Below are 57,671 nucleotides of genomic sequence, written 5' to 3'. Positions count from 1 at the left end.
CCAATCCACCCGAGTACATTATCACTCGTCATTTTATCTAATGTCACATCAGAAACTGCAATATCCCCTTCTCCAAGCGGATATTGACGAAGAAGCTGACGTACAAGCGTCGTTTTTCCGCTTCCTGTTTTTCCGACAACCCCTAGCGTTTCTCCTTGTTTTAATGTAAAAGAAACCTTTTTTAAATTTTCTTCAGATGATGAAGGATAGGAAAAAGAAACTTCATCAAACTGAATATAATCAGGCTCGTGTACAAGCTTTGGATTTTTCGGATTCTTTACATCTGGTTCATATGCTAACGTTTCATTCACACGATCTAACGAAGCATTTCCTCTTTGCATAACATTAATTAATTCGCCAATTGCAAACATCGGCCAAATCATCATCCCTAAATACACGTTAAAGGAAACGAGTTCGCCAAGTGTCACCTTTGATTGAAATACAAGGTATGCACCGTACACTAAACCAATTAAATAACTAAGACCGACAAGCATTTTCACAGTTGGTTGGAATAACGCATCGATTCTTGCTACCTTCATATTCTTTTCGTAGACGTCATCTCCTAAATGATGAGATCTTTCCTGATCTGCGTTCTCTTGTACGTATGCACGAATCACGCGCACGCCAGCAATTGATTCAAGTACTTTATCATTCATATCACCGAACGCATCTTGCGCAACTGTAAACCTTTCATGCAATTTCTTTCCATATATATTCATCGCATATGCCATAATTGGCAGCGGTATAAGGGCCGCTAATGTAAGCTCCCAACTTATTGTAAATCCCATCATAAAAACGATTGTAAGCATATATAAACTAGAATCTACAAGCGTTAATATACCAAAACCAGCTGTCATAGCGATTGCTTTTAAATCGTTTGTTGCTCTCGCCATTAAATCGCCAGTACGATTTTTTTGATAAAACGTCGGTGTCATCTTGAGTAAATGCCCCATAAATTTCGAGCGCATCGTCTTCTCAAGTACGAACGCACCTCCAAACAATTGATGCTGCCAAACAAAAGTAAGGCCATATCCAACTATCGTAACTCCTATTAAAATAAGAATAGACTCCATAATTGCTGCATTCGTTAACGTTCCTGTTTTTATGTTATCAATCGTAACCCCTAGTACTTTTGGGGGAATAACTTCAACTATATTTACAATTAAAAGCGCACCAATTGCGATACTATATCTCTTCCAATGCTCTTTAAAAAACCATCTTAACTTTAGTAATACTGAAAACAATGTAACCTCTCCCTTCTCGTTTTCGTTTCACTCTCATTTCTTTATCCGCTATCCAAACCAATCACATTTACATTTCGTAACCCATACAATCTCATCACATTTTTCCACCTTCCAAATTTCAGTTTTATAGTAACCATACAAAGTATGGAAACAAGCAAATTGGACAAAAAAAAGCATACCGTCGCTTGACGATATGCACAAAAATGCATAAAAGCGTACGTTACGATATACGCAACGTACGCTTTTTATAAGACAAAAATGCCCTATATATCCGTACGGGTTGCGTAATGATATGAATGTTTTCCGTTATTTAACAGAGCTAAGCCCATTACATTTACGATTACAATCATTACGCACACCCCTTTCATTTATTTTCCATTTATAATCTTATAACTTCTTTGAGTATTCTGTCAATTATTTTTTTGCAAATTGAAGAAAATAGATACCAATCACGATAAAATGAAGAGGATTTCTGACGAGATAAAGCAGTTTGAAATAAGGGAATCTTCTGTAAGAAAGGGCATACAAAATAAAAAAAGAATAAGAAATCGTTTTCACAAACATTTCATTTGAAAAATATTATCAAACCCCCTACAATCACCTTATACTCACTCTTACAAGTTGCTATTTTAGGAGGACTAATCATGACAACTAGCAATACGTACAAATTTTATTTAAACGGAGAATGGAGAGAAAGCTCTTCAGGACAAACAATCGACATTCCATCTCCATACTTACACGAAGTAATTGGTCAAGTACAAGCAATTACTCGCGGAGAAGTAGATGAAGCAATTGCATCTGCAAAAGAAGCTCAAAAATCATGGGCTGAAGCTTCTCTACAAGATCGCGCAAAATATTTATATAAATGGGCTGATGAGCTCGTAAATATGCAAGATGAAATTGCCGATATCATTATGAAAGAAGTCGGTAAAGGTTATAAAGATGCGAAAAAAGAAGTTGTACGTACAGCTGACTTCATTCGTTATACTATCGAAGAAGCTTTACATATGCACGGAGAAAGCATGATGGGCGATAGCTTCCCTGGCGGAACGAAATCTAAACTTGCGATTATCCAACGCGCACCACTTGGTGTTGTATTAGCAATCGCACCATTTAACTATCCAGTAAACTTATCTGCTGCAAAACTTGCACCAGCATTAATTATGGGTAACGCTGTTATTTTCAAACCAGCAACTCAAGGTGCAATTAGTGGTATTAAAATGGTTGAAGCACTTCATAAAGCTGGCCTTCCAAAAGGTCTTGTAAACGTAGCGACAGGACGCGGTTCTGTAATTGGTGACTACTTAGTAGAACACGAAGGCATCAATATGGTATCGTTCACAGGTGGTACAAACACAGGTAAACATTTAGCGAAAAAAGCTGCAATGATTCCACTTGTATTAGAACTTGGTGGTAAAGACCCTGGTATCGTTCGTGAAGATGCTGACTTACAAGATGCTGCAAACCATATCGTAAGCGGTGCATTCTCTTACTCTGGTCAACGTTGTACAGCTATTAAACGTGTACTTGTACACGAAAACGTAGCGGACGAGCTTGTTGGCTTATTAAAAGCGCAAGTAGCTGAGCTATCAGTTGGATCTCCAGAACAAGACAGCACAATCGTTCCATTAATCGACGACAAGTCTGCTGACTTCGTTCAAGGTTTAGTTGACGACGCTGTTGAAAAAGGTGCAACAATCGTTATCGGTAACAAACGTGAGCGTAACTTAATTTACCCAACATTAATCGACCACGTAACTGAAGAAATGAAAGTTGCTTGGGAAGAGCCATTTGGCCCAATCCTTCCAATCATCCGCGTTTCTTCAGATGAGCAAGCAATTGAAATTGCTAACAAATCAGAGTTCGGCTTACAAGCAAGTGTCTTCACAAAAGACATTAACAAAGCATTTGCAATTGCTAACAAAATCGAAACTGGTTCTGTTCAAATTAACGGACGCACAGAGCGCGGCCCTGACCACTTCCCATTCATCGGTGTAAAAGGTTCAGGTATGGGCGCACAAGGTATTCGTAAGAGCCTTGAGTCTATGACACGTGAAAAAGTAACTGTATTGAACTTAGTTTAATCTTATATAGAAGCTGATCTAGTTTTAGATCAGCTTCTTTTTATATGGATACTTCCAAAAAACGGGCATTTAGTTTTGCTTTCGATTTGGTTTTCCAAATCGAACTAAAACATGCCATAATAATTTTAATTCCTGAAGCACTTCTTCATAAGTTCCACGATCACTCCAAGATAATGAATTGCGTTTCAAATCCACTACAGCAGAACCAATTATATTTGCATCGATACAATGATTCTGTGCAATGCGCCTTGCTAAAGATGGCATTTTTGAACCTCTAAAATCCATTGGAACTTCGTCTATCGCAAGTACAAAACCCATGTGCCAATACAAATCAATAGCATACTTCAGGCAAATTTCTTCTAAAGTTCTTCCTACATCCGTACCCTTAAATGAAGGATCTACAACAAGCGCCTCCACGTCTTCTTTAAGAGAAATATCTCCATGAACTTGTGCTTCAATATAATGGTTAAGATTACGGGCTGACTCTTTGTTTATTAAATCTATCAACGGCCTTTCCAGATTAGCCAGTAAATGATTAACTAATCTTGTTGGAGTCAAATTCTCCTTACCAATTGCACACTCTCTTACGAATGCCTCTTCCAAAAGAGCAGCTAAAATCATATCAAACTCTTCATAAGTCCCCTTTTCTTTTGGATCTTGATGCGAATCTAAATACGTATATGTAGAGCGATAAGAAACTTTTGGAGATAAGAGAAAATAACAGGACCCAAAACGCGGAGCAGGCCCATCTGGATGTAACATTAAATTTAGCGCTCCATACTTTGGCCGTTGATCATTCGTTACACCCTCAAGCTGATATGCCCCTCCAAATATTCTCTTTTCCCAAAGGTCACGTTCACCACCAGGATAAGCAGATACGCTTCCGTTAGATAGCAATGTTTCAAACTGACTTTTATATATTCCTTGCTCAAACAGTGCTTCAGCAATACTTTTCATATTCGAATCTAGTCTGTCTGGATGAAAGTGTAAAGCAATCCTCGCGTTTGATTTTAAATTAACGACAGCTTCTTCAAACATTTCATCTGTAATATTAGACATATTAAGTATATGATTAATTGTTGCTTTAGCCCCACGTTTTTCGTTCTCTGCATATTTTGAAATATACTCTAAAGCAAATAATTGAGACCTTGATAATTCCATAATCAAACCTCTCCTTTAATTGAAATGACCTTAATCCTTTCAATTAAAAGCTTGTTCTTTCCTTCTTATGCAACTAACCTAATTTATTAAACCAAACGTAATTTCATAATTCCTAATTATACACACGCGCATTTTTTATAGGTAAATGTACACATTCTACAGAAATTTCATATCCTAGCCAACGCTCAGCAATATGTTCAAATGATAAAATAGAGCCTGTTGTAAAAAATCGATGCTTCGGATTCAAATTGTCAGACAGGATTCCTTTATGCTGTAAAATTGTGCTTAATTCTATCGCTGTTTCTTCTGCAGAACTAATAATCGTTACATCTTCTCCTAGTTCCTTTTTTATATAGGACTCTAGAAGTGGATAATGCGTACACCCAAGAATTAACGTATCTATATCTTCTTTCGTTAATGGCAGTAAAGCTTGTTTCACTTGCTGCGTTACATATGCTGTATCTTCTAATTGATTTTCTACAACTGTAGCTAAAGTCGGGCACGCGTGACTATGCACTTCCAAATATGTATCAAGCTCGTGTAATGCTTTTTCGTACATATTAGACTGTATCGTACCTACAGTTCCAATTACTCCGATTTCCCCTTTCTTTGTCACTTTAATTGCCGCTCTTGCTCCCGGATGTATAACGCCAATAACCGGAATAGACAGTGCTTCTTGCAGCGCAGTCAATGCAGCAGCTGCAGCAGTATTACATGCTACCACTAGCGCTTTTAACGGAAACTGTTTGAGGAACTCAACCATTTCAAATACGAAAGATTGTACCTCTTCTACACTTCTTGGCCCATACGGACAACGCTCATTATCACCAATATAATAAATGCTCTCTTTAGGCAATTGTCTTATAATTTCACTCGCAACTGTTAATCCCCCAACTCCCGAATCTAGCACACCTATTACTGAATGTTTATGACATACAGACATATACTTCATCCCCTTCTCAATCTTCTAGCGTCAATAACATTTATTATATTATGAAAATTCAATATTACATAATAATCCCTTTCTCTTTTAATCACAAACTCTTCTCTATAATCTGATTATTACTATATCCATTGACGTATAAAAATACATTTGTTACTCTTAAATACGTTAATTTAATATTTAAATCCTCATTCGTATCTCGGTGAGGTAGAGGTTGCAGTCATTAAGAGTATCATTTCAGGAGATGTAGTGGCATTGATGAAGAAATGAGAAAGGAATGATTGCCGAAGTAAGTCGTGTCCACCATGCACACTTGCTGGGTCTGCATTTAATAAGTGCAGAACTGTCACAAACGTTTCGTTTGTGGAGAGCTATCGAGAGGTATGTCGTGGGTTTCTTATAAGATAGAAAGCATGTAGCGGCAAATTACGTGCTTTTTTTGTTTTGTTTGGGACTTCTCTTCTCTAATCGGAAGACATACATATCTCCTCGCTTGACTTGGTTATACTAACTTTGGAGGTATTTTCTATGCAACAAAAAAAATGGGGCTTTTGGGTACTAACAGCTTTCGTTGTCGGTAACATGGTTGGCGCTGGTATTTTCATGGTGCCAAGTACGTTGGCACAAACAGCAAGCCCACTCGGTGTCACTTTAGCTTGGTTAACAACAGGGTTTGGTGTTTTAATGCTAGCTCTTGTTTTTGGTAATTTAGCAATTCGTCGTCCTGATTTAACGACAGGACCACAAAGTCATGCATATGCTTTATTCTCAACACCAAAAAAGAAAAAAATGGCTGGTTTCAGTATGGTATGGGGATATTGGGTTGCAAACTGGGCAAGTAACGTTGCCATCATTACATCTTTCGCGGGATATTTATCACTCTTCTTCCCAATTATGAAAGATACACGACTACTATTTTCAATCGGTTCGTTTAACATAGAAGTCGGAAAACTAATTACATTTACGATTTGTTCCATCTTACTTTGGGGAACTCATATTATATTAACTAATGGTGTAAGCGGAGCTGGAAAGCTAAACTTCTTAGCAACAACAACGAAAGTAACTGGATTCCTTTTATTTATCGTCGTTACGTTATTTGCATTCGAAGCTTCTAAGTTTGGACAATGGTACACACCGATGATTGATAAATCAGGTGTATCACACGGCCTTCTTTCACAAGTAAATTTAGCTGCTCTTACAACGCTTTGGGCGTTTATCGGAATTGAATCAGCCGTTCTTTTATCAAACCGGGCTGTTTCTCCAAAAACGGTAAAACGGGCAACAGTTGCGGGATTACTTATTACAGTTGCAATTTACTTAGGAATTACAATTTTAACAATGGGTGTCCTTCACGTTGATACATTACAAGCTTCTGAACGTCCGTTAGCAGATGCACTAAATGCTGCAATGGGTCATGGTGGCGGGAAACTGATGGCATTGCTTGCTCTTACTTCCCTGTTCGGTTCTATCTTAGGCTGGATTTTATTAAGCTCAGAAGTACCGTATCAAGCAGCAAAAGAAGGTTTCTTCCCTTCCTTCTTCACAAAAACAAATAAAAAAGGAAGTCCAATTTACTCATTACGATTAACAAACATTATGTCGCAAGTGTTCTTATTCTCAACATTATCAGGAACCATTGCGGAAGCTTATACATTCGTTATTACCGTATCAACACTGGCCTATCTCATTCCATATCTCGTTTCACCGATCTTCCAGTTAAAACTAGTCGCAACTGGTGAAACGTATAAAAATGAAATGCGGGCAAGAATTACAGATGGTATAGTCGCAGTTATTGCACTTTGCTACGCACTATGGGTTATTAAAACGGGCGCATCCGATATAAAAACGTTCCTTCTCGGAATTGGTTTATTCGTAATCGGCTTTGCCTTCTATCCATTAATGAATCGTGATCAGAAGAAAAATAACGAAAAGAAAAACGGGCAAGTTGCATAACGCAATTTGCTCGTTTTTTCTTTTGTAAAACATATATAATAGAACAAAGAGGTGAAAAACATGTCAATTGAATCACTATGGAGCAGTCGCTTCCAACAACATATGCAAAATATCATTACATACTTTGCACGTATGATTAACGGTTTACTATATAGCTTTATCTTTATTTCATGCGTTGGCGCATATTATTATGCTCAGTTTCTAAAAGCATCTCCTTCTAAAGGAATATCTCTCATACTCATAACGACCGTTCTTACATTTATTATAATGAGATGTCCCATTCGCACCTTTATTCAAAGACCAGATGCCGTCTATTTACTTGCGTTAGAAGAGAAATTAACATCTTATTTTAAAAAATCTCTTCTATATAATTACATCATTCAACTTTTCCCATTATTATTTACGTTCCTTATTCTCGTACCGCTTGCTATGCAATCATTACAATTAACTGTACCGTTCTTATGTACAATCTTTATCGTTTTAATGATTACGAAAGCTTGGAACCTGTACATACATTGGATGTGGCGTGATAGCCATGAAAAAAACATATGGTTCATTATTCGTATTGCTTGTAACGCCCTAATCATTTACATGCTATTTTACTCGGCACATGTTCTCATATTAGGCGGATTGCTCTTACTACTTGCTTTCCTACTTCTATATACGAAAAAACAGCCTACAAAACGAATACCGTGGGATTACATAATTGAGCAAGAAGAAAAAATGGATGTTCGCTTTTATCAATTTGCTAGCATCTTTACTGATGTTCCGCAACTTAATAAGCAAGTAAACAAAAGAAAATGGCTTACAAATTGGATTGAACCTTTATTACATAAAAAACGAGCAACTTTCTTCTATTTACATACACTAGCATTTTTACGCGGGAATGATTATTTCGGTATATATATTCGCTTAGGGCTGATTGGTGCCTTCGCCTTATATTTTATACCAAACACATACGTAAAAGGCGCTATCGCATATATCGTCCTATATATGATTTCTATGCAGCTTCGTTCCCTGTGGAAATATTTTTCGGGAAATATTATTGTAGCATTGTATCCGATTGATACTGAAAAACGAATGAATCAATTTCTTCGCTTAATCTTTATATTACTAAGCATTCAACTCATTGTATTTTCGAGTGTTATACTCATTGCTACAGGTCAATTACTACATACCTTGATTATTATGATAATCGGGGTAATCTGGATTAAATTTATTATTGTACCAAAAACGAAGCAACGTGTTTCTTCGTTTTAACGAAAAGAATTATCTTAAAAGCCAAGGAGAAAATAAATTATCTCCTTGGCTTTTTTATTTTTCTTCCTCAAACAACCGATATTTTATGATTTTTACATACAAAAACGATAATACATGTTTACGTCCTAATAAAAAGGGTATTTATTAAATTAACAGGGCAAAGGAACTGGAGGGAATGAAAAAACATGAATTAAAGTTTCACTTTATAAAAGGCATTGCTCAAGGATGATTCTGGAACCGATACTATAATATAAGGAGCTGACTGCAATGAGTAAAAAAATTGCTATTTTAATAACGGATTATTTCGAGGATACAGAATATACAGAGCCAGTAGAAGCTTTTAAGCAAAAGGGATATGAATTAACAACTATTGAAATGGAAAAAGGTAAAACGGTACACGGTAAGCAAAGAAAAAGTGAAGTCGTAATTGATAAAAGTATTGATGATGTTTCTCCAGAGAACTTTGATGCCCTCTTCATACCGGGTGGATTTTCCCCAGATATACTTCGTGCCGATGAACGTTTTGTTCACTTTAGCAAAACATTTATGGATGCGGAAAAACCCGTTTTCGCTATTTGTCACGGACCTCAGCTACTCATCACTGCACAAACACTTGAAGGACGCGATGTGACTGGATATAAATCCATTGAGGTCGATTTGAAAAATGCTGGCGGAAACTTTCATGATAAAGAAGTAGTCGTATGCCAAAATCAGCTAGTCACAAGTAGACAACCGGAAGATATCCCCGCTTTTATTGAAGAATCGTTGCGTATATTAGGATAGCTACTTTGGTTAACCTCTTTTATTTGTATGAAAAACAAAATGTAATCAGTGGGGGATTTATTTCATCCCCCACTGATTATTAGTTCACACTAATCGCGTGTTTATGGGCAACCCGACTCCCACAAATACACCTCTTATCTCACTCTAAAATTCCCAATCACTATTCATAGGCAGTTCTCATATAGTGAAAATGACTATATAATTCCTATCCATAAGTTAAATCATGATTTTACACATATATAAATACAAAAGATGGGAGCCTAACTATGAACAATACTCCACCTTCAACGCCCCCAAATCCAACGGAAACGAATAATAATGAAGTGAGCTTACAAACGTTACGCGTCATTGGGCTTATTGTACTGATTAGTGGCTACATATTAGTAGCACTTTCTGAAGTAGGAACGTTAAAAAATCTTTTACTACAGCCGAATACCACTCCAAATTTAGCTGAAGTTGATCCGTTTTAAAAACGGTATAAAAAGCGCTCCTCATTATAACTGGTTCGCTTTTTATATCGTTTCACTTTATCCGATCTGAGAAACCTTCCCTTCATCTTGATATTTCTCTTTCCCTATCGCCTTCATAAATAATAAAATACTGCTCATACCAACAATAAAGTACAGAGCACTCATGCCCCAAGATGCAATAAATGAACCTAACATAACACCTAATGCTCCGTTCATTTTCGCCATTTGAAAGACCATCCCGTTAATCGCCATATAAGAACCTCTTGCCTCATCCGGCACCATATCTGCCATAATAGATTGACGCACTGGCACATACATCATCTCGCCTACCGTTTGGAAAAGCCCTGCAATTAATAAAATCAATAAACTATTGCTCGTTCCGAGTATTGTAAATCCAATTGTATAAATGAATAAACCTACATATAAGATTTTCAAATCGTTGAAGCTTTTCAGCATTTTAATAAGGAGTGCCGAACATAACACAACTAAAATTGTATTCTCTGCTGAAATCCAGCTCATCATTCGAATACCTGTTAAATCAAACGTCACACCATTCCTAAAGAAAAAGTGCACCGTTTCAAATTCCTGCTGCAAACGTACTCCTAAATAATTATTAACCTGAAACTCTAAAGATAATGTACATATACTTGCTGCACAAAAAATTAAAAACGCTCTATCTTTTATTACGACTTTATAACTATCCGCCATATCTTTTAATACATTTTTCTTCTCCACCGTTTTTCGTGCTACATACACTTCTTCCATATATAGAGCCATCACATATAAAGTAATAACTGCAATAACTGTTAATCCAATAAACAATTGTAATCTATAGTTTTCAAACAATAGTCCTCCAAATATCGCTCCAATTGCAATGGATAAATTAATCGCCCAGTAGTTAATGGTGTACATCACTTTTCGATTTTCAGGTGTACTCACATCAATTAACATCGCCTCTGTCGCAGGATTCATAAGACCAGACCCTAAACTATTCACTAACATAAAGATAAATGTTAGCCACGGTGAATCTACATAATCTGAATTTGCAATCCCCATACAAGCGATTGAAATGACTTGTATACTTTGACCGATAATCATTACTTTTTTACGACCAAGTCGATCCCCAACATATCCACCGTATAAACCAATTACTAATGAAGCAATTACATTAATAAGTAGTAACGCACCAGCAATTGCACTACCTAATTTTATTGAAAAATAAATCGCCATAAATGGAAAAATCATCGTGGATACAGTACGTGTTAAAAACGAAGTTATAATTCTAATTTTTATATTTCGATGCATACTCCAAAATCCCATCGTTTCCCCCTCCTTATGCTTACTTATTTTACTTTGAAAAAAAGGAAGAAAAAGGTTAGAATATTCTAAAGAGTTTCCCCTTTTATGATAGAAGGAAGTGTATATATGAAAATTATGGACTATTACATTAGACTAAGACTACATGCACAAGATCAACAACATATGCGAAATAGCTTACAAGAATTAGCGGATGTTTTATATTGCAGTACGAAAAACGTAAAGATTTTATTAAAGAAAATGAGCGAGGAGCAATTAATTAACTGGACTCCAGGGCGAGGCCGCGGGAATAAAACGGAAATTCTATTTATACATAATTTCGTAGAAGCGATTGAGTCCTATACAGATGAACTGTTAGCGCAAGAAAAATTAAAAGATATCTTTCTTCTTTTAAAAGAACCCCTACCCCTTGCACTTCAAAAAAAGATAGAAAATAAACTACATCATCATTTTGGATACGAACCTTCAAATGATATGTACGACATATTAAAGATTCCTATATCGAGAAAGATATTTCCATTAGATCCGGCTTTTGTGGCTGTAACTACAGAGAGCCATCTTACGAGTCAAATTTTTGATACGTTAGTCGTTTATAACGATGTTACTGAAAAAATGGAACCACACATTGCGCATACGTGGGAATTAAGTGAAGACGGGCTTACGTGGACTTTTTATTTACGAAAGGATGTATATTTTCATAACGAAACAGTTTTAACTTCTAAAGATGTACGATTTTCATTTGAAAGACTAAAAGAAATTCACTCTCCTTTCGAATGGTTAACAGAAGAAATTGTTCAAATTGAAACACCATCACCATTGCAAATTCGATTCCATTTAGCAAAACCAAATCTATTTTTCTTACACTATGTAAGTTCCATACAACTAGCAATTTTGCCACATGATGCTAGTATTGAAAATCATCATTATATAGGTACTGGACCTTTCAAACTTGCTCATTACTCTGAAGATAATATCGTGTTCGAAGCGTTCACTCATTATTTTAAAGAGCGCGCGTTATTAGACCGTATTGAATTTTGGGGTATTCCTGATCATGTACAAATCGATGCTGATTATGAACTACCAAATGAAGAAGAAAATGAAAGGCATAATATACAAATAGAAGAAATAGGTTGTATTTATGCTAGCTTCAACTTAAAAAAAACCGGTCCTCATCATGACATGTACTTTCGAAAGGCTTGGAGAGAACTATATGATGTTGAAACGATAATTCGTAGCATAGAAGGTAGACGAACAATTGCTGCATCAAGCTTTTTCCCTGAAAGAAGTCGCCAAGTTCCTAATAGGTCCTACTCTTTAGAAAAAGCGAAAGAGTATTTGAAAAAGAGTACCTATAATGGAGAAACGATACATATTTATTTCTTCGCATTTAAAGATAGTGCAAATGATGCACATTTCCTAAAAGCACGATGTAAAAGTTTAGGTATACAAGTAGAGCTTCACCCATTTCTCGTTTCAGATTATATGAATCGTTCTATTGATCAACATGCTGATATTATTTTTATGGGAGAAGTATTTGCTGCCGATCATGAACTTGCATTCTTAAATGTATTTAAAAATAAAAGTTGCTTCGTAAACCGGTTCATGGACCCGCACTATGAAAAACAAATTAACTGTTTGCTAGATACATTTTTATTAGAAGGAAATAAGGAGAAGCGCTACGAGCTCATGTATGAAATCGAAGAATTTTTACAAACAGAACACATCATTTTATTTAACTATCACGTTTTAAAAAGAAAAACATATCCTTCTCCTTTAAAAAACGTAACGATTGATTCATTCGGTTGGGCAAATTTTGCAAAGTTATGGATACAGCCATCCATGTCTTAAAATGTGAGTCATTATAAAAGGAGAGGAACTATGAAACGCAACCTAGAAAAAAGACTTTCCTATCTATACACAGGTGAGTTATTTTCAGTCATTACTTTTATCTTCACAAGTTACTTACTTAATTATGCTTATCCTACATTACATTTATATTCCCTATATTCTTTTTGGGTCTCATTTCTTCTTTTAGAGTTTATCTTATTACAAGGAGTAATTTATTGGTACGTAAAGTGGAAACGACTAAAAAAAGAGAAAACATCTGTTACGCCCATTAGGATGATTCAATATTTAAAAATACTTAAAAAGATAAATATATCATTAATTATCACGGGATTTATTACGTTTACTATTGATTTTGTAATTTGGTATCCCCACTTACCTTTAGGTGGGCTATCATTCACCCTATTTATTTATATTTTTGCATTACTTGAGTACATTAACTATTATCATACTCAGCTTTCATACGATAACATCTCTGATATGAAACATTTAATCAAATCAAAAAAACTAAAGCAGTCCTGTATAAGTAAAGATTTTCAACGTATTTCATAAAAGAGAAGGTACTACATCCTTAGTAGTACCTTCTTCACAATACAAACTATTATTAAATTACTCCATCCAAGTGATTTTTCAAGTTCAATAAATATTGCTCAATATTCGGATTCTTCACCACATCATAACAAGCAAAGCTCTTTAACGGACTCATGCCAAGAAACTTTTGTACGCGATGTAAGTGACTAAGCGCTGACTCTAAACTTTCTCCTTCAAAAAACTTCGTCTTATCTCCAAATGCTTTTTCAGGTGCATTCCAAGTTGTAGAAAACATATATTGCTTCTCTTTTAGTAAACCACCTGTTCCATATTCATCAGCACCTTTAAAGAACAAACCGTATTCATACACTTCATCCATATATGTTTTAAATAGTCCAGGTACACTAAACCAATAAATTGGTGTTTGATAAATCACAACATCCGCCCATAAAAACTTCTCTTGCTCTTCTTTAATACTATAGCCATCTTGAATCGTTGTTGTTTTCACATGATGATTCTCGCTTAATACCGTTACCATATAATCAACTAACGTTCTATTTAATCGTCCTTCTTTCGTACCGTATTTCTCATGTCCATTTATTATAAAAATATTTTTCATCGCTTTTCTCTCCCCTATATGATCTACTCTTCAGCTATTAAGCCCAGTTGCTGCTTTAGCGTAAGATTATCTTCTAAATGCCAATCTTCCGTTATCATTCCGTCTTTCACATGCAAAATATCAATTGCAAAAAAATTGATTTTTTTATCATTATGCGTTCCTGTAAAAGAAAGACGAGCTGTTACTTTATCCCCAACAACTAATAAATCTTCAATCTCGCAGTGTATATTAGGAACGACTTTACGAAAATTTTGCGCCGCAACCTTTAATCCTTCAGTACCTTGCGGACGACCTTTCGGTAATGTATTATCAAAGAAATTTTCCGTAACAGTCTGCGGAATAAGATCCTCTTTACCTGTATCCCAAAATGCATAAAAACGCTGCGCTGCATGAACCATTTCTGTCGCTTCCTTTTTACTTAATGAAGAATCAATTGTCATTGCTTTTGGCTTTGGCATTTCTTTTAATAACTGAATTTCAGTTTTTTCTTCCACGCCGCATGCTACAAGTACAATACAAACAACAAACAAACTAAGGAACATAAACAATTTTTTCATACTCATGGAAATCACCTCCTCTTCATCTAAACCCTTTTTATTTCATATTGCTATTGTATATGCACTAACTTCCTTTATGGAAGTAGTGATATTTTTTTCATATAGTTACCAAAAGTATAGTTTTGTGATACTATAAAGCAAATTCATTCAAAAAATTTTTATGGAGGCTAGTTCCATGAACAATATAGATTCAGTTGTATTAACGAAAGGTTTACCTGGCATACCTTGTCCTATCGCTAAAACGCTTGACGTAATCAGTACAAAATGGACGTTTTTAATCATTCGTGACCTTCTTATTGAAGGAACTTTACGTTTTAGTGATTTACAAAAATCAATGGACGGCATTAGCCCAAAAACATTATCGCTTCGCCTAAAAGAATTGGAAGCACAAGGGATTATAACGCGAAAAGTATATCCAGAAGTTCCGCCCCGCGTAGAGTACACTTTAACGGATAAAGGAAAGCAATTAGAGGGGATTTTTATTGAATTAAAGCGGTTTGGATTAAGTTTATAAACGAAAAGCCCCTTACCATACAAATAGTAAGAGGCTTTTCATTATTCACTACATTACTTCGCAAAACTTTCAGCTAGCTGTTTCTCTCTCCACATAAATGTAATGCCGAGACCTACGATTAAAACAACTCCTGAAAATGCATATGGATAATGAATATTCATATCAAATAATATTCCGCCCATAGCAGGTCCTGCGATATTTCCTAAACTCGTATACGTTGAGTTCATACCAGCAACAAATCCTTGCTCTTTTCCAGCTGCTTTGGATAAAAACGTCGTTAAAGCTGGACGAAGTAAATCAAATGCTAAGAAAATGAAGCAAGTAACGAGAAGTACAATCCAATAATTAAAGACTACAGTGGATACAAACGCTAACACTGCACCTACAATTAAACATATTTGAATTAACACTTTTTCACCAAACATGTCAACTAATTTTCCAAACATAAATACTTGCACGACTACCCCAAAGATTGAACTAATTGTAATAATTGCAGCAATATCTTTCGGCGTGAAACCAAATTTATGATCAGAAAACAGACTAAACACAGTTTCATATGCTGATAATCCAAATGCGAGTACAAATACGATAATAAATGCAATTGCATACATTGGGTTTAATGATTTCTTTAAATCTCCAATAAAGCTTGATTCTTTCGTATTAGAAGAAATTTCTGCAAGCTCTTCTTTCGTTAACGGTTCTTTTAAAATAAAGATCGAAATCACACATGCTATAAAGGCAATCACTGCTGCCACAAAGAACGGCACACGTATTCCGTATTCTGCAATAAACCCGCCGATTCCAGGCCCTATAATAAATCCAGTGCTAATAGCTGCTGAAAGATAACCCATCGCCTTTGGTCGTTCCTGAATCGATGTAATATCCGCAACATATGCTGTAACTCCCGGCATAATAAACGCAGCACTAATTCCACCTAACACCCTCGCTACATAAAGCATCCACACATCTTTTCCTAATCCAAAAAGCAGCTCTGAAACACCAAAAATAAATAATCCAATGATTATCATTTTCTTCCTACCGTAAAGATCGACCCAACGACCTGTAATAGGTGAAGTTATGAGCTGAGCCATTGCAAACACTGCAACGAGATAGCCCATCGTTTTACCTGTTAAATTCATATCATTCATAAAGGACGGCATAACCGGAATGATTAACCCAATCCCTAAAAAAGCGATAAATATATTGCTTAAAAGAATGACCAATACCATCTTTTGTTCTTTTATCGGTTTCTTCACTTTTTAACACCTCTTCCCGTAAGTTCCTCTCAAAAATAATGCCCAAGAAATTTTTTCTTTATCCTGCTATTTGTGGGCTAATAATGAGTGGAGATACCCCCACTCATTAAAGTTTCACTTTATCCTTCCACACATACACAAATACAGGGTGAATGACTATCATTCAGTTTTTCGTAGAAATGAACCTACCCTCTTAAGATAGGTTCACCTAACTGTTTTGTCCCCATTAATGCGGGCTAATAATCAGCAGGGAATGCCCCTACCAATTAAAGTTTCCCTTTATTTCTTTATATGTAGTGCATGTATTAAAAAAACTAGTACTTCTGCCTTTTGAAGCTCCACTTGCTCATCATCTTTATGATCGTATAAATAAACTTGTTCCGCTGCTGATTCAACAAGAGCGATAAATAACTTGGCTGTTCGCTCTGCGTGAACCGAATCACGAATTTCACCAGCTTCTTTTGCCTCGCTTAAAAATTCGCTTAGCCACATATAAAGAGGCTCATATACAGCTTCCCATTCTTTTATATGTTCAGTAGATGCAAGACCCGCATACATTAATGCTTGTATTTCACGATATTCAGCTATAAAGTTAAATACTGCATCTATTACTTGCTCAACTTTACTTGAAAAAGATGCATCGTTCTGTACTTTTTCTTTCACTGCAAGTATCATCTTCTCAACCATCACTTCTGCTATTGCAGGCATAACAGATAGCTTAGAAGGAAAATATAAATAGAAAGTTCCTTGTGCAATGCCAGCCAATTTCACGATATCAGAAATCTTCGTTTTTTCAACGCCCTTTTCCTTAAACACTTCAATAGCTGCATAGACAATTTTTTCTTTTTTATTCATCATCTAACCCTTTCAAACACATATTGAATGACTGTCACTCATTTTATAAAATAACTAGCTGTACTGTCAATCATCATGTACTTTCATAATAAAAATCTCCCAACAGATCGTTAGGAGATTTAGCTTTACTATCCTTTTCTTATGAAAGGGCCTTTAATCCTGTAACTCCACATACGATAAGAGCTACGCTAATCAAACGTGCCTTACTTTTCGATTCACCAAACAGAAACATATTTAATAAAACTGCGCCTGCTGTTCCAATACCAATCCAAACCGCATAAGCCACACTTACTTGTAAAAACAAGAAAGAAGTGTATAAGAATGCGAAGGAAGTTGCAAATCCACCTATATAAATCGCTCCATTTGCTAACGTCTTATCTTTACTATACATTTTAAGACCTATCACACCGACTATTTCACTAATTGCGGCACAAAATACGAAAATCCAACCCATTTTTAAGCAGCTCCTTTCACAATTTCTTCCGCGGTTTCTTCTTTATTATCAGCCAGTTTTAAACCGATAACACCCGCTACGACCATCACGATAAAGAATAGTTTGCCTACACTGAAACTGCCGCCGAAAAGGAATACATCCATTAGGAAAGTACCTACCGTACCAGCTCCGGCAAACACAGCATATACAGTCCCTGTTGCAAGATGCTCGCACGCTTTAGAAAGAAAATGAAAATCAACAGCAATAACTCCTACAATAACAACCCAATGCCACCAAGTATGGGCTGTATTAAAACCGAACACCCAAAATATTTCAAAGATACATGTTAATATCACATATAACCAAGCTTTATTTTTCATATCTCTCACCTTCTATTATTATATGACTGACCGTCAGTCATTTTTAATTTAAAAAATATAATCTCACGCAAACTACTATTTTAAAAAACAATATCAGCCTCATTTATCCTTATATTTGTTCAGTTATTAAAAATTACTTATCTACACCCTTTCATAACAAATGACTGAATGTCATTCATAAATTATTTTACACGAATAATTTATAAAATGTCAATACCAACATTCCATAAACAATTTAACTACTTGTAATACTTTACATTTTTAGAAACCGTAAATTGCTTAACTTGATGGCAACAATGTCTCTTCCTCCATCAATCAACTTAATAAAAATCGGTACTCATTATTGTTAAAAATGTTATTCTTTCTTTATTAATAGGGGGCTAGCGTAAAAAAAGACACCCTCACAGGTGTCCTTTTCATTATGGAAATCTCTTAAAATACATTTCTATTTAAAAACCTTTTGTTACATCATAATACCGTTATGTTTGAACGTATACCATTTTCCATTAATTAAATGTTTTCCGACTGCCATGTCACCGCTAGACTGTAAATAATACCAATTTTTATTTTCTTGTAACCAACCTGTTTTCATTGGGCCATCTTCAAAGTAATACCATTTCCCTTTATTGCTAAACCAACCTTGTTCACTTGCACCAGATTGATCATTAAAGTAATACCATCCTTCTTCTAGCTGTTTCCATCCTGTTAGCATTGAACCATCTTCATTAAAGTACCAAACCGTACCGCCTTCAGCTAGTTTCCCTTTTCGCATAGCACCAGTGTCATCAAAAACATAACGCTTTCCGTTCTCTTCTAACCAGCCCTCGTTCCAGTTATTTTCTGTGCTTTTCATTGATCCATCTGTATTTAAGTAATACCATACGTTATTATTTTTTAACCAACCTGTTTGCATGACACCAGATGCATCAAAATAATACCATTTCCCTTTCACTTGTGCCCAACCTGTTGCCATAGCGCCATCTGCATTATAGTAAAACCATTTCCCTGTATAAGGCCCACTTTTAATCTCTTGCCAACCTGTAACCATAGTTCCATCTGCATTAAAAGTGTATGTTTTTCCTCCTATAGTCCTACGGCCATCAGACATGTAACCATCTTTGTCAAAGTGATACCATGAACCATTGATTTTTTTCCAATCTTTAGCCATAGAGCCATCTTCGTTAAAATAATGCCAAACTCGAACTTTCTTCCATCCTATTTGCATTGAACCATCTTCATTAAAATAATATGTTTTTCCTTGAATATTTTTCATATATGTAGCCATCATGCCTGTTTCATCAAAGTGATACCATTTTCCATTAATATTTTTCCAACCTATAGCCAAAGAACCATCTTCATTATAGTACAACCAGTATCCCGTCCCTTGAAACCAACCACGTTTTTCTTGAACTTGCTCAATTGTATCCGCTTTCTTTTGAGAAACTACATTTTCTTCTGCATGAGACACTGCTGGTATGATAAACATTGAAGACATTAAAATCGGCAAAATAACTTTCTTCATTTTCCAAATCCCCCAATTAATGAATATTTTTAGTTTTTATTTCCACAAACAGAATTGTATTACGTTAATTAAATATAGTCAACAGTTTTTGTAATGTAATTGTAATATTTTTTATAAATTAGAAACATATGAGTTTTTAATGTAATTATAATTACATAATCGTTATAATTAATCATCCATTTTTCCAAGTAATTCATTCGTTCCAAATATCAAAAAGATAAAAAGTATGGATTTCATAGTAGTCAAAACTTTGAGCGTATACATGAACTTTTTAATACTGTTATAATTTTAGTTAACACAATAGTCTTTCAAATTTTTAATCTAGTTTAATAAAATCAATATTCCGTCAATAATATTGATAATACGATACTTTCTCCACTCCCCCTTGGAGAGATCCCTTGAATGGAGCAGTTAGCTTTTGCTAGCTGCTCTTTTTATTTGTCCGCACACTATGATGAAATACTCATAGATCAAATCCATTTTTCATCACGTAACAGGAAACAGTGTATTTTTTAATCTATGTATTTTTCAACGAGTCTTTGTATGCAATGATTTTATTTTCAAGCATCTTCTCTGTAACTTCTAAGTTTTCTCTTTGAATCTGAATAGATTTCCTGTGATCTTCTAGGAGCTGTAAACGAGCTTCAGTTGTATGCTCCCCTTCTAAATATAATCTAGCGTATTCTCTTATTTTCGCTATTGGCATTTGCGTTTGTTTTAACTTCATTACAAACTGCAACCACTTTATATGTGATTCTTCATACAGTCGATTTCCATTTGTATCGCGATTTGCAATTAGTATGTTCTCTTTTTCATAATAACGTAATGTATGTGTGCTCACTCCTAATAATGTAGCTACCTCACTAATTGTGTACATACTCATACTCCCTCCACATGCCATTTGCTCTCATATATTTTGCGTTCTTATCAAATTTATAAAAAACATTTGACTTAGAGTATACTCTAACAAATACAATCTAACCATAAATGAATTTGAACTTAGGGGGATTTTATATGAAATATACTGTTATTACTGGTGCTAGTTCTGGAATTGGCTATGAATCGGCTTTAGCCTTTGCATCTCGTGGAAAAAATATAATACTTGTAGCTCGAAGAAAAGAAGAATTAGATGGATTAAAATTGAAAATTAACGAAATGTATCCGGAGTTAGATGTTGTCATTCGAAGAACTGATTTATCCGTCACGGAAAATGTTTATAAACTTTATGAAAGTCTCCAAAGTTTCCAGATTGAAACGTGGATTAACAACGCAGGTTTTGGTAATTTTGCCTCAATCGCTGAACAAAATTTAAATAAAATAGAAACGATGTTGCATGTAAATATAGAAGCACTAACAATACTCTCTTCCCTTTTCGTTCGAGATTATTCAATGATTGATGGAACACAGCTTATTAACGTTTCATCAGGCGGTGGATATACGATTGTCGCTAATGCTGTTACGTATTGCGCTACGAAATTCTATGTAAGTGCATTTACAGAAGGATTATCTCACGAACTGAAAGAACAAGGTGCAAAATTACAAGCAAAAGTTTTAGCTCCTGGTGCAACTGAAACAGAGTTCGCGAAACGATCATTTGATGTTGATGAATTCCAATACGATAATGTTGTACCAAAATTCCACACTGCAAAACAAATGGCACAATTTATGCTCGACCTTTATGATAGCGATAAAGTTATAGGGCTTGTCGATGGTTCTACTTATAACTATGAGCTTAAAAATCCCATTTTTAATTTTGCAGTAAGAAAAACAAATTCAAATTCTTAACAACATCTCATTTCTGCCTAAAATATAGATACCCACTATTTCTTAAATAATAGTGGGCTTTTTTCTCTCTAAACATTTCACCCAACATACCTAATCATCGCCACTTCATCGCAATAATCAACTTTTGGACAATGCCTGCAATCAATCCACACTTTCTCTGGCAACACTTCCTTATTCACAAAATCAAACCCGCACTTTTGAAAAAATTCCGTTTCATATGTTAAAGAAATTACCCTGTTCACTTTTATCTTTGCCGCCTCATTCATAACATGATTCACTAACATACGCCCTATCCCTTTCCCTGCATATGTATGCGAAACTACTAAAGATCGTACTTCTGCAAGATCCTCTCCTAACACATGTAAGCCAGCAACTCCAACGACTTCCTCTCCTTCTTTCATAACATATAAACATTGCAAATATTGATAGAGAGACAAAAGAGAACGCGGTAAAACAACCCCCTCTTTTGCATAAACTTCAATGAGACTATAAATTTCTTTCACATCACTCGTAACCGCATTACAGATTTTCATATTATATCCCCTTGCCCCCAATATTAATATTTATAAACTTTAATGAATTTTAATACATAATTTTATATAATAATACATCTCTCTTTTCTCCTCGTCAATCACTTTATACAAACAAAAAACCAAGCAATCTAATCGATGCTCGGTTCCTCATTTCGTATCGGCAATACCGTCGAATATTTAATTTCACGCAGTGCTAAACTTGTCTGTATCCGTGTAATACCAAGCTTGTTCAACTTTCTAATAAACTGCTCCAGTTCTTTACGATCACGATTTGCAACTTTTAATAAATAATCATATTCCCCTGTTAAACAATGACATTCTAACACTTCAGGCATCGATTCTAATTCTCGTTCTAGCACTTCAAGCTTTTCATACTGATGAATATTTGTGCTCATAAAAATGAAGCATAGTAAATCAAAACCGAGCTTTTCTTGATTTAAAATTGCTACTTGCTTATCAATAAAACCTTCTCCATCTAACCTTTTTATTCTTGCATGCATCGCAGCTGGAGATAAATTAACACGGCGTGCAAGTTCTGCATTACTTACTTGTGATTCTTTCTGCAATATATCTAAAATTTGTACATCCAAATCATCTAACACTTTAATAACAGATGACTCCATTATAATTCCCCCTTTTTTCTTACCGATGATTATTCGAAAAAACATCCCTTAATTCAAATGAAACTGAATATTATTCTTTAAGATACAAACGAAACGAAATATTTTATTGATTTTTAACCATTACACAAAAGAATATATTACACAATAAAGAAAAATGCTAAAATTATTTACAATTCGTATTGATTATAACAAAGGGGATTTTAATATGCCTTATTTTTATGTCTTTTTACTATTATTAACGAGCTTATTATGGGGAGGGAATTTTGTCGTTGGGAAATCTCTCGTCGATCATGCCTCGCCGATGACACTGACGAGTTTAAGATGGATCATTGCGATCGTTTGTTTATTACCTATGGTATGGTTTAAAGAAAAGAAAATCCTGCCACCGCGCGCTGCGATACTACCTTTAATACTGATGGGGGGTTCAGGAGTCGCTCTCTTTAACATCTTTCAATTTTTAGCATTAGAAAAAACATCCGCAACGAATGTGGGTCTCATCTCTACATTGAATGCAATTTCAATTGCACTATTTTCGGTATTATTTCTAAAAGAAAAAGTAAATACACTTCAAATATTATCCATGACCCTTTCATTCTTCGGGGTTATCCTCGTTCTATTAAAAGGTGATTTCTCACTTTTATTTTCACTACATTTTAATAGCGGAGATTTATGGATGATTGCGGCAGTTTGTATTTGGGGGATATATTCTGTGTGCAGTAAATGGGCAACAAAAACAACTACACCGCTAATGGCGACGTTATATTCTGGTATTTTCGGCATTATTTTATTATTGCCATTTAACATCGGGAACTTCACTGTTTCAAATATAAATACATCATTCATTACATCGCTTTTATATACAGGAATTATTTCAACAGTACTTTGTATGGTATTTTGGAACATTGGTGTACAAAAATTAGGAGCTACAACATCGGGAATTTTTCTAAACTTCAATCCGATTTTCACAGCTATTTTAGCATTCCTTTTCCTAGGAGAAGAATTAACATGGATACAAATTTTAGGTACAATTGTCGTCGTGACAGGATGTTATTTATTTTCTCATTTCAAAACAGTTGCTGTTCAGCCAACTAGAGTTTTACTGCGCAAACATTCTTAATCAAAAAAACATCGCCACCAAAGTGGCGATGTTTTTATTTACCTTTCATTTCTTTCACATACTTCTTTTCTTCTTCTGGCGATAAACGTTCTGTTGCCTTTCCAGTATCACCACCTTGAATTTCCCACAAAAAGTTATGCTCCTCAACCGTTTGTGAAAAATCCCCTTTCTCCCAGCGCTCCAAAGTAGCAAGTAACTTTGATTTATTTTTAAAATTTGTACTGCTTTCTACTGCTTCCTTCGCACTACGAATTTCCTTATTTGTCATTTCAATAAATCCCCATTTTTCAGAGGATTTCACTTTTTGATGTACCATCCTATGCATGGTAGAAATAATTTCATCTTCACTAGCTTGTTGCTTCTCTTCCTTTTCTTTCTTCCCTTGTTGCCCCGTTACATTTTGTGCTTTCAGACTCTTCTCCTCTTCTTCTATATAATTTAGAAGTTTCGTAACACCGAATACAGCTCCTATCGCAATTACAATCATTGTAATTGTCCCTATAATCCATTTTTTCATATTATGTATTCCCCATTCCCCTAATAATCACATAAACAAATAGAATCGCCTGCGTACAGCCGATTCCATTTGTTTCCTTATTCCATTTTAAACCTTCATCGCTTCTCGCACAATATAACTATCCACATATTGCTTAAATTTTATGATTTTTCCATTTTCAAGCTGCCATATATGAACAAATTCTGCTTCAAACAATTTTCCCGTTTCTTTATAAACTCCTGAATACACACCTTCAGCAATAATTACATCTTTTCCGTTTACTTCATGATACATATTTACACTCGCTTTATAATCATCCCATTCTGATCCTAAACGACTAAATACATTTTCCATTATAGCCTCTGTACCTATATACGTTCCGCCGTACGGGAAACCTTTTGCCTCTGTCCATTCTATTTTTTCAGAGAGGGCTTCTGCTAAATGTTTTGCATTCGAAGAAGCTGATCCTTCATACGTGCTTTGAATAATTTCTAAATTTGATTTAAGCATAGTAATTCCTCCCACGTTTATTTATTCTTTACACAAATCGTAACTATTCCAGTTACAACTTGTGTAAAAAAATATGCTAATTAACTTCATTCTTAACTTAATTGTTGTAATCATTATAGTTACAGATACTCTTTAAGTCAACAATTTATAAATAAAATTTACCTCGTTTTCATTACTTTCTCTTTTAAGAAACGATCTACATATCCTTCTGCTTTTACAACGAATAAATACGCACCCATTGATAATAATGCAAGATCTAATTCATATCCTGGATTCTTACCATCTCCTAATAATCCTGCTGCTCCATTTACCTTTACGATAGCTCCAGCTAAAATAAGAGCGAATAACAATCCTACATATCGAACACCTAAACCGATAATTAATAATATACCACCAACTAATTCAACTGTCGCTACGCCATACGCAAGACCACCTGGTAAACCGATACTTGTAAACCATCCTGCTACGTTATCTATACCTGATTGAAACTTTGCTAAACCGTGTGCAAAGAACGTAACTCCTAACACGATACGAATAATTAAATTCCCAATATATTGATTCATTTTGAACTCTCCTTTTTTGTTTTGTTATGGTAAATATTTATTCACAAGACAAAACAATACGGTATTTCGTTTCATTCGTCAAATGCTTTTTTTAAAGAAAACAAAAAACATTATCCGTTTTACGAATAATGTTTTTTATAAAATAGCGCTAATTCCAGCTTTTACTCAATCGCACAGAAAAAGTTGAAACTTTTTTCCAGCACCAATATAAGGCAATAACGGCACGTCTTCTTCCACAACCATTCCGACAACATTCACCTTCTCATCTGTAGGCAAATCATTTATAACAACTTGCATCTCCCCGGCATATCTACCGTACAATTCATTATCAATTGTAATACTGCCTTTCTTTCTTGCGATTGCATGCATCGGCTGTAAAATCACTTTATTTCCTTCCCTTGATTCTACTGAGCGAATGACATCACGTGCTGGGTCTAATCTATTTGTATGCACTTGCTCTACTACTTTTAATACTTCATTTTCATTTATAAATGACTCATATCGCAGCGGAATAATCCCTCTACTCGCGCTCGCAATTTCTTGTACACTTTCTAAACTAGCACTTATATCTCCAATCAACACTTTATCGACATCACAATCTTGAACAAGTTCTAAAAACGCTTCAAGCGGGCGCATATTGCGGTGCTTTTCTAACGTTGGTAACCCTTCATATAACGGGCCACGTTTATCCTCATCTCCCGAAATAAATGCCATCGTTGTTATTCCACACGCATGTAAATATTGATTTTGCTTTTGTAAGAAGGACCTTGCTAGTCCTGTTTCTGGACGCGGATAAAAATTATGCCACGCTTCTACATTCTCTACCCGTATATTTTCCGCAAGTAACTCTTCCCAGAAAGATTCTGTAATCGTACTCGCATTTAAAGCTACTTTCATCTTATGAGATACACGCGCAATTTCCTTCGGCGCAATGCCATAATCCATTCGTAAACCAGTAATACCAAACCCCCATAACACTTCCACATTTTCATACGTTATTCCTAAATGATTTAACGACTTTGGAGATATATCCACCATTAATTCCATTTCATTTTCGAGAGCCTGTTTCCCTAATGTTTGGATTAACTCTTTATACGTATCTGGATCATCTTCCGGAATATGAAGTGATGTAAAAATAGATGAAAATCCGTTTTCCTTCGCTATTTTTAGCCACTCTTTTTGTTTGTCTGCTTGCCCTTTTGAAAGATAAATTGAAACTCCTATCATATGAATCTCCCTTTCTATGAATAGAAAAAGAGAAAGGAATCCCTTTCTCTATATGTTTTCTGCCATTTCTTCTTTAAATCCGAAGAAGTACGTGAAGATAAATCCGAAAGTATATGCAATGACTAAACCTAAGAAATATAGTAAATATTTATTATCAGCAATTAACGGGATTAAAGATAATCCTGATACGCCAATTCCGAGTGAAGCCGTTTTCATAACTGCTTGGAATGCGCCACCGACAGCCGCTCCTAAACAAGCAGTGATAAAAGGTTTTCCAAGTGGTAATGTAACCCCGTATAATAACGGCTCACCAATCCCTAAAAACCCAACTGGCAATCCACCTTTAATTACGTTACGAAGTCGTTTATTTTTTGTTTTTACATAAATTGCAATCGCTGCGCCCACTTGACCAGCACCAGCCATTGCGAGTACTGGTAATAAAGGTGTTACGTGCGTTTGATTAATAAATTCCATATGAATCGGTGTTAAACCGTGGTGTAATCCGACCATAACGAGTGGTAAAAACGTTCCGGCTAGCACTGCTCCAGCAAATGCCCCACCAACATTTAAAATTACGTTAATACCGCTCGTAATACCATCAGATAAAAATCCCGCTGCTGGCTGAATCGCTAACATCGTTACTATACTTACAGCTAATACAGTAATAAGCGGTGTTACAATAATATCTACTGCATTCGGCACTGCTTTTCGTACTCTTCTCTCAACTACTACCATAAGCCACGCTGCAAAAATAACTGCAAACAATCCGCCCCGCCCAGGTACCATTGCCTCACCAAATAATTTCACATTTGCCATCGCCGGATTGAAAATTAAAATACCCGCAATCGCCCCAAGAACTGGTGTCCCGCCAAATTCTTTCGCTGTATTCCAACCGACTAAAATCCCTAAAAATGTAAAGATACCGCCGCCAATGAGTAGTAACATTTGTAGCCATGTAGCATTCGGATCAGCACCAGCGTTTTTCGCAAAGTTAGCAACTCCGTTTATAATTCCTGATGCAACAAGACCAGGTATTAACGGAATAAAAATGTTACCTATTTTTCGTAAAAAGTTCTTCACTGGTGTATTATTTTTCTTCTTCATCTCTGATTTAATCTCTTGACCAATATCTTCAAGATGATGATCTGCAACCTCACCAATTCGTAATCCTGTTAAAACTTCCATTTCAGCTGCTACTTTATTTACAGTTCCTGGACCAACAACAACTTGAAGTGTTTCATCTTCAATGACGCCCATAACGCCTTCAACCTTTTTCAAAAGATCCATATTCACTTTACTTTCATCATGAAGCGTTAACCTCAGTCTCGTCATACAATGAGCAATGCCACGAATATTTTTTATTCCCCCAAGTTGCTCTGAAATTTCTTTGGCCATTCTCTCTTCTTTCTTCATAATAGAATCCCCCTCCCTATTCTTATCGTTTCACTTTATAATGCTTTCTTCACAAAGCCTTTCGCTTCTTTTAGTTTTTCTAGTGCTTCCCCATACTCACACTGTAGTAATACCATAACGATAGCAACTTTCACATTACGATTTGCTTTTTCGTAATACTCTGCCGCTACTTCATAACTAACTCCTGTTGCTTCCACAATAATTCGTTTTGATCGTTCTACTAACTTTTCATTCGTAGATTGAACATCTACCATTAAGTTTTTATATACTTTTCCTACACCAATCATTGACGCTGTTGAAATCATATTGAGCACTAATTTTTGCGCTGTACCAGCCTTCAAACGTGTTGAGCCTGTTAATATTTCTGCACCTGTCTCTACTTCTACATTGAGTTTTGCATACTTACTTATTTCAGCATTTTTATTACAAGAAATACTCGCCGTACTTGCTCCCACACTATGTGCGTATTTCAATCCGCCAATTACGTAAGGGGTTCTACCACTTGCCGCAATACCAATCACTGTATCTTTCTCGTTTAAGCCAATACTTTTCAAATCTTCTTCTGCTAATTCTTCGCGATCTTCGGCACCTTCCACCGCCTTAGTAAGCGCTTTCAATCCACCTGCTATAAATCCTTGCACCATTTTATCATCTGTTCCAAATGTTGGTGGGCATTCAACCGCATCTAAAATACCTAAACGGCCACTCGTACCAGCCCCAATATAAATTAATCGGCCCTCTTCTTCAAAAGATTTAATAACAGTCTGTACGACCTTTTCAATGTGTTCTATTTCTTTTTCAACTGCTAACGCAACAGTTCGATCTTCTTCATTCATACTTTGTAACACTTCTTTTATACTCATCTCATCTAGATTCGTCGTTTTCTCATTACGGTGTTCTGTCGATAAATTTTCTAACATATTGCCACCCTCTTTGAAATTATATTTCACACTTTTATTATAACTTTAAGAAACTAAAAATCAATAACTCTTTCTTATTTTATGAAATAAAATTTCACAACATGACATATTTTTGTCAAAGATAATAAAGTGAAACTTTAATCAGCCCGACCCCCACCTAACTTTCTTTGCTTCCACTGAATTTTGAGGGAGGGGGCTTACTGCCCGGCAAATAGCGGGATAAAAAAAGATGAGTCCCCTCATCTTTTCTTCTACTTTAACTTCCGTAACCGCAAAGCTTCTTCTCGCGTCTCCATAAATTGATCCAGCACTTTATTGCCAATTCGATTAAAAGTAATCACATATAAAGCATCAATCATATTCAGTTGCGTCATTCTCGAAGCAATACTCGCAATACGATGATCTTGCTCTACATCCGGCATACAAAGGCGAATGTCCGCTTCTTTATATAAAGGTGATGATTGGTCAAGTTTTGTAATTCCGATAACAGTTGCACCTTGTCTCTTTGCATATTGCGCCATTTCAAGCACATCTTTCGTTCGCCCAGATGTTGAAATTGCCACAAATATATCGCCTTCTTTTAAATTCGTCACAAGCGGCAACATCATATGAAAATCAGATAGCATCATCGCTGTAAATCCGAGCCGTGTAAATTTATACGCCCCATCCATCGCCGGTGTCGCTGACCCACCTACGCCGTAAAATAAGATCTTATCCGCATTTACAATACGATCTGCAGCTTTCTCAAGTTCCTTCTTATCTATCGCCGTAACACTTGCCTCAATTGCAGCTTTATTCACATACGTAACTTTATTAAACAAATCGTACGGTCCATCTTCCTTATTCATTACTGAAAAATCGTTAATATTATAATCAGCAATCGTTAATTCACGAACAAGCGCTATCTTAAATGCTTTAAAGCTTCCAATACCGATTGTTTTACAAAAACGTACAACACTCGCCTCACTCGATCCCGCATTTGTAGACACTTCTTTTGTCGTTAAATTTGGAACAATCTCTGCGTTCTCCATTATGTACATGGCAACCTTCTTTTCAGCTGGTGAAAATTGATCCATATTATTTTCAATTTTAAATAGTAATGTTGAAGCTTTCACTATTTAACCTCCACTTCTTACGGTTGCGTATATTCTCTAATATCATTTGTATCATATAGATAAAAACCATCATTACCAGGTGGATGATGAACAATTACAGTTCGATCCCCTTTTTTATATGACGTTATTTCACCTTCAGATCTCTGTTTTTCCCATCCATATATCCAAATTGCAAAGTCAGGTACAAAAGCAGTGTACTTATAGCCTTTCGGTTTTCATCTTCTACATAGGAAGAAAAAATAGAAACTGGAAAATATTTCACTTTTTGATTCTTTCCATGCGGTAAATGGTATACATAGTGCAATAAGTATGATTACGCCTATAACCTTCCCCTTCGTAATCTTCAAACATCCCTCTCCTCGTCCACATCATATACATAGATTTTACCATAATTACAAACCACTCATGCTACATGCCCATTGCTTTTTGAAATAAAAAGAGCTTACCTACGTTAGATAAGCTCTTTCCCTCTATACAAAATACTTCTTTAAAAGTGGCGGCGTAATAATCGTTGTCAATATAACAACAATAACAATCGCTGTGAAATTTTCTTTCGCTAATAAATTCGCCGTCAGTCCATTTGCTGCGATAATCAGCGCTACTTCTCCGCGTGACACCATCCCTGCACCAATACTAATAGAAGATTGGAGGTTGAATCCTGTCAGTCTTGCTCCTAAACCTGATCCGATTAACTTTGTGAAAATCGCAACGAGCGTCATAATGATAATGAACCAAAGCTGACTCCCGATTCCTTGAAATGTAATTTCCATTCCGATACTTACGAAGAACACTGGTACAAATATCGCATAAGCAATCGGTTCAATTTTATGTTCCACTTCATGCTTATACTCCGTTTGAGAAATGGCAATTCCTGCTGCAAATGCTCCAATAATACCTGCAATTCCCATCATTTCACTGTAATACGAAAAAGAGAAACAAATAATAAGAGCCGCGCTAATTAAAGCTTCTGTTACGCGAAGCGGCACAAGCATTTTCATAATCCAAGGAACGACTTTCCATGCGATAAAAACAATACTTACAAAGAAAACAATTTTCTTTACAATGACAAGTGTTATATTCACATCTTGCGTTCCTAAGAAGCTCATAACAAACGCTAATAAAATAACGACAATTACATCATCAAATACGGCAGCACCTAAAATCGTTGTACTTTCTCTCGTATTCATCTTCCCTAAATCTCTTAGCGTTTGCACTGTAATACTAACCGATGTTGCACAAAGTAATAATCCTAAAAAAATGGCGTGAGATTGCATTAATCCAAACAACAGTCCTGTCACATATCCACCGATGAAAGGAAAAATAATTCCACCAGCCGCTACTGCAAACGACGATTTCAAATTCCGATTTAACTCTTCTAAATCTGTTTCAAGTCCCGCCATAAACATAAGTAGCAAAACACCAATTTCACTAAGCTCATCAATAAGTTCTGAACTATTAATAATACCTAGCACCGCAGGACCGATAATAATACCAACAAGTAATTTACCAAGTACAGAAGGCTGACCGAGTCTAACGCTAATATCACCAGCTAATTTCGTACAAAGTAAAATGACGACAAGTTCAAAATAAAATAACATAGCATCTTCTCCTACTATATAAAGTGAAACTTTAATCAGTGGGGGTTTTGTTCATCCCCCACTGATTATGAGCCCTCACCAATCGGGCGTTTACGGGCAGCCCGACCCCCACCTAACTTCTTTGCTCCAGCCGAATTTTGAGGTGGGAGTTTTACTGCCCGTTAATGTGGGATAAAATAAATCTATTTGTTAACCCGCATCCATTTCCGCACATAGTTTCCCCTATTCATCCGGATTTTATTTGTTAAATTTTTATTTGACAAAATATTCTGAATTATAATAAAGTTAATCCAGAAACTTTAAAAAACTACATACCATAACTGTACCTCCATTTACTTACGTACTCTTTTCTAATGGGCTCATACTATATTCGCAGTTATGGAAATGAAAAACGGGGGGAGAGTCCAAAATGAAGTCATTATTACGAAAAAAAGCGCTCAGTACTGAATCACCAAAGCAACTAGATAGAACATTAACTGCACTCGATTTAACGTTCTTAGGAATCGGCGCCGTAATTGGGACAGGGATCTTTGTATTAACAGGTATTGTTGCAGCAAAACATTCTGGTCCTGGTATTATGCTATCATTTCTTATCGCTGCATTTACTTGTGCTTGTGTAGCCTTTTGTTATGCTGAATTTGCTTCTTCTATACCTGTCTCAGGAAGTGTGTATACTTACGCATATATGACAGTCGGAGAAGTCGTCGCCTTCATCGTCGGATGGTGTTTAATGCTTGAATATTTACTTGCCGTTGCAGCTGTAGCTGTTGGGTGGTCTGGTTATTTACAATCTTTACTACAAGGATTTAACATACACCTTCCCGCCATAATCGCCTCGGCCCCCGGTGTTGGAAAAGGTGGTATCATCGATTTACCAGCTGTCTGTATTTTACTTCTTATTACTGGCCTTTTAAGTTTTGGTATACGTGAAAGTGCACGCATTAATAATATTATGGTTCTTATTAAACTAGCTGTTATCATTGCCTTTATCGTTGCAGGCGCAAAATATGTAAAGCCTGAAAATTGGACACCGTTCATTCCATTCGGATACGATGGTATTATTACTGGAGCTGCCACTGTATTCTTCGCCTTTTTAGGGTTTGATGCAATCGCAACCGCTGCAGAAGAAACGAAAAAACCACAGCGTGATTTACCAATTGGCATTATCGGTTCCCTTCTTATTTGTACTGTTTTATACATGATTGTATCTTTCGTTTTAACAGGCATGGTTCCTTATACACAATTAGATGTTTCTGATCCAGTTGCATTTGCATTGCATTTCGTTGGTGAAGATACAATTGCAGGATTACTCGCTGTTGGTGCGATGACTGGAATGACAACCGTTCTCTTAGTCGTTATGTATGGACAAGTTCGTGTTTCATATGCGATGAGCCGCGACGGTTTACTTCCAAAAGCGTTAGCACGCGTAAATAAAAAAGTGAAGATCCCTTTATTAAATACGTGGATTACTGGCGTTGTTGCTGCTTTATTAGCAGGACTTTTAGACCTACATTTACTCGCGAATTTAGTAAACATCGGTACGTTAACAGCCTTCACATTCGTTTGCTGTGCTGTACTTATTTTACGAAAAACACATCCTGACTTAAAACGCGGATTCCGTACTCCATTCGTACCTGTACTACCAGTTGTCGCAATCCTTTGTTGCTTATATTTAATGATCAATTTGTCTAAAACAACATGGATTAGCTTTGCAGTTTGGCTTATAGTCGGCTTATGCTTCTATTTCTTCTACTCTAGAAAACATAGTCATTTAGCTATTGAAAAAACAAATGATGAAGAGAAAAAGGCATAATAAAGTAGCTCGCCGATAAAAACGGCGAGCTACCTTCATATCTTATTATTTTTTTTCGTCAACGATTGTAAAATGATGAATATGCCAATGCAAGCTGTAAACCATGCCTAATTTCCTCTTGGTGTCGAGTATTTAACCATTCCAATACCCACAAGCAATAGGAAAATAATCACCTGATATATGAGCTTCCACTTTTGCATATATTCCCTCCTTTACTTCGTTCCCTTCTTTTTATTCTTCCAGGCATTCAAACTATCAAAGAAAAAGTTAATAAATAACGTTCCTAGTCCTGCTAATAAGAAAGTCATTAAAAATAAAACCCAAATACTTTTCTCTTTTAAGAAATAATATCCTACAAGGAGCACAACCGCGATCCATACATATTCAAGAATTCTTTTTAGCTTTTTCTGTTCCAAATTATTCGCTCCGATACGATAAACTTAACTAAATCTATACAATTCAATCAAATTTACACAAGTTAGTGCTTCATCGTGTTCTCGCAACCCCGAAGGGACGAGGGGTATAACACTCCACACGAGGCAGTATCGTTACCTCCTATTATCAAGCATTTATTTTACCCATCTTGATAGATTTATCGAAGCATTTACATCCCTATCGTGATGGCTATTGCATGAAGCACAACACCACTCACGTATTTTTAAACTCCACTGTCCTTCTGGTTGAACTATATGGTCGTATTTTACGCCGCAACATGAGCAAATCTTGCTTGAAGCGAACCATTTATCAGCTTTTACATACTCAGTGCCGTACTTCTCGCACTTGTATGACAGACATTGAAAGAAGAAGTGTAATTTTTGAAATGAAAATGCTTTCGATAGTTTTTTGTTTTTTAACAGGTTTGAGATAGATAAGTCTTCCACAACAATCCTCATTGGTTTGGTTTTCACCAATTTAGCTGTTGCTTGATGGATATGGTTATTTCGGATATTCGTAATTTTCCTAGATAACCGCAGGTGCTCAGCTTTCGCTTTTTCATATCCGGCAGATTGAATTTTTACACCTTTTTTAAATCTCTTCGACATATCTCTTTGTGCTGACTTTTTCCTTTTCAAAAGTTTTTTAACCTTAGCATCTTTGTTTATATTTCGTTCTTTCATACCATTAGAAGCTACAAAAAGCTCTTTTAAACCAACATCCACACCAATCGACTCATCGGTTAGTTCTTGTGATTCAAAGTCTTCTTGGAACCCTACACTCATCCACCAGTGACGACCGTCAAAGGTAACTCTTGGATTGGATGGTTTTTTATTTCTTGGTAGTTGTTGGCTTGTTTTCACTTCTCCAATAGACTGAATATGAACTACTTTCTTTCCTATAACCAGTCTTTCATAATTGGCATAAAATCCTTGAATTAAATCTTTTTTGGATTTATAAGAAGTGTGATAACCATTTTTGTACTTTTTGAACGAATTTTTTCTCGCCGTATCAAAATCTTTTGAAGCCTGTTTGGGAACTTGTGCATTGATGTCTTTTAACCACTCATATCTCTTTCGCTTCTTGATCTTTGTAAATCGTTTCTGTAAAGCTAACTGTGAAACAGATTTTCCAAATAGCTTATAGTATCTATCACTCATTCTTTTACAATAGTTATAAGCGAATCTTGCAGCGCCAGCATGGTTTCTAAGCACTTTTTCTTGTTCAGGCGTTGGAATTAGTCTGACTTTCTTCGCCAATATCATCAGAATGTAACTCCTTTAACGAAAGATTTGTTCTTCTGAATAGTAGCGTGTTCCACCAGCATTCTCGTAAGACTACTCGGATGCAAACCTGTTAATTCTGATACTTGACTAACTCGTGAAAATTTCATTATTATTCTTACCTCATTGAACCTACCATAGCACATGTGTTCGGTAGATTCAATGAGACTTAATAGATTTAATTAAATGTATCTCGTTCAACTAAGGGCGCAATTCCTTAGCCAGTTCTCTTATGAACTTCTCATGTTTTCACATGAGCGCAGACTATATGTTTATCTCTTTAGAGATAGAGGATTTTTCCACCACCATAGGCTTGTGATGTACTCTCGTCAGTTATACGAGATAGTCGTTGAACGTTCATCTTATCACTTTTGACTTAGATGATTCGAGGCGGAAGACCCATTGTTCTAGTGTTTAGGGTTTAACCTTGCACCATCTGATTGATTTTTTCTGCTTTCGCGACATTCACGCTCGCCATTTCTAGCCACGTTGTAGTTCAATCAGCTTTAGGGATTGCCCGCAGTAAACCCTCACTACTAGCCAATCACTTGACTAGCAGGGCTTACTGATATATTTAATTAACTTTCGTTATAATTGGTTAAATAAATCGTAACAGTTAATTACCCTTTTTCTATACTACTTTTAGTATAGCAAAAAAGAAGCCTATCATGATAAGCTTCTTTTCCTTCCCTCTTATTTGTTCATGCTTTTTTCAACAAGTGAAATCGCGTACTCTATCGTACGATTCATCGTTTCTACCTGTTCGTCTTTCACTTTCGCATCTTTTAATACAGCTTCTGCAACTGTAATTTTTTGCTGTAATGATTTCACTGAACCGTCCGTTACATTTGCAGCTTGCGCTTTCTTTACGACAGCTTTAGCCTTTTCAATGTTGATTTGTAATTTTTCTTTCGGTGTTTTTGGTTGTTCTTCTGCCACTTTTGATTGTACAAATGTTACATTAGCTGTTTTTAATTCGTTATACATTTGAATAATTTGTTCCCCAGTACTTCCGATATTTTCAAACGCTTGCTTTGCAGTGTTATAGCTTTTCTCTAGTTCTTGAAATGCTTCCTTTGAGTATTGACCTGGCTTATCACCAAATTCATACGTACCAGCTAACACTGCTTTTGCTTTTCCTAGCTCTTCATATAACGCGTTTACTTGCTCTAACTTCGTACGATTAAAAAACTCATTGTACGCTGCTAATACTTCTGAAGAACTTAATGCTTTACTATATAATTTTGCTAGCGCAATTTGACCATTTAACGGAATGCCACCATTTCCATTGCTATCTGGATCAGCTCCAAATGCAAACGGTACGTTCGGGTGATACACTTTTCCTTGAGCTGGTTGGCTATTTACTTTTTTACCATCTACATAAATGGCTACTTCATTTCCGTTATACGTTCCTGTTAAATGATATGTTTTGTTCGCTTCTAACTGAACGCCAACACGTTTATAACTACCACCAATATGAGCCCACAATTCAACATTTCCACTTCCTGTAGATTCAAAACCAATTCCACCACTCTCTGTATTTTGCAAAATACCTTGTCCACGAATTTCATTCATTGAAAATACAGTTTCTAACGTAAATGCATTTGCTACTTTTTCTTTTTGGGCTGCTGAAAACGGAAGATACCCAAATGTATTTGCTTTTCCGTTTAACTTCATAACACTCTTTTTCAATGTTTTCTCATATTCAATAGTCACATTGCCCTTCACATCACCTTTTGTACCAAATGGTGAATTGTCTTTAAATGTACCATCTGCAAAGTTCACATCGAAAACATCAGCCTTTGGCACTTTTACATTCGGATCGATATTATCTTTTTTCGTAGTAATTTCTGCCGTTAACGGCTGCACACTTTCATTGCCAAATGAATCAATTGCGACGACTTCAAGTAGGTATGTTTTCCCACCATCTAACCCTGCAAGCGTAAATGTAAGGTCTTTCGGCACTGGGTCACGGTAAAACTCTGAGAATGCTAATAACTTATTTTTAATCTCACCTGTTTGTTTATCCTTCGCTTGTACACGATAAGAATGAACAAGAAGGTTATCCAATGCTTGCGGGAATGTTACTGTTGCTGCGTTTTCTGTTACATTTGATACAGCAAGCTTTGCATCCTTAGCGAAGTATGGCTTTTCTTTATCACGATTTTCTACATGTGTAAATGTTTCTTTCTTTGCTGGCAATTTAATTTTCCAAGGCTCACCCGTCCAAGCATTCGTATGGAAATCACGACGGTTAATCGTTACCTCTTCATCATCTACTTCTACTAATAAACCTTGGCTTAACGTACTAGCTCCTGGCGGGATATTTCCTTGTACTTTACCGCCTTCAACTTCCATATAACTTACAGAAGATGTACCAACAGACGTAAAGTCTTTTTGATGAATTGATCTTGGATCATCTAACGGATAATGAGAATGACCTGAAAACGTAATGACTTGTGGGTATTCTTTTAATACTGCATTAATTTTCGTACTATCTTTCGTTCCCCACTCTTGGCTACCGTATACTGTATCTTTAATATGTTGATGTAAAAATACGAAAATCGGCTTTTCTGGATCATCCTTTTGCGCTTTTGCCATTTCTTCTTTTAACCAGTTAATTTGCTTGTCTGAATAATATCCATGAGTTGTCCCATCTTCCGGAGACATAACAAGGAAGTGATACCCTTTCACCACTTTATGATAATAAATCGATTCCATTCCTGTTTTTTCTAAGAAACGCTTCTGCGCTCCATCTACAGATAAGCCGTTCCAATAATCATGATTACCGAGAGAATTCATTCGTACCGCATCTTTATTTGCATTTTCATTATACACTTGCATGAAGCGATCATATTGTTGTACCGATCCTGAATCAGTAAAATCTCCTACAATTACAAATGCATCTTGTTTTGGAGCAAGTGTATTAAACTGTTCAATCGCTCTTTTCCAGCGAAACGTATCATCCGTTCCACTGTTTTTAATATGTACATCACTTACAACTGGAAAAACTAACTTCTTCTCACTCTGCATCTTTTCTTGTTTCTTCTCTTCCGCTTTGACTGATGTACTCCATGGAAATGATACAAACGCCAATACAAAAATCATTAATAATCCAATAAGACCTTTTACTTTTCTTAAAGCAATTCTGTCCACGTGAATCCTCCTCATAATAATTGATTCATTACAAGGGCTATTTTATCTAAAGCATATTAATGTCGTTTAAATCACAAATGAATTTTATTAGATTTTTGTAAATATACAGTTAATTATAAATTAAGTCCCACATTCCTCGTACTATTGTATACAACCACCTTTTGTCTAAAAGATTCTGATCATTCTTTTCCCATGTCTATTCACATATACTCTTTTCTATAACATGAATGATACGTTAAGATGTAAGCCTATTAGACAATCTTAATTTTTAACATTTTCTTCTTTTCTTAACACATCGGCCATGCTTCTACATTTAATAGTAGTAAAAGACAACTTAAAAAGGAGGGGTTGTATTGAAGAATAAAAAAAATATTGGCTGTTTCGCTCCTTTATCTATCATTTGTCCAGACCCTTGTCCACCGCCCCCTCCTCCAAATCCAAGTTGCGAGCTAGTAACAAATGAATTTGCAGGGAATTTCCTCATAACTAATAACACCATTCCCTCTGCCAAAGATGCATTACGATCAATGATACTATGGAAAAGTGATGGGATACTCCTTATATCAGGTACTGTCTCGGTTTACAATAGTACTAGCAGCACTGAAGCAAGTACAATTCAAATCGTTGGAGCAGTAACTAATATTTTCACTGTGTTTCCTGGCAATACAATATCTTACACAGGTAAAGATTTAATATCCGTTAGTATTATTAATATACAAAGTAATTCTTCACTATATTTAGAAGGCAAGTACTGTTGCCAATTTACATGTTGCTTATAGAATACCAATTTCATTACTTCCTCAATAAAAAAAACATACCCTTTACGGTATGCTTTTTTTATGAAACCGGATAACGTACTGTAATACAAAACTCTCCTTGATTAACAGTTGTTCCTGTCGTAGTAATTCGAATTGTAGTAAAATATCGTACAGTGAAAGTACCGCTACTTTGCGGTTGAACAGTAATCGTATCAACTACTGTAGCACCTACTAAAAAATCAACTGTAATTGGATTTGCACCTACATCATATTTCACATAACCTGAACCATACACTTCTTGCGTAATATTATTCGTATATACAATTTGAGTACCAGCACCTGTAATAGACCAGTCTGTACATACTTGATCTTGTACAAGCGTTTTATTAGAACAACAAGACAAACTGGAACTTCTCATTCCCATTTTGATCCTCTCCTATTCTGCTATGAAAGTGGATAACGTGTTGTAATACAAAACTCTCCCTGATACGTTCCAGCAGGTGTTGCCGGTAACACAACTTGTATACTATCAAAGCGGCGATACGTAAAAGCAATACTCGTTCCTGGGTTTAATGTTTGTGTATCAATTGTAGCCCCAGCAGAATCAAGTGCTTCTACAGTGATTGGACCTGGTCCAACATCATATTTCACAAAGCCAGTACCAATTACATTTTGATTAATATTATTTGTATAGAGAACATTATCAATTGCTGTTGCAACTACAGTAGCAGACCACGGACTACACACTTTATCTTGCACATAATTTTTATCTGGACAGCAAGTTAACGCGGACCCTGAGCACTCACAAGACATAGTTGTTTCCCCTCTCTCTTTTATATTCCCTATATGTGTATGTCCTTTAGAGTCTTTTGCCTGTACTATTCATCCATTTTCAAAAATTATTCAAAACTCAGTGCTAATAACTAGATAGATTCCGTTTTGTTTCGTTTTTTCATAAATTTATAGATAAAGATACTAGCCACGATAAGAAGAACGCCTCCTAATATCGGTAGCATATATTGTCCAACAACATCCGCTGCTTTTTCCCAATGCGGACCTAATTTCATTCCTACATATATATACAAAGCCGTTAACGGGAACATCGCTACAAATGTATATATGCTAAATTTCCATATGTTCATTTTCGCCATACCACATGGAACGGAAATAAGTGTTCGAACTCCTGGAACGAAGCGTCCAACAAATGCTACAACCGGTCCGTATTTCTCAAAGAAATCATCTGCCTTTTGAATTTGTTCTTCTTTAATGAAGAAGTATTTTCCGTATTTTATTAATAGAGGACGACCACCGTAATAACCGAGTGCATATAACGTTAATGGTCCTGTCGTTCCACCAAGCGTTCCAGCTAATACAGCTAGCCAAAAATTCATATCTCCCTCGTACACCCAATATCCAACCATGGGTAAAACTACTTCTGCTGGAATAAATTCAAACGTTAATGCTAACACAACTCCAAAATAAGAAAACTGCTTTAAAAACTCGATTATATCTAAAATAATTTGCTCCATTCTTTTAACTCCTATCCAATATTTACATTATGCTTTTCTTGTAATTGCACTGGTGCCATTTTTACAATTCGATTCAAAATGAATAACACAATTCCAATATCATCTAAAATACCGATAAACGGCAGGAAGTCTGGAATTAAATCAAGCGGCATCGCCACATAACCAACTAAAAAAGCAACAGATAAAATTTTCTTCTTTATTGAAACCTCTTTTGAAGTGAAAAAGTCAAATAGGAATGGAACAAACTTGCGGACACGAAATACAACTCTTAATCTACTAATAAGTTTTTTCATTTTTTATCTCCTCTCTTTGTATACAAAAAGGCCCCTACCAAATATGGTAAGGGTCCTAAAAAAGACAATAAGGGGCCTGTACCATTGCTGGTAAAGGTCTCACTAACAACGAAACGTTGCCAATAAAGCCGAGGGTTTCTCCCTGTAATGACGACTTTACTGTGATAAGTTACTCCCCTTTATATACACAATTTTATACAATCACATTAAAATATTTTAGAGGGCTTGTCAATACATTTTATGACTCGAACTATCTAGCTTACCCTTGACTAAAAATAAAAAACGTATATGAAATTTCTTACTATCTCATAATAAACATACTTATTTTTTTAAATGAAAGGAGAAATTTCATATGCATACCGTATGGAAAGGTGCACTTTCACTTGGGCTATTAAATATAGGAATCAAACTATATAGTGCCGTAGAAGAAAACGATATAAAATTTTTAAGTCTCCATAAAGAATGCCTAACACCTATTAAATATAAAAAGTTTGCTCCTGATTGTACGGATGAAGAAATCGATGATAAAGATATTGTAAAAGCCTATGAATATGCACCTCATAAATACATCATTATTGATGAAAAAGAATTAGCTGAGCTGCAAAAAGTTCATGAGCCACGGTCCATTCGTATTATATCTTTTGTCCAAAATAGCGAAATTGATTCTGTTCTCTATGACCGTTCTTATTTTATAGGCCCTACGCCGGGACACGAAAAGTCATATTTATTATTAAAAGAAGCTCTTGAACGTACGAATAAACTTGGTCTTATTCATATTTCTATCAGAAAAAAACAACACTTAGCTATTATCCGTAGCTTTGAAGATGGGCTTATGTTACAAACCATTCATTACCCTAATGAAATTCGCAATATAACAACTACACCTAATTTACCAAGTAACGAAGATCATCCTATTCAAAAACAAGAACTCACCGCGGCAATCAATTTAATTCATCATCTTACAAATCCTTTCGAACAAGAGCTATTTACAGACGAGTATAAAGAAGCTCTTACCGAATTAATCGAAAACAAAATTGAACAACAGGAAAAAACTGAAACAATCTCCCCAGCTCCAAACATCATCAATATTATGGAGACATTACAGGCAAGTATTGAGCAAGCAAAAATAAAAAGAGACAATAAAACAGAAAAAGAGGCCAAATAAAATTGACCTCTTTTTCTTTAAAGCGGATTACATTTCGGCATTTCGAGTCCAGATGATTGGGCTAATTTTAATAAATAATAACATTCCTCTCTTGCCATATGATCTGCCATTCTCGCTGATAATGCGCTTAATATTTCATTCGATAACTCCAGCTCTTCAACCTCATGGAGAAAATGTGAAAATAATTTCAATTCAAGTGAAACATCTTTTGTAAACTTCTTTAATGCGGGAAAATGATGAAGCTCTGTTCTTAAATACCCCGTCATTTCAACTGCCTTTAAGTAAAATTGTTCAAAATGCTTCGTAAATTCTTCGCTTTTCTCTTTTAATCTTTTTTCAACAAGATCTAACCCACCAGAAATAGAGCCCGCATGACCAGCCGCATCCGTTAACCAAACAAGATGGTAATGCAGTTCATGAAAAACAGGCGGAACTTCTCCTTTCTTTAAAAACTCTAACACCGTTATATACTCTTCTACTTCATTTACCATATGATTAATAAAAGTTGGCGTAAAATGAATAGTAATTTTCCCCTCCAACTGTTTCTGTATAATATTTAATTTAAACGTCCGAATCTCCTTAGCGGCTCGTTCTGCCTCTTTTGAAAATGCAATGAGATTCACATTACGAACTTTATTTAACAGATTCGTAAATGTTTCAAGAAAATAAGTGGCCTTTTTTATATCCTCTTTTTCCTTCGGAGCTAATGCATCAAGTAAAAACTGCGAATGATCAGTAAGCACCTTTAGCCAAAATTGATGCTCAAACAATGCACTTTCTTCATAATTCCTCTCCACTAAATCCCCTCCGTTTATTCGTCCTTCTCTATCACTTGAAGTTTATATCCATCTGGGTCTTGTACTACAATACTCTTCTCACTTTTGTTTTCTGTATATGCAATTTTATAAAACACTAACCTCTTCTTTAAGTTCTCTATGTTAGAAATTGAAAACATTAGAACATCAACCGCATCCGTAACACTCTTCTCACGCCCACCCAAACTACGATTCATTACAAAACTAACTCTCATTGAATCAGCATCATACCAAACCCCTGTTACATCTAATTGGGGTCTTTCTAAACTAGGCTTGATTCCTAAAATCCCTTCATAAAAATACAAAGTTTCCTTTAAGTTTTTCACTTCCAATACAATGAATTGTTTCACAGTCTCCACATTCATTCCCCCCGTACCTATTACTTTTTTATATGTGTCATAAATGCCTATTATGTCTGAATACAATACGTAGTGATGAAGAGTTAAGGAGGTTTATTCATGAATAAATATATGAGATCATTCGTGCCATACCATAGCCCTCAAGATCCTTGTCCTCCTATCGGAAAAAAATATTATTCTACTCCTCCTAATTTATTTTTAGGTTTTCAACCGCCAAATTTACCGCAATTCACACCAAAAGAGGCATTACAAAAAGGAACTTTATGGCCTGTTTTTTATGACTATTATGAAAATCCTTATAAAAAAGGGCGGTGACTACTGACGTGACTCAATCGCTACCAGAAGAATATTATCAACTTTTACTGGAGCTTCAAGAACTAGACTTTGTACTAGTTGAACTAACTCTTTATTTAGATACACATCCAGATGACACTGCTGCGATTAATCAATTTAATGACTTCTCCTATAAACGAAGGGTATTAAAACAAAAGATGGAAGAAAAATACGGACCACTTCAGCAGTTTGGAAATAGTTATTCTAACGCTCCATGGGAATGGAGCAAAGGTCCTTGGCCATGGCAAATATAAAGTAAAACTTTAATCGGTGGGAGCTTTGTTCATCTCCCGCTCATTATTAGTTAAACCAATCGGGCGTTTACGGGCAAGCGATCTCCCACCTAACTTCTTTGTTTCAACCTAATTTTGAGATGGGAGCCTTACCACCCGTTAACGCAGGATAAAGGAGAGAAACTATGTGGATTTATGAAAAAAAATTACAATACCCTGTTAAAGTAGGAACCTGCAATCCAGCACTTGCAAAATTATTAATTGAGCAATACGGTGGTGCAGATGGAGAATTAGCTGCTGCACTACGTTACTTAAATCAACGGTATACAATTCCTGATAAAGTCATTGGCCTACTTACTGATATCGGTACAGAAGAATTTGCGCATCTTGAAATGATCGCTACGATGGTTTATAAACTGACAAAAGATGCAACTCCTGAACAGATGAAAGCTGCTGGCCTTGATCCTCACTACGTTGACCATGATAGCGCTCTTCATTATCATAACGCTGCTGGTGTTCCATTTACCGCAACTTATATACAAGCAAAAGGCGATCCCATTGCCGACCTATACGAGGATATTGCCGCTGAAGAAAAAGCGCGCGCAACATATCAATGGCTCATTAACTTATCCGATGATCCAGATATAAATGACAGCTTACGCTTTTTACGTGAACGAGAAATTGTGCATTCACAACGCTTCCGAGAAGCAGTTGAAATTTTAAAAGAAGAACGTGATAAAAAGATTTTCTTTTAACACACATATCGTAACGATATGTGTGTTTTTTTATATGTAAAGTTAAATCCTTCCTAATTAACATATAAATAGTATATTTATTCAATTTAATGCATTATTTTTTAATTTTTATAAAATTCCCTCTTGCTTTCTAGTCATCAGACCTTTAAAATAATAACAGTTACTCGACAAATTATTTGAATTTTCGACAAAAATACTCATTAGGAGGATTTTCTTTATATGCGTACAACTTTAAAACCAGCGCAAATACTTTCGATTAGTTTACTACTATTCGCAGTTTTCTTCGGTGCTGGTAATATGATTTTCCCGCCCCTTCTCGGTCTTTCTTCCGGAGAGAACATGTGGGTTTCCATTACAGGATTTATTATTACAGACGTCGGTTTATCTTTACTAGCTATCGTCGCTGTTGCCCTTGCCGGTGGTAGTTTTAACACTTTAGCAAGCCGTGTTCATCCAAAATTCGCAGCAGTATTCGCTATCATTATTTATCTTTCAATCGGCCCACTATTTGTTATTCCACGAACTGGATCTGTATCTTACGAAATTGGGATTGCACCACTTTTCCCAGATCAATGGTATTCTATGTTGGCTTTTAGCGCTATTTTCTTTACAGTCGTTTACTTCCTATCATTAAATCCATCCAAATTAGTAGATCATATCGGTAAAATATTAACGCCAATTTTACTTGTAATTATTGCAATTATGGCAACAAAAGCGATTCTTTCACCAGGATCATTCACAGAACCTATCGGTGACTATAAAGACATCCCATTTTTCAAAGGATTTCTTGAAGGGTTTTTAACGTTAGATGCAATTGGGGCGCTCGTATTATCAACAATTGTTGTAAATGCAATTCGCCAAAACGGTATACAAGATAAAAAATCCATCGCAAAATATACAATTATTTGCGGAAGCATTGCTGCCCTTTTCTTAACAATTGTTTATTTCTTACTCGGTTATATCGGGGCTTCAAACGGAAACTTAGGACAATTTGAAAACGGTGGTCAGCTATTAGCTACGATTATGTATCAATTCTTTGGGACAAGCGGTAATGTTTTATTAAGTATCGCAATTATTTTCGCTTGTTTAACGACTGCAATCGGTGTTGTAAGTGCATTCGCAAACTATTTCGCAACAGTGTTAACGAATGTTTCATACAAGAAATTGGTACTATACGTTTGTATATTTAGCTTCATCATTTCAAACTTAGGCTTAAGCTTATTAATTAAAATTACATTACCTGTATTAATTATTTTATATCCAATTACAATCATTTTAATTTTCGTATCATTTATTGATAAATATACGAACCGTAAACCTTCTGTCTATATCGGAGCAATGATCGCTGCATTCCTTATTAGCTGTATTCATGCACTTGATAATGTGGAAATGATTCCAAGTTTTATCGCTAATATCGTACACACAATTCCTTTTTATAACTTAGGAATCGGCTGGATTGTTCCGGCAATTATCGGTGGTATAATCGGATACTTTATTCCGCAAACAGAAGCTGAAGGTGAAGTTTCTACGAAATAAAAAAAGAAGCAAGCATTGATTATGCTTGCTTCTTTTTTTATTTTCACATCGTATGTTTAAAAGTAAATAACTCTTCTTTTGACTGCACAACAGATTGTTCTTCTTCTACAACTGGCTTCTTTATCTCTCCGCCTAACCTTACTTTTAACATCGCCTCTTCTATACTTTTTACAATCATATTTCCTGAAAAAATAGTAAGCCCGAAAAAGGTAATTGGGACGAGAGGAATCCACGGATGCACTGTTAATGATCTAAAATAGACTCCTATTAACCCTGACCATTCATGTGTGTAAGAGTCTATTTCTTTTATCCCTATCGGTCCACCAAACTGGACTGTCCCTCCAAAAAACACCTCAAGTAACCCTAAATGAAGTAAAATGGTCAAGGTTTGAGTAAACTGTTGAAGAAATACAAGTATAAACGTCATATAGAGATGCGGAAAAAGATGCCTTATAACAATGTGCCTTCTCGATCCACCTAATATGCGCGCGGCATCAACAAATTCTTCTGTTTGTAATTTACGAACTTCCTTCGCAACATACAGTGCAATAACTGGCATCACAAGCATTACAAGTAATACAACTTGAAACGAAGCCCTTTCAAAAAAGCTTGTTGTTTCCTCCCCGCTTCCAAATAGATTTGCAAATTGAAGAAAAAAATACGCAATCATAACTGTTGGAATAACTGTGAAACTATCAAAAAAAGCCTCAATCTTTGAAAAACCTCTTCTTACATATGTTCCAAGTACAACACCAAAGAACACACCTATTACCATTCTAAGTGCCGCAATTAAAATAGATATACCAATCGTCCACTTCGCGCCTTCAATAACTAAATGTAAAAGGTCGTATCCTTTCCGATCTGTCCCGAGTAAAAATTGGAATGAAGGTGAAAACGGTGGCACTTGTGGATTTTCATCCGCATCATATTGCAATGTAACTTGCCTAATGTGTCCATCATTCCATAACGTATTTCCGATGCTCAAAAGAACTAATATGAAAAGAAACCCAATGCTTATCCAAAATCTTTTATCACGTTTTATATACGTCCACATATTATAATCTCTCCTTCATCGCAGCCGGAATGAGATAATGAAACAATTTAAATAAAATAAAAATCGGAATATAAATAAGCAGTACACTAACGATGAAAACCTCCACCCTAATACCTTCGTACGATTTTAAAAACATGAAAATACCACCCGTATTAAAAATCCATTCTATAATATATAAATTAGATAACATAAAAAAGATATTCGTTTTCGCAAAGAAAAGTGTACTAAGCAACACATTTCGTAAAATATGACGATTTAAAATATGAAAACGCCCCAAACCTTTCGCCTTAGCAAATAGTACATAATCTTTTTCTAATTCATTTTCAAAACGAAGCACTACCATTTTTACAAACATAATCGTAGTCGGGATGCTCAAACAAAGTATCGGCAATCCTCTAATCGACTCGCCTCCAATTGAAGCAATTTTAAAAGGTAAAAAACCTGTTTGTTTAAAAAACCATACAACTAAAATTTGTGATACTAAAATAAGAAGAATATCTGGAATGGATTCTAGGAAGATAAGAAATGATTTAATTCGATGTTGTATACGCGGTGAACTACTCATAATTACATAAACGATACAAAATGCTACAAATAATGAAATGAAAAAAGCAGCCAAAAAAATAATAATCGTTTCTTTATAATGGGCGAACAACTGTGGAAATAAAAATTTACCTCTCACATATTGCAAATTGGAAATATCCATTAAGTTCACAAACACTTCTTTTAAACTCTGTATGTACTTTGATACATCCACCTTAAATCCATAAAATAATTTCGGCAAAGCCCCTAAAATAATAATCCCCAAAATCGAAATAAGAAATTGAATCGTCACTTCCATCCCATTCAAAAATACTTTTTTGACCATTTTTCCCCTTCTCTCTCTATGATTTACCCTTTAATTCTATTCTTAATTTTCTGAATTGTAAATATTCAAACATAAAAAATCACTAGGTTATGATCCTAGTGATTCTTTATGTACATGTTTTTCTCTTTTCGCAAACGGCATATACACAATAAAACATCCAATAAGCGCTGCGAGTTCTAATGAAATAATGTAGTAAGGATGCGGTCCTAACATATCGAGTAATGAGGCAGTTTCTGGCTTATGAGCTAAAAACATATAATTTCCACCCGTTTTGTAATTCACAAACGAAACAATTGGAATCAATATGTTTAAAAATATCATTGTGCGTTTAATAGATTGTACTGTCGGACGATACCCTTCTACCCAGGTCATAAAGAGCGGTGCCCAAATGAGCAATACATGCGCAATGAAATATTCAATGAAACGAAAATGCGGAAAAGCATACTGCAAGTTTGGCGTTAAAATGGCTTGTGATGCACCGATAATTCCTGTGAAAAACACAATCTCATATATGCGATAACTTTTCGTTACAATCATAATTGACGCTAATAATAAACTAATCGTACATAACTCAAATGGTAATGAAGTGCCTAGGTCAAAAATCCCGGCTTTCCATTCCCACATATGAAGCCCAATTTCACTTCCTATAAATAGAAATGCAATCGCATATCGAACCGTTATATTCCACTCAATTTGACGTAATACATCTTGGTATTGATATAAAAAAACGATCCCCACCAACATAATAAATAATATAATGGCATGTTGCCTTGAGTATGGAATAAATGGCTTTAATGGATGCGCACTAAAATAAGTTTCCATCTTCCTTCCTCCTCTCCTTCCTACAATATTATTGTAGGAAAGAAACAACGAGTCAATTCATTTGCTTAAGCTAGGACAACCTCTACCTTACATTTACATATTCATACCTTACAAAACTGTAAGGTTATTGTAAGCTAAAACGATTTGTCAGATTCTTCACCTCTTCTATACTTAATGTAGATACTAAAACGAACGAAAAGGTGATAAATAGATGAAGAAGAAAAATAAAGTGTTAATTACTAGTGTAGTAGCAATCGGAATTGCAGCTGGATCATACTTTGCATTTGCTGGTGGTGGTGGTTCAGATGTTGCAATGGCATATAGCAGTTATAAAGTAACAGAAAAACAAATCGAAAACGCGCAAAAATTTGGCGGTGAAGTTATTCCAAACGGAATTGAAACTATTTCATTTGATCCAACAAAAGGCACGTATGAATTAGCGGTTAAAAAAGGCGATGAAGTGAAAAAAGGGCAGCTTCTGTTTAAATATAATGACCCTACTGCTAAACAAGGTGTAACGGAAGCAGAAATGCAAAAGAAAATCGCACAAAAAGAAGTAACATTGTTCCAAAAACAAATTGATGCAGCGAAACAAAAATTACAAAAAGATAAAAATGCAGGTCTTCCTCAGGAAGCATTAAAAGCATCGGAAGTCGAAGTGCAACAATTAGAATCACAACTTGAAATGAAAAAGTTTGAAGTTGAAAAATCTGATGAAATGATTAAAGCAGCAAAAGAGAAAGTAAACACTCTTTCTGTAACAAGTCCTGTTGATGGTGTAATTGATGATATCGTGAAAACTGCTGATGAAAAAACAGGTATGAGTGGCATTACTCTTCGTCATGCTGGTCAATTTAAAGTAAAAGGTCAACTTTCTGAATATGAGCTTGCTAGTATGAAAGTTGGGCAAGAAGTAACTGTTTCATCAAAAACGGTCGCTGGTAAGACTTGGACAGGAAAAGTAACGGAAATTGGTTCTACACCATTAAAGAGCATGGACGAAAATAAAACTGTTTCTAACTATCAATTCACTGTCACATTAGATAATAGTGAAGAATTACAAAACGGCTTCCACGTTTACGTAACAAGTAAATCTGGCGAAGCAACTGGTACAATTGTTCCGAAAAGCAGCATCGTGAAAAAAGGTGACAAAAATGTTGTCTTCGTTGTAAAAGATGGTAAAGCGAAAGAACAAGCGATTACTGTTGAATTCGAGACAGATAGCGAAGCAAAAGTTTCTGGAGTAAAAAAAGGAGAGCAAATTATCTCTAAACCTGAAAAAGACTTAAAAGATGGTATGGAGGTTGTCGCCCAGTGATTAACTTAAAAGGCATCACGAAATCCTTCCAAAATGGTGCAGAGTCCGTTCAAATATTACACGGAATTGACGTAACACTAAACCAAGGAGAATTCACTTCTATAATGGGACCTTCTGGTTCTGGTAAATCAACTTTAATGAACATTATCGGTTGCTTAGATAAACCAACGACAGGTGCGTATGAATTAGCGGGACAAAATATTTCAAACATGTCTGAAACCGAACTTGCACGCGTTCGTAATAAAGAGATCGGGTTCGTATTTCAAAACTTCATGTTATTACCGAGACTTACAGCACTTCAAAATGTAGAACTACCTCTTATTTACGCTGGAGTCGATAAAAAAGAAAGACGTGAACGCTCATTAGCCGCTTTAACAAAAGTTGGTTTAGCAGATCGAGCTACTCACTTACCGAACGAATTATCCGGTGGTCAAAAGCAGCGTGTTGCCGTTGCCCGTGCAATTGTAAATAACCCAAAATTCATTTTAGCTGATGAACCAACGGGTGCACTTGATACGAAAACGAGTACACAAATTATGGACCTCTTTTACGAATTAAACAAACAAGGCTCAACAATCATTATGATTACCCATGATCGTGAAATCGGGGAAGCTGCAGCACGTCAAATTGTAATTCGTGACGGAAATATCGTCCAAGATTGGAGAGGTTAATTTTGAACACGAGTGAAAATATACGCATGGCCCTTTCCTCTATCTTTGCTCATAAAATGCGTTCTATATTAACAATGCTAGGTATTATTATTGGTATTAGCGCCATTATTACTATCATTTCAATGGGTGATGGTACAAATGCAAAGTTTAAAAAAGAATTAGGCCAAGGAAAAGATACAGAAGTAACGATTTACTACAACAACCCTGATTACGGAACTGATAGTGCCAAAATTACAGCTGATATGTTAAAACGTCTTCAAACTGTGCCAGGCGTTAAAGATGTTTATCCAGATGTAAGTATGAAAGTAAAAGCATCTTCTGGTTCAAAAGATGTCTCTCTTGATTTAAGAGGTGGAACAGGCGCCTTCATGACAGATGCGAAAATAAAATTAGTTCACGGTCGTGAATTAAATGATAGTGAATTAAAGCAAGCGATTCCTGCTGTTATTTTAAATGAAGAAGCTTTCAATAAATTATTTAACGGCTGGGAATCAAATTTATACACTGACATAAAAGGAAAGCCATATAAAGTAGTCGGTGTGTATGAAACGAAAAATGATTTCGGAATGGCTATGTCAGAAGGTTATACATCACTTGAAAACGCTCCTGTAATCTCAGGAGTAACTGAGTATGACTCTGTAAGATTAATATTAACTTCACCAGCAGAACGTAAAAGTGTAGAAAAACAAGCCGCTTCTGTTTTAAACGATATGAAAGCTCCTAAATTTGAGCATAAATTTGAAGCTCAAGATATGGGTGAATTTACGAAGCAACTAGATGAATCAATAGGTATGATGAAAATGGTATTCGGTGGTATCGCTGCTATTTCATTACTTGTTGGTGGTATCGGTGTAATGAACATCATGCTTGTATCTGTAACAGAACGTACACGTGAGATTGGTATTCGTAAAGCACTTGGTGCAACACGCGGTAAAGTATTAACGCAATTCTTAATCGAATCTTGTATTTTAACAGGACTAGGTGGTTTTATCGGATTCATGCTCGGTATTTTCTTCGCTTGGATCGTCTCAATCTTTGCCGGATGGCCACTTGTTATCTCAAAAGAACTTGGACTTCTTTCAGTAGGTATTTCAATGCTAATCGGTATTGCATTCGGACTACTACCAGCTAACAAAGCTGCAAAACTTGATCCAATTGAATGTTTACGATATGAGTAAATAAAAAACGTAGGAGTGTACACTCCTACGTTTTTTATTTACCTATCAAATTGTGTTTCTTCTATTATATATGTTTCACGTTACAACTATCTTTCTAATACTCTTCATTCTTTATAGATACTCGGGCTATTATCGAATCCTATTATTGCAAAAATAATATGTAATAGACAAAATACAAGGCGTAATTTTTTCCATGCATCGACTTATTTTGTAACAATTCTATCGATATTTCATTAAATTTCACCTCATTTATATATTTCCACAGTCAAAAATATTATTATTTTATAACTAAATTTTCGTTTCGACAGTAAAACACACCATTTTTGTAATACTTCAGAAAACAATTAGAAACATTACTGTAATACTATTAACGTTATAGAAATTGAAATACCACTCATTTTATGTTTCACACGCTCTAATCCTCCAAAAAACAATAAGGAAGCGCTATCAGGTTATTTATGGAATTATTACAGAATATTAATGCCCCGTTACGAAAGCTTTGTAATTTTATGTTTTTCGCAAATAAGAAAATAATGGTTGCTATAATGAGGTCAACGAAAACAAATGCAATGGAGGCTATTATGAAAAAATTTATGGGTATAGCAACAGCAGCGGTTTTTGGTCTTGGGATTTTCACAACATCTGCTAAAGCAGAAACAATCGTAACGACTGACGTACTAAACGTACGAGAAAACCCAACTACTGAATCAAAAGTTGTAGGAAAATTATTAGATGGATATAAAGTAAATGTTTTACATACAGAAAACGGATGGTCAAAAGTTAAATTGAATAGCGGTAAAGAAGCTTTCATAAGCGCTGACTATACGAAAGATACTTACTACGTAACAGCAAACGTATTAAACGTACGTGCTGGAGCAAACACAGACTCAGAAATTCTTGGTAAGTTGAAACAAGATGATGTAATCGAAACAACACACGAAGTGCAAAATGACTGGATTCAATTTGAATATAACGGAAAAACAGCTTATGTTCATGTTCCTTACTTAACAGGTAAAGCACCAGTTAAGGTTCAACCAGCAGTTAAAGTTGAAAAAGCAATTAAAGTTCAAGACACAGCTAAAGTTCGTGAAGCAGTTAAAGCTGGTGAAGTAGCTGAAACTCAAGCAAAAGCTAAAGCAGAGGAAGCAACTAAAGCTCGTGAAGTAGCTGAAGCTCAAGCAGAAGTTAAAGCTCAGGAAGCAGCTAAAGCTCGTGAAGAAGCTAAGGCTCAAGCAGAAGCTAAAGCTCAGGCAGATGCTGAAGCTCAAGCAGAAGCTAAAGCAGAGGAAGCAGCTAAAGCTCGTGAAGAAGCTAAAGCTCAGGCAGCAGCTGAAGCTCAAGCAGAAGCTAAAGCAGAGGCAGCGGCTAAGGCTCGTGAAGAAGCTAAAGCTCAGGCAGATGCTGAAGCTCGTGAAGCGGCTAAAGCTCAAGAGGCAGCTAAAGCTCGTGAAGCGGCTAAAGCTCAAAAACCAGCTACACAACAACCTGTTGCAAAAGAAACTGAAACAAGCACACCATCATCTTCTCGTGAGTTACGTGTTGTAGCAACAGCTTATACAGCAGATCCACTTGAAAATGGTTATAAAGCAGGCGACCAAGTAAAATCAGCTTTAGGCCACAACTTAACAGCTAATCCAAACATGAAACTAATTGCAGTTGATCCAAGTGTCATTCCATTAGGTTCAAAAGTATGGGTTGAAGGTTACGGAGTAGCAATCGCTGGTGATACTGGTGGAGCTATTAAAGGAAATAAAATCGACGTTTTAATGCCAGATAAAGGCACTTCAAGTAACTGGGGACGTAAAACAGTTACAGTGAAAATTTTAAACTAATTACTATAAAAAAAGAGTCAGTCTCATTGTTGAGGCTGACTCTTTTTTTTACTCTATTAAACTACTGAAAAATGTCACAGTAAATGAAATTATATCAACGATTTTTCAAATATATCTATCGTAACCTACAATATATCAACGATTTTTCGAATATATCTATCGTAACTTATAATATATCAACGATTCGACAAGAGATATCGATTTATCGACAAACTTTCACATTAAAAGCACTTTACTATTAAAAAGGCGTTCCAAAATTTAGAACGCCCCCTATCTTCCCTATTCCACACAAGTAAACTGCGTCCAAGCCCCTACATAATCTAGTAAGAATAACTCCTCTTCCGCAATTGTACCGACAATATTTTTTCGTTCATCTATCGGCATCTCTTTCAAGATGATTTGCAGTTCACCTTTGTACTTTCCGAATGAGTTATTACCAATTACAACTTGCCCTCTTTCCTGTAGCACACTTTCGCGCACCGGGAAGTCATAGTCTTTGTACTTTTTACGCACTTCTGTAGAACGTACCATATATTCTGTTATGTCGCCGCGTCTTACGTGTAATTCTTGCAGCGTCGCTTTCTTCTCTACTTCCGTTGCTTCGTCTACAAAGTGTACCTTCAGCTGCAGCATGTAACGATTTAAGTTTCCTAATTTCTCTAACTCTTCTTCACTCGCATAAGCATTTCCGATAATGACATCATCAATTAGCCCTGTTGCCCATAAATGCTTCGCTTGTACTTCAATTGGTAAATTACGATGCTCTTCTAACGTACATAAACCGTCGTTAATATCCCATGGACCGATGTTTGCGGCATTTGATGTAATAAAGGCTGCACTGCGAATACCGTGCTTTTTAAAACGTTCACTACATCGAATGAAATAATCGTACGGAAGACCAGTAAACTTTTGTGGATAAAAATTATGGCAACCGATTAAAGCTGATTTATTCGCTTGATGCGAAAGAATATTTTCTAAGTACGCAATATCGTTACTTACATTTAACTCAATTTTTAAACCGTACGGATTATTCGTCATTTTCGCTTCCGTTAACCCGTCAAAGCCTACATCTAAACGAATACCATCTGCGCCTAATTCTGCGAAAAATGATAGATTGCTATAACTAATACCAAGCTGATCAAACACAGCTGGAGCTACATCTAAAATAACTTCCATATTGTTATCTTTTGCGTGATTAATAATCTCTTTAAATTCAGCTACAATTTCTTCTTTTGGACGATTCACAGATAACAAACAAGTAAATATTCTTGAAAAACCGTGTCGTGCCGCTGCGGAAATATAAGCCATATCTTTTTCTTTCGTTGAATGCTCTGGATAAAGTGAAATTCCTAATTTACGCTCCATGCTTTTGCATCTCCTTCACACGTTGTATTAATGCCATGCCCGTAAATCTATATTTTGCAGATAAACATGTTGCACATAAAATGGTCGGTATAATAATTACGTAAGGTGATTGTAAGCTTAGCATTACATATGCACCCATTGAACAACCGATAAACAAAACTGATACGAGTAGTAAAACTAATAAAGATTTACTTTGTACCCATTTCGAATAATGAGCAATGCATTGTCCGATCACAAATGTAATTAAGATGATAATTGCTCCGAGCATTCTGTTTTCTCCTCTCCTGCTATTTGTTGTTTCTCATACATTTTGAAGAATGGATAGTAAATAATAAATGAGATTACAAAGTTAATAATTACAAGTACGCCAGCCATAATTGTCCAGTCCGTACTAATCACTGCTGCAATTGGCGCTAACATCGTAAATGGCAACTTCGCCATCATAAGTGGAATCATACCTGAAACAACTGCGAAATATGATACCGTCGTTGTAACTAACGGTGTAATAACGAACGGAATAATTAAGATTGGGTTCATTACAATCGGTGCCCCGAAAATAATTGGCTCGTTAATATTGAATAAACCTGGCACGAATGATAATCTACCTAACTCTTTTAAGAACTTAGATTTAGAGAACATAAACATAATGACTAAAGCTAACGTTGAACCCGACCCACCAATCCATACGAACCATTGAATAAATTGCTCTGTAAATAAGTTTGGTAACTGATGTGCATTTCCTGTAGCTGTGAACACTTCCATATTTTCAAGAATTGCTGAATCCCACATCGGACGAATGATTGGTCCTAAAATCGCTGGGCCATGAATACCGAATGACCAGAAGAACACGATTAAAAATACTGTTAATAAACCGCCGAATAAATTGTTTCCTACTAATACTGACTTTAATGGTGCGATTAAATATGTGATCGTTGTATTTACATCAAATTTTAAACCGTAACGAATACCCCAGAATAAAAGAATAACTACTAGAGTTGGAATTAATGCTGCAAACGAGTTTGCAACTGCTGGAGGTACACTTTCTGGTAATTTAATCGAAATATTATGCTTAATCATAAAATGATAAATTTCTACTGCAATTAATGCAGTAACAATTGCGCCGAATAAAGACGTGGCACTTAATGTTCCTACTGAAATGTATCTACCCGCATCAATAACACCTGGTACAGCTTTCGTAATTTGAATTGGTTCAACTGATGCTAATAAAAAGGCGAGTACAGAGAGTAACCCTGCGCTTAATTGATTGAGCTGATAAAAATTAGCGAGCGAAGCCCCTACCCCAAAAGCTGCGTATAATGCCATTAAGCCTACTGTAAATCGGAATGGAATATCTAAAATATGACGAAACGGTGCAATCCACTCCATATATGCATCAATTGGTAAGTTTAAAAAGATAACGAAAAATGATCCGACGATCGTTAATGGTAATGTAGAAATAACCCCGTTTCGAATTGCTAATAAATGTCGCTGTCCTGCAATCTTTTGCGTTGTTGGCATAATCTTCTGTTCCATAAAACTCATAAACCCATTCATCAATAGCCCTCCCTTTGTTCAATATAACTAAAAGTTATAACATTATAATGTTTATGTTTAAAAAAATATAATTACGCTAAAACTAATTCTTCTGCCTGCTTAAGTACTTTCAAACCGTCACACATGCCATAATCTCGTTGGTTTATAATAGCAACTGGTATATCGTATGACTTTGCAAGAAACGCTACGGCCGGAAATAAATATTTCACTTGCGGACCAATTAAAACGACATCTGCTTCCTTAATTTCAAGCTTCACAAGTTCTGAATCAACTGCCTTAATTTTATAATCCTTCCCTTGTTTCTTCGCCTCTTCTTGCATTTTTCTTACAACCATACTCGTTGACATACCTGCAGCACAACATAATAAAATATACATATTATACTGTCACTTTCTCTTCCACACGTTTATGAAGAGCGATAAATTCTTCAGCAAGTTCTTTCACTGTAATTGCATTCATTAAATGATCTTGTGCATGCACTAACAGTAAACTTATTTCTGCATGATTTCCTCTTGCTTCCTCTTGAATTAAATCCGTCTGAATACGATGAGCTGCTGAAATTTCTTCACTAGCAAGTTCCATCTTTTCACTCGCATTCTCAAAATCTCCTTGTCTTGCAAAAGCGATTGCTTCAAGCGCCGCGCTTCTCGCGTTGCCACCATGTAAAATTAACGCAAATGGAGTTTGCATATCAGTCATTTTAACTTCCCCCAAGCTTTGTTTTTCTATATGTTCATCTTATTATGAAAACGCATACAATTAAACATAAAAAACTTCCGTTATGTAACGGAAGTTTTTATATACTTTTTCAATACGATAATAAAATCTCTTGAAAACCTTCAATTAATTCAGCCTGAGTTAATTTCTCTATCGTATTCTGATTAGACATAATATCATATAAAAAATCATAAAGCCGTTG

General features: G+C 35.7%; 62 protein-coding genes, 1 pseudogene and 1 riboswitch (2 of these 64 cut by a window edge). Of the genes and pseudogenes, 21 read left to right on the top strand and 42 right to left on the bottom strand.

What is annotated here, in order from left to right; genetic code table 11:
- Nucleotides 1–1,244 carry the 5' portion of an ABC transporter ATP-binding protein gene (locus DPQ31_RS04465; RefSeq protein ID WP_208731584.1) on the bottom strand. Its footprint begins 517 nt before the window's first position, so only the first 1,244 of its 1,761 coding nucleotides appear in the window; it begins with the start codon at nucleotides 1,242–1,244; its stop codon lies off the left edge, out of view.
- 644 nt (nucleotides 1,245–1,888) lie between these two features.
- Here DPQ31_RS04465 and gapN point away from each other — a divergent pair.
- A complete protein-coding gene (gene gapN, locus DPQ31_RS04460; RefSeq protein WP_016107897.1) occupies nucleotides 1,889–3,328 on the top strand; it encodes an NADP-dependent glyceraldehyde-3-phosphate dehydrogenase in 1,440 nt (479 codons plus the stop codon).
- 69 nt (nucleotides 3,329–3,397) lie between these two features.
- On the opposite strand, the gene DPQ31_RS04455 is transcribed toward gapN, so the two are convergent.
- Entirely contained in the window at nucleotides 3,398–4,489 is a 1,092-nt protein-coding gene (locus tag DPQ31_RS04455) for a DUF3626 domain-containing protein (protein WP_097957723.1), read from the bottom strand.
- A 112-nt stretch (nucleotides 4,490–4,601) separates the two neighbouring features.
- Nucleotides 4,602–5,432 (bottom strand): glutamate racemase, encoded by an 831-nt coding sequence (gene racE, locus DPQ31_RS04450; protein WP_085450137.1) that lies wholly within the window; start codon nucleotides 5,430–5,432, stop codon nucleotides 4,602–4,604.
- A 200-nt stretch (nucleotides 5,433–5,632) separates the two neighbouring features.
- A riboswitch (Lysine riboswitch) is annotated at nucleotides 5,633–5,814 on the top strand.
- Between the two features lie 146 nt (nucleotides 5,815–5,960).
- On the opposite strand from racE, the gene DPQ31_RS04445 reads away from it, so the two are divergent.
- The 4 genes from DPQ31_RS04445 (at nucleotide 5,961) to DPQ31_RS04430 (ending at nucleotide 9,898) form a co-directional block, all read left to right on the top strand.
- Complete coding sequence (locus tag DPQ31_RS04445) at nucleotides 5,961–7,385, top strand: amino acid permease (RefSeq protein ID WP_001186296.1); 1,425 nt, start codon at nucleotides 5,961–5,963, stop codon at nucleotides 7,383–7,385.
- A 60-nt stretch (nucleotides 7,386–7,445) separates the two neighbouring features.
- On the top strand, nucleotides 7,446–8,645 hold the full coding sequence (locus DPQ31_RS04440) for an ABC transporter permease (protein WP_208731583.1): 1,200 nt from the start codon (nucleotides 7,446–7,448) through the stop codon (nucleotides 8,643–8,645).
- Nucleotides 8,646–8,912: 267 nt separating this feature from the next.
- Nucleotides 8,913–9,428 carry a type 1 glutamine amidotransferase domain-containing protein gene (locus tag DPQ31_RS04435; protein WP_000037539.1) on the top strand — a complete coding sequence of 172 codons (516 nt, stop codon included), beginning with the start codon at nucleotides 8,913–8,915 and terminating at the stop codon, nucleotides 9,426–9,428.
- 266 nt (nucleotides 9,429–9,694) lie between these two features.
- Nucleotides 9,695–9,898 (top strand): hypothetical protein, encoded by a 204-nt coding sequence (locus DPQ31_RS04430; RefSeq protein ID WP_001066489.1) that lies wholly within the window; start codon nucleotides 9,695–9,697, stop codon nucleotides 9,896–9,898.
- Nucleotides 9,899–9,955: 57 nt separating this feature from the next.
- Here DPQ31_RS04430 and DPQ31_RS04425 read toward each other — a convergent pair whose 3' ends face one another.
- The gene (locus DPQ31_RS04425) at nucleotides 9,956–11,218 is read right to left on the bottom strand and encodes an MDR family MFS transporter (protein ID WP_208731582.1); all 1,263 of its coding nucleotides are present in this window, start codon (nucleotides 11,216–11,218) and stop codon (nucleotides 9,956–9,958) included.
- Between the two features lie 84 nt (nucleotides 11,219–11,302).
- On the opposite strand from DPQ31_RS04425, the gene DPQ31_RS04420 reads away from it, so the two are divergent.
- Together DPQ31_RS04420 and DPQ31_RS04415 are read left to right on the top strand one after the other, a co-directional pair.
- Nucleotides 11,303–13,063, top strand: coding sequence for an SgrR family transcriptional regulator (locus tag DPQ31_RS04420; protein WP_208731581.1), 1,761 nt, complete (start codon nucleotides 11,303–11,305; stop codon nucleotides 13,061–13,063).
- A gap of 30 nt (nucleotides 13,064–13,093) precedes the next feature.
- Nucleotides 13,094–13,612, top strand: coding sequence for a general stress protein (locus tag DPQ31_RS04415; RefSeq protein WP_208731580.1), 519 nt, complete (start codon nucleotides 13,094–13,096; stop codon nucleotides 13,610–13,612).
- A gap of 52 nt (nucleotides 13,613–13,664) precedes the next feature.
- Here DPQ31_RS04415 and DPQ31_RS04410 read toward each other — a convergent pair whose 3' ends face one another.
- Nucleotides 13,665–14,210: an NAD(P)H-dependent oxidoreductase gene (locus tag DPQ31_RS04410; protein ID WP_098710687.1), complete on the bottom strand. Its 546-nt coding sequence runs from the start codon at nucleotides 14,208–14,210 to the stop codon at nucleotides 13,665–13,667.
- Between the two features lie 23 nt (nucleotides 14,211–14,233).
- Complete coding sequence (locus tag DPQ31_RS04405; protein ID WP_098710686.1) at nucleotides 14,234–14,773, bottom strand: ester cyclase; 540 nt, start codon at nucleotides 14,771–14,773, stop codon at nucleotides 14,234–14,236.
- 169 nt (nucleotides 14,774–14,942) lie between these two features.
- Between DPQ31_RS04405 and DPQ31_RS04400 the strand changes: the two genes are divergently transcribed.
- Nucleotides 14,943–15,281: a winged helix-turn-helix transcriptional regulator gene (locus tag DPQ31_RS04400; RefSeq protein WP_001059478.1), complete on the top strand. Its 339-nt coding sequence runs from the start codon at nucleotides 14,943–14,945 to the stop codon at nucleotides 15,279–15,281.
- 53 nt (nucleotides 15,282–15,334) lie between these two features.
- On the opposite strand, the gene DPQ31_RS04395 is transcribed toward DPQ31_RS04400, so the two are convergent.
- The 6 genes from DPQ31_RS04395 to DPQ31_RS04370 all read right to left on the bottom strand — a co-directional run bounded on the left by DPQ31_RS04395 (nucleotide 15,335) and on the right by DPQ31_RS04370 (nucleotide 20,604).
- The gene (locus DPQ31_RS04395; protein WP_000742963.1) at nucleotides 15,335–16,537 is read right to left on the bottom strand and encodes an MFS transporter; all 1,203 of its coding nucleotides are present in this window, start codon (nucleotides 16,535–16,537) and stop codon (nucleotides 15,335–15,337) included.
- A 279-nt stretch (nucleotides 16,538–16,816) separates the two neighbouring features.
- Nucleotides 16,817–17,395 carry a TetR/AcrR family transcriptional regulator gene (locus DPQ31_RS04390; RefSeq protein WP_208731579.1) on the bottom strand — a complete coding sequence of 193 codons (579 nt, stop codon included), beginning with the start codon at nucleotides 17,393–17,395 and terminating at the stop codon, nucleotides 16,817–16,819.
- A 136-nt stretch (nucleotides 17,396–17,531) separates the two neighbouring features.
- Nucleotides 17,532–17,846: a DMT family transporter gene (locus tag DPQ31_RS04385; protein ID WP_000539702.1), complete on the bottom strand. Its 315-nt coding sequence runs from the start codon at nucleotides 17,844–17,846 to the stop codon at nucleotides 17,532–17,534.
- Nucleotides 17,847–17,848: 2 nt separating this feature from the next.
- Complete coding sequence (locus tag DPQ31_RS04380; RefSeq protein ID WP_000790623.1) at nucleotides 17,849–18,205, bottom strand: DMT family transporter; 357 nt, start codon at nucleotides 18,203–18,205, stop codon at nucleotides 17,849–17,851.
- 463 nt (nucleotides 18,206–18,668) lie between these two features.
- Nucleotides 18,669–19,727 (bottom strand): glucan-binding protein, encoded by a 1,059-nt coding sequence (locus DPQ31_RS04375; RefSeq protein WP_000755815.1) that lies wholly within the window; start codon nucleotides 19,725–19,727, stop codon nucleotides 18,669–18,671.
- Nucleotides 19,728–20,244: 517 nt separating this feature from the next.
- Nucleotides 20,245–20,604, bottom strand: coding sequence for a MerR family transcriptional regulator (locus tag DPQ31_RS04370; protein ID WP_000288079.1), 360 nt, complete (start codon nucleotides 20,602–20,604; stop codon nucleotides 20,245–20,247).
- 137 nt (nucleotides 20,605–20,741) lie between these two features.
- Between DPQ31_RS04370 and DPQ31_RS04365 the strand changes: the two genes are divergently transcribed.
- The gene (locus DPQ31_RS04365; RefSeq protein WP_070172767.1) at nucleotides 20,742–21,512 is read left to right on the top strand and encodes an SDR family NAD(P)-dependent oxidoreductase; all 771 of its coding nucleotides are present in this window, start codon (nucleotides 20,742–20,744) and stop codon (nucleotides 21,510–21,512) included.
- Between the two features lie 77 nt (nucleotides 21,513–21,589).
- Here DPQ31_RS04365 and DPQ31_RS04360 read toward each other — a convergent pair whose 3' ends face one another.
- Nucleotides 21,590–22,045, bottom strand: coding sequence for an N-acetyltransferase (locus tag DPQ31_RS04360; RefSeq protein WP_000686679.1), 456 nt, complete (start codon nucleotides 22,043–22,045; stop codon nucleotides 21,590–21,592).
- Nucleotides 22,046–22,173: 128 nt separating this feature from the next.
- Nucleotides 22,174–22,668, bottom strand: a complete 495-nt coding sequence (locus DPQ31_RS04355) for an Lrp/AsnC family transcriptional regulator (RefSeq protein WP_000446110.1) — start codon at nucleotides 22,666–22,668, stop codon at nucleotides 22,174–22,176.
- 205 nt (nucleotides 22,669–22,873) lie between these two features.
- Here DPQ31_RS04355 and DPQ31_RS04350 point away from each other — a divergent pair, with 205 nt between their 5' ends.
- On the top strand, nucleotides 22,874–23,785 hold the full coding sequence (locus DPQ31_RS04350) for a DMT family transporter (protein ID WP_208731578.1): 912 nt from the start codon (nucleotides 22,874–22,876) through the stop codon (nucleotides 23,783–23,785).
- Between the two features lie 34 nt (nucleotides 23,786–23,819).
- Here the strand turns inward: DPQ31_RS04350 and DPQ31_RS04345 are convergent, their stop codons facing one another.
- From DPQ31_RS04345 to DPQ31_RS04305, 9 genes and pseudogenes are all read right to left on the bottom strand, one after another.
- Nucleotides 23,820–24,302 carry a PRK06770 family protein gene (locus tag DPQ31_RS04345; protein WP_033660331.1) on the bottom strand — a complete coding sequence of 161 codons (483 nt, stop codon included), beginning with the start codon at nucleotides 24,300–24,302 and terminating at the stop codon, nucleotides 23,820–23,822.
- Nucleotides 24,303–24,389: 87 nt separating this feature from the next.
- A complete protein-coding gene (locus DPQ31_RS04340; protein WP_199633018.1) occupies nucleotides 24,390–24,791 on the bottom strand; it encodes a nuclear transport factor 2 family protein in 402 nt (133 codons plus the stop codon).
- A 158-nt stretch (nucleotides 24,792–24,949) separates the two neighbouring features.
- The gene (locus DPQ31_RS04335) at nucleotides 24,950–25,354 is read right to left on the bottom strand and encodes a DoxX family protein (RefSeq protein ID WP_199633017.1); all 405 of its coding nucleotides are present in this window, start codon (nucleotides 25,352–25,354) and stop codon (nucleotides 24,950–24,952) included.
- Between the two features lie 165 nt (nucleotides 25,355–25,519).
- Complete coding sequence (locus tag DPQ31_RS04330; RefSeq protein WP_208731577.1) at nucleotides 25,520–26,581, bottom strand: DUF871 domain-containing protein; 1,062 nt, start codon at nucleotides 26,579–26,581, stop codon at nucleotides 25,520–25,522.
- Between the two features lie 48 nt (nucleotides 26,582–26,629).
- Nucleotides 26,630–27,994: a PTS transporter subunit EIIC gene (locus DPQ31_RS04325; protein ID WP_208731576.1), complete on the bottom strand. Its 1,365-nt coding sequence runs from the start codon at nucleotides 27,992–27,994 to the stop codon at nucleotides 26,630–26,632.
- 35 nt (nucleotides 27,995–28,029) lie between these two features.
- Nucleotides 28,030–28,914, bottom strand: coding sequence for an N-acetylmuramic acid 6-phosphate etherase (gene murQ, locus DPQ31_RS04320; RefSeq protein ID WP_199632897.1), 885 nt, complete (start codon nucleotides 28,912–28,914; stop codon nucleotides 28,030–28,032).
- Between the two features lie 251 nt (nucleotides 28,915–29,165).
- A complete protein-coding gene (locus DPQ31_RS04315; protein WP_000648150.1) occupies nucleotides 29,166–30,029 on the bottom strand; it encodes a MurR/RpiR family transcriptional regulator in 864 nt (287 codons plus the stop codon).
- A 17-nt stretch (nucleotides 30,030–30,046) separates the two neighbouring features.
- Nucleotides 30,047–30,376: pseudogene (locus tag DPQ31_RS04310) on the bottom strand (outer surface protein).
- Nucleotides 30,377–30,499: 123 nt separating this feature from the next.
- Nucleotides 30,500–31,627 carry a cation:proton antiporter gene (locus DPQ31_RS04305; protein ID WP_000899812.1) on the bottom strand — a complete coding sequence of 376 codons (1,128 nt, stop codon included), beginning with the start codon at nucleotides 31,625–31,627 and terminating at the stop codon, nucleotides 30,500–30,502.
- A gap of 409 nt (nucleotides 31,628–32,036) precedes the next feature.
- Here DPQ31_RS04305 and DPQ31_RS04300 point away from each other — a divergent pair, with 409 nt between their 5' ends.
- Entirely contained in the window at nucleotides 32,037–33,440 is a 1,404-nt protein-coding gene (locus DPQ31_RS04300) for a branched-chain amino acid transporter BcaP (RefSeq protein WP_208731575.1), read from the top strand.
- A 212-nt stretch (nucleotides 33,441–33,652) separates the two neighbouring features.
- Here the strand turns inward: DPQ31_RS04300 and DPQ31_RS04290 are convergent, their stop codons facing one another.
- From DPQ31_RS04290 to DPQ31_RS04280, 4 genes are all read right to left on the bottom strand, one after another.
- A complete protein-coding gene (locus tag DPQ31_RS04290; RefSeq protein ID WP_000435797.1) occupies nucleotides 33,653–33,856 on the bottom strand; it encodes a hypothetical protein in 204 nt (67 codons plus the stop codon).
- Nucleotides 33,857–34,009: 153 nt separating this feature from the next.
- On the bottom strand, nucleotides 34,010–35,140 hold the full coding sequence (locus DPQ31_RS04285) for an RNA-guided endonuclease InsQ/TnpB family protein (protein WP_208731574.1): 1,131 nt from the start codon (nucleotides 35,138–35,140) through the stop codon (nucleotides 34,010–34,012).
- Nucleotides 35,140–35,268 carry a hypothetical protein gene (locus tag DPQ31_RS29225; RefSeq protein WP_261797502.1) on the bottom strand — a complete coding sequence of 43 codons (129 nt, stop codon included), beginning with the start codon at nucleotides 35,266–35,268 and terminating at the stop codon, nucleotides 35,140–35,142. Before DPQ31_RS29225 ends, DPQ31_RS04285 begins: the two co-directional genes overlap by 1 nt.
- 583 nt (nucleotides 35,269–35,851) lie before the next feature.
- Nucleotides 35,852–38,314 carry a LamG-like jellyroll fold domain-containing protein gene (locus DPQ31_RS04280; protein WP_208731573.1) on the bottom strand — a complete coding sequence of 821 codons (2,463 nt, stop codon included), beginning with the start codon at nucleotides 38,312–38,314 and terminating at the stop codon, nucleotides 35,852–35,854.
- Between the two features lie 353 nt (nucleotides 38,315–38,667).
- Between DPQ31_RS04280 and DPQ31_RS04275 the strand changes: the two genes are divergently transcribed.
- Entirely contained in the window at nucleotides 38,668–39,093 is a 426-nt protein-coding gene (locus DPQ31_RS04275; protein WP_087970995.1) for an S-Ena type endospore appendage, read from the top strand.
- Nucleotides 39,094–39,151: 58 nt separating this feature from the next.
- Here the strand turns inward: DPQ31_RS04275 and DPQ31_RS04270 are convergent, their stop codons facing one another.
- The 4 genes from DPQ31_RS04270 to DPQ31_RS04255 form a co-directional block, all read right to left on the bottom strand.
- Entirely contained in the window at nucleotides 39,152–39,496 is a 345-nt protein-coding gene (locus DPQ31_RS04270) for a DUF3992 domain-containing protein (RefSeq protein ID WP_087970996.1), read from the bottom strand.
- A gap of 20 nt (nucleotides 39,497–39,516) precedes the next feature.
- Entirely contained in the window at nucleotides 39,517–39,885 is a 369-nt protein-coding gene (locus tag DPQ31_RS04265; protein ID WP_001277536.1) for a DUF3992 domain-containing protein, read from the bottom strand.
- Between the two features lie 110 nt (nucleotides 39,886–39,995).
- A complete protein-coding gene (locus tag DPQ31_RS04260) occupies nucleotides 39,996–40,601 on the bottom strand; it encodes a DedA family protein (RefSeq protein ID WP_000435006.1) in 606 nt (201 codons plus the stop codon).
- 11 nt (nucleotides 40,602–40,612) lie between these two features.
- The gene (locus DPQ31_RS04255; protein ID WP_097957704.1) at nucleotides 40,613–40,894 is read right to left on the bottom strand and encodes a YkvA family protein; all 282 of its coding nucleotides are present in this window, start codon (nucleotides 40,892–40,894) and stop codon (nucleotides 40,613–40,615) included.
- A gap of 352 nt (nucleotides 40,895–41,246) precedes the next feature.
- On the opposite strand from DPQ31_RS04255, the gene DPQ31_RS04250 reads away from it, so the two are divergent.
- Nucleotides 41,247–42,059, top strand: coding sequence for a non-homologous end joining protein Ku (locus DPQ31_RS04250; RefSeq protein WP_097957703.1), 813 nt, complete (start codon nucleotides 41,247–41,249; stop codon nucleotides 42,057–42,059).
- A 17-nt stretch (nucleotides 42,060–42,076) separates the two neighbouring features.
- On the opposite strand, the gene DPQ31_RS04245 is transcribed toward DPQ31_RS04250, so the two are convergent.
- The gene (locus DPQ31_RS04245; protein WP_208731572.1) at nucleotides 42,077–42,856 is read right to left on the bottom strand and encodes a DUF2935 domain-containing protein; all 780 of its coding nucleotides are present in this window, start codon (nucleotides 42,854–42,856) and stop codon (nucleotides 42,077–42,079) included.
- 14 nt (nucleotides 42,857–42,870) lie between these two features.
- Complete coding sequence (locus DPQ31_RS04240; RefSeq protein WP_170958090.1) at nucleotides 42,871–43,299, bottom strand: VOC family protein; 429 nt, start codon at nucleotides 43,297–43,299, stop codon at nucleotides 42,871–42,873.
- 33 nt (nucleotides 43,300–43,332) lie between these two features.
- Here DPQ31_RS04240 and DPQ31_RS04235 point away from each other — a divergent pair, with 33 nt between their 5' ends.
- The 4 genes from DPQ31_RS04235 (at nucleotide 43,333) to brnQ2 (ending at nucleotide 46,090) form a co-directional block, all read left to right on the top strand.
- Complete coding sequence (locus DPQ31_RS04235; protein ID WP_001046260.1) at nucleotides 43,333–43,548, top strand: spore coat associated protein CotJA; 216 nt, start codon at nucleotides 43,333–43,335, stop codon at nucleotides 43,546–43,548.
- 8 nt (nucleotides 43,549–43,556) lie between these two features.
- Nucleotides 43,557–43,820 carry a spore coat protein CotJB gene (locus DPQ31_RS04230; RefSeq protein ID WP_000194492.1) on the top strand — a complete coding sequence of 88 codons (264 nt, stop codon included), beginning with the start codon at nucleotides 43,557–43,559 and terminating at the stop codon, nucleotides 43,818–43,820.
- Nucleotides 43,821–43,984: 164 nt separating this feature from the next.
- On the top strand, nucleotides 43,985–44,554 hold the full coding sequence (cotJC, locus tag DPQ31_RS04225; protein WP_000265275.1) for a spore coat protein CotJC: 570 nt from the start codon (nucleotides 43,985–43,987) through the stop codon (nucleotides 44,552–44,554).
- A 219-nt stretch (nucleotides 44,555–44,773) separates the two neighbouring features.
- Nucleotides 44,774–46,090 (top strand): branched-chain amino acid transport system II carrier protein BrnQ2, encoded by a 1,317-nt coding sequence (gene brnQ2, locus DPQ31_RS04220; RefSeq protein WP_208731571.1) that lies wholly within the window; start codon nucleotides 44,774–44,776, stop codon nucleotides 46,088–46,090.
- Nucleotides 46,091–46,133: 43 nt separating this feature from the next.
- On the opposite strand, the gene DPQ31_RS04215 is transcribed toward brnQ2, so the two are convergent.
- The 3 genes from DPQ31_RS04215 to DPQ31_RS04205 all read right to left on the bottom strand — a co-directional run bounded on the left by DPQ31_RS04215 (nucleotide 46,134) and on the right by DPQ31_RS04205 (nucleotide 48,834).
- Nucleotides 46,134–47,144: an ABC transporter permease gene (locus tag DPQ31_RS04215; protein WP_208731570.1), complete on the bottom strand. Its 1,011-nt coding sequence runs from the start codon at nucleotides 47,142–47,144 to the stop codon at nucleotides 46,134–46,136.
- A gap of 1 nt (nucleotide 47,145) precedes the next feature.
- Nucleotides 47,146–48,012 (bottom strand): ABC transporter permease subunit, encoded by an 867-nt coding sequence (locus DPQ31_RS04210; protein ID WP_016107871.1) that lies wholly within the window; start codon nucleotides 48,010–48,012, stop codon nucleotides 47,146–47,148.
- Nucleotides 48,013–48,099: 87 nt separating this feature from the next.
- Nucleotides 48,100–48,834, bottom strand: coding sequence for a YwaF family protein (locus DPQ31_RS04205; protein WP_000451311.1), 735 nt, complete (start codon nucleotides 48,832–48,834; stop codon nucleotides 48,100–48,102).
- A 211-nt stretch (nucleotides 48,835–49,045) separates the two neighbouring features.
- On the opposite strand from DPQ31_RS04205, the gene DPQ31_RS04200 reads away from it, so the two are divergent.
- The 4 genes from DPQ31_RS04200 (at nucleotide 49,046) to entC (ending at nucleotide 53,833) form a co-directional block, all read left to right on the top strand.
- Complete coding sequence (locus tag DPQ31_RS04200) at nucleotides 49,046–50,152, top strand: efflux RND transporter periplasmic adaptor subunit (protein ID WP_000728794.1); 1,107 nt, start codon at nucleotides 49,046–49,048, stop codon at nucleotides 50,150–50,152.
- Nucleotides 50,149–50,823 (top strand): ABC transporter ATP-binding protein, encoded by a 675-nt coding sequence (locus DPQ31_RS04195; RefSeq protein WP_000609098.1) that lies wholly within the window; start codon nucleotides 50,149–50,151, stop codon nucleotides 50,821–50,823. The genes DPQ31_RS04200 and DPQ31_RS04195 overlap by 4 nt, the downstream gene beginning before the upstream one ends.
- A gap of 2 nt (nucleotides 50,824–50,825) precedes the next feature.
- Complete coding sequence (locus DPQ31_RS04190; protein WP_001097724.1) at nucleotides 50,826–52,001, top strand: ABC transporter permease; 1,176 nt, start codon at nucleotides 50,826–50,828, stop codon at nucleotides 51,999–52,001.
- A gap of 458 nt (nucleotides 52,002–52,459) precedes the next feature.
- Nucleotides 52,460–53,833 carry a cell wall-binding protein EntC gene (gene entC, locus DPQ31_RS04185; RefSeq protein WP_106081031.1) on the top strand — a complete coding sequence of 458 codons (1,374 nt, stop codon included), beginning with the start codon at nucleotides 52,460–52,462 and terminating at the stop codon, nucleotides 53,831–53,833.
- Between the two features lie 279 nt (nucleotides 53,834–54,112).
- Here the strand turns inward: entC and DPQ31_RS04180 are convergent, their stop codons facing one another.
- From DPQ31_RS04180 to DPQ31_RS04155, 6 genes are all read right to left on the bottom strand, one after another.
- On the bottom strand, nucleotides 54,113–55,198 hold the full coding sequence (locus tag DPQ31_RS04180) for a DUF871 domain-containing protein (protein WP_000440066.1): 1,086 nt from the start codon (nucleotides 55,196–55,198) through the stop codon (nucleotides 54,113–54,115).
- The gene (locus DPQ31_RS04175; RefSeq protein WP_208731569.1) at nucleotides 55,188–55,466 is read right to left on the bottom strand and encodes a hypothetical protein; all 279 of its coding nucleotides are present in this window, start codon (nucleotides 55,464–55,466) and stop codon (nucleotides 55,188–55,190) included. The genes DPQ31_RS04180 and DPQ31_RS04175 overlap by 11 nt, the downstream gene beginning before the upstream one ends.
- Nucleotides 55,442–56,752 carry a PTS sugar transporter subunit IIC gene (locus DPQ31_RS04170; RefSeq protein ID WP_001013063.1) on the bottom strand — a complete coding sequence of 437 codons (1,311 nt, stop codon included), beginning with the start codon at nucleotides 56,750–56,752 and terminating at the stop codon, nucleotides 55,442–55,444. The genes DPQ31_RS04175 and DPQ31_RS04170 overlap by 25 nt, the downstream gene beginning before the upstream one ends.
- Nucleotides 56,753–56,823: 71 nt before the next feature.
- On the bottom strand, nucleotides 56,824–57,129 hold the full coding sequence (locus DPQ31_RS04165) for a PTS sugar transporter subunit IIB (protein ID WP_000275635.1): 306 nt from the start codon (nucleotides 57,127–57,129) through the stop codon (nucleotides 56,824–56,826).
- 1 nt (nucleotide 57,130) lies between these two features.
- On the bottom strand, nucleotides 57,131–57,451 hold the full coding sequence (locus DPQ31_RS04160; RefSeq protein WP_000131325.1) for a PTS lactose/cellobiose transporter subunit IIA: 321 nt from the start codon (nucleotides 57,449–57,451) through the stop codon (nucleotides 57,131–57,133).
- A gap of 109 nt (nucleotides 57,452–57,560) precedes the next feature.
- On the bottom strand, nucleotides 57,561–57,671 hold the final stretch of the coding sequence (locus tag DPQ31_RS04155; RefSeq protein WP_000169807.1) for a BglG family transcription antiterminator. Its footprint extends 1,830 nt past the window's final position; the window shows 111 of its 1,941 coding nt (coding positions 1,831–1,941); its start codon lies beyond the right edge, outside the window — the gene reads right to left on this strand; its stop codon occupies nucleotides 57,561–57,563.

The organism is Bacillus sp. COPE52 (assembly GCF_003355115.1).
Lineage (GTDB): Bacteria > Bacillota > Bacilli > Bacillales > Bacillaceae_G > Bacillus_A > Bacillus_A toyonensis.
The sequence above is the reverse complement of the archived record's forward strand: the minus strand, read 5'-3'. Positions and strand labels throughout refer to the sequence as shown.

Coding starts and splice junctions, on each gene's coding strand:
- gapN (WP_016107897.1), top strand. CDS start 1,889: ATGACAACTAGCAATACGTACAAATTTTATTTAAACGGAGAATGGAGA.
- DPQ31_RS04455 (WP_097957723.1), bottom strand. CDS start 4,489: ATGGAATTATCAAGGTCTCAATTATTTGCTTTAGAGTATATTTCAAAA.
- racE (WP_085450137.1), bottom strand. CDS start 5,432: ATGTCTGTATGTCATAAACATTCAGTAATAGGTGTGCTAGATTCGGGA.
- DPQ31_RS04445 (WP_001186296.1), top strand. CDS start 5,961: ATGCAACAAAAAAAATGGGGCTTTTGGGTACTAACAGCTTTCGTTGTC.
- DPQ31_RS04440 (WP_208731583.1), top strand. CDS start 7,446: ATGTCAATTGAATCACTATGGAGCAGTCGCTTCCAACAACATATGCAA.
- DPQ31_RS04435 (WP_000037539.1), top strand. CDS start 8,913: ATGAGTAAAAAAATTGCTATTTTAATAACGGATTATTTCGAGGATACA.
- DPQ31_RS04430 (WP_001066489.1), top strand. CDS start 9,695: ATGAACAATACTCCACCTTCAACGCCCCCAAATCCAACGGAAACGAAT.
- DPQ31_RS04425 (WP_208731582.1), bottom strand. CDS start 11,218: ATGGGATTTTGGAGTATGCATCGAAATATAAAAATTAGAATTATAACT.
- DPQ31_RS04420 (WP_208731581.1), top strand. CDS start 11,303: ATGATAGAAGGAAGTGTATATATGAAAATTATGGACTATTACATTAGA.
- DPQ31_RS04415 (WP_208731580.1), top strand. CDS start 13,094: ATGAAACGCAACCTAGAAAAAAGACTTTCCTATCTATACACAGGTGAG.
- DPQ31_RS04410 (WP_098710687.1), bottom strand. CDS start 14,210: ATGAAAAATATTTTTATAATAAATGGACATGAGAAATACGGTACGAAA.
- DPQ31_RS04405 (WP_098710686.1), bottom strand. CDS start 14,773: ATGAGTATGAAAAAATTGTTTATGTTCCTTAGTTTGTTTGTTGTTTGT.
- DPQ31_RS04400 (WP_001059478.1), top strand. CDS start 14,943: ATGAACAATATAGATTCAGTTGTATTAACGAAAGGTTTACCTGGCATA.
- DPQ31_RS04390 (WP_208731579.1), bottom strand. CDS start 17,395: ATGATGAATAAAAAAGAAAAAATTGTCTATGCAGCTATTGAAGTGTTT.
- DPQ31_RS04385 (WP_000539702.1), bottom strand. CDS start 17,846: ATGGGTTGGATTTTCGTATTTTGTGCCGCAATTAGTGAAATAGTCGGT.
- DPQ31_RS04380 (WP_000790623.1), bottom strand. CDS start 18,205: ATGAAAAATAAAGCTTGGTTATATGTGATATTAACATGTATCTTTGAA.
- DPQ31_RS04375 (WP_000755815.1), bottom strand. CDS start 19,727: ATGAAGAAAGTTATTTTGCCGATTTTAATGTCTTCAATGTTTATCATA.
- DPQ31_RS04370 (WP_000288079.1), bottom strand. CDS start 20,604: ATGTACACAATTAGTGAGGTAGCTACATTATTAGGAGTGAGCACACAT.
- DPQ31_RS04365 (WP_070172767.1), top strand. CDS start 20,742: ATGAAATATACTGTTATTACTGGTGCTAGTTCTGGAATTGGCTATGAA.
- DPQ31_RS04360 (WP_000686679.1), bottom strand. CDS start 22,045: ATGAAAATCTGTAATGCGGTTACGAGTGATGTGAAAGAAATTTATAGT.
- DPQ31_RS04355 (WP_000446110.1), bottom strand. CDS start 22,668: ATGGAGTCATCTGTTATTAAAGTGTTAGATGATTTGGATGTACAAATT.
- DPQ31_RS04350 (WP_208731578.1), top strand. CDS start 22,874: ATGCCTTATTTTTATGTCTTTTTACTATTATTAACGAGCTTATTATGG.
- DPQ31_RS04345 (WP_033660331.1), bottom strand. CDS start 24,302: ATGAAAAAATGGATTATAGGGACAATTACAATGATTGTAATTGCGATA.
- DPQ31_RS04340 (WP_199633018.1), bottom strand. CDS start 24,791: ATGCTTAAATCAAATTTAGAAATTATTCAAAGCACGTATGAAGGATCA.
- DPQ31_RS04335 (WP_199633017.1), bottom strand. CDS start 25,354: ATGAATCAATATATTGGGAATTTAATTATTCGTATCGTGTTAGGAGTT.
- DPQ31_RS04330 (WP_208731577.1), bottom strand. CDS start 26,581: ATGATAGGAGTTTCAATTTATCTTTCAAAAGGGCAAGCAGACAAACAA.
- DPQ31_RS04325 (WP_208731576.1), bottom strand. CDS start 27,994: ATGAAGAAAGAAGAGAGAATGGCCAAAGAAATTTCAGAGCAACTTGGG.
- murQ (WP_199632897.1), bottom strand. CDS start 28,914: ATGTTAGAAAATTTATCGACAGAACACCGTAATGAGAAAACGACGAAT.
- DPQ31_RS04305 (WP_000899812.1), bottom strand. CDS start 31,627: ATGTTATTTTATTTTGAACTTGTCGTCATTTTACTTTGTACGAAATTA.
- DPQ31_RS04300 (WP_208731575.1), top strand. CDS start 32,037: ATGAAGTCATTATTACGAAAAAAAGCGCTCAGTACTGAATCACCAAAG.
- DPQ31_RS04285 (WP_208731574.1), bottom strand. CDS start 35,140: ATGATATTGGCGAAGAAAGTCAGACTAATTCCAACGCCTGAACAAGAA.
- DPQ31_RS29225 (WP_261797502.1), bottom strand. CDS start 35,268: ATGAAATTTTCACGAGTTAGTCAAGTATCAGAATTAACAGGTTTGCAT.
- DPQ31_RS04270 (WP_087970996.1), bottom strand. CDS start 39,496: ATGGGAATGAGAAGTTCCAGTTTGTCTTGTTGTTCTAATAAAACGCTT.
- DPQ31_RS04265 (WP_001277536.1), bottom strand. CDS start 39,885: ATGTCTTGTGAGTGCTCAGGGTCCGCGTTAACTTGCTGTCCAGATAAA.
- DPQ31_RS04260 (WP_000435006.1), bottom strand. CDS start 40,601: ATGGAGCAAATTATTTTAGATATAATCGAGTTTTTAAAGCAGTTTTCT.
- DPQ31_RS04255 (WP_097957704.1), bottom strand. CDS start 40,894: ATGAAAAAACTTATTAGTAGATTAAGAGTTGTATTTCGTGTCCGCAAG.
- DPQ31_RS04250 (WP_097957703.1), top strand. CDS start 41,247: ATGCATACCGTATGGAAAGGTGCACTTTCACTTGGGCTATTAAATATA.
- DPQ31_RS04235 (WP_001046260.1), top strand. CDS start 43,333: ATGAATAAATATATGAGATCATTCGTGCCATACCATAGCCCTCAAGAT.
- cotJC (WP_000265275.1), top strand. CDS start 43,985: ATGTGGATTTATGAAAAAAAATTACAATACCCTGTTAAAGTAGGAACC.
- brnQ2 (WP_208731571.1), top strand. CDS start 44,774: ATGCGTACAACTTTAAAACCAGCGCAAATACTTTCGATTAGTTTACTA.
- DPQ31_RS04215 (WP_208731570.1), bottom strand. CDS start 47,144: ATGTGGACGTATATAAAACGTGATAAAAGATTTTGGATAAGCATTGGG.
- DPQ31_RS04210 (WP_016107871.1), bottom strand. CDS start 48,012: ATGGTCAAAAAAGTATTTTTGAATGGGATGGAAGTGACGATTCAATTT.
- DPQ31_RS04205 (WP_000451311.1), bottom strand. CDS start 48,834: ATGGAAACTTATTTTAGTGCGCATCCATTAAAGCCATTTATTCCATAC.
- DPQ31_RS04200 (WP_000728794.1), top strand. CDS start 49,046: ATGAAGAAGAAAAATAAAGTGTTAATTACTAGTGTAGTAGCAATCGGA.
- entC (WP_106081031.1), top strand. CDS start 52,460: ATGGAATTATTACAGAATATTAATGCCCCGTTACGAAAGCTTTGTAAT.
- DPQ31_RS04180 (WP_000440066.1), bottom strand. CDS start 55,198: ATGGAGCGTAAATTAGGAATTTCACTTTATCCAGAGCATTCAACGAAA.
- DPQ31_RS04175 (WP_208731569.1), bottom strand. CDS start 55,466: ATGCTCGGAGCAATTATCATCTTAATTACATTTGTGATCGGACAATGC.
- DPQ31_RS04170 (WP_001013063.1), bottom strand. CDS start 56,752: ATGAATGGGTTTATGAGTTTTATGGAACAGAAGATTATGCCAACAACG.
- DPQ31_RS04165 (WP_000275635.1), bottom strand. CDS start 57,129: ATGTATATTTTATTATGTTGTGCTGCAGGTATGTCAACGAGTATGGTT.
- DPQ31_RS04160 (WP_000131325.1), bottom strand. CDS start 57,451: ATGACTGATATGCAAACTCCATTTGCGTTAATTTTACATGGTGGCAAC.